This is a genomic window from Sediminibacterium sp., from assembly GCF_051860225.1.
Lineage (GTDB): Bacteria > Bacteroidota > Bacteroidia > Chitinophagales > Chitinophagaceae > Sediminibacterium.
Genome location: NZ_JBHYEI010000002.1, coordinates 403,700 through 461,370 on the forward strand (window position 1 = coordinate 403,700; position 57,671 = coordinate 461,370).

A 57,671-nucleotide genomic window follows, 5' to 3' on the forward strand; every position below is an offset into this window, starting at 1 on the left:
ATATTGCCCGACATAAACAACATAGAAAAATGTTTGACGCATATCCTGAAGGAGAAACCGGGAAACATGCTATAACGCACTATAAAGTAATTGAGCGATTTAACTACGTAACCCTTGTTGAATGTAAATTAGAAACAGGACGTACACACCAAATAAGGGTACATATGAAATATATTGGGCATACTTTATTTAATGATGTAGAATATGGAGGTGATAAAATTTTAAAAGGAACTGTATATGCTAGATATAAACAATTCGTAGACAATTGCTTTGAAGCTTGCCCAAGATGTGCTCTTCACGCAAAAACACTAGGCTTTATTCATCCCGCAACCGGAAAAGAAATATTTTTTGAATCCCCCATACCGAAGGATATAGAAGCTGCCATTGACAAATGGCGCGAATACAGTAAGGTTTAACATTTTATTAGGAAATTTAGCCTAGTTGAGGGTCTATTGAACGAATAATTAGGAAACTCTAACCTTTATTTATCAGTAGGATTCTGCAAATTTGTACCGAGAGAAAATTTACAATACATGATTTGTAGGACTGTGCTTGCCATCCTAATAGGATGTGGAATTGGTTATTCTTCTATTGCTCAATCTGAAACGCCAAAAGGTTGGCATTTATTAGATCTAGACGCTACTCAATATTATGGAATAAGCCTTAAAAAGGCATACGACTTCTTGGGAACAAAAAACAAAAAACCGCAAACAGTTATTGTTGCTGTTTTAGACTCAGGGGTAGATACAACGCATGAAGATTTAAAAAATGTATTATGGCGAAACCCAAAAGAAATACCCAATAATGGAATTGATGATGACAATAATGGTTATATAGATGATGTTTATGGATGGAATTTTCTAGGAGGCAAGAACGGGAAAAGCCTAAAAAAAGCAGGTGATGAAAGAGCAAGGGTATATCATAGATTCAAACATTTATACTTAACCAATCCGATAGACACAAATCTGTTGAGTTTGAAAGATAAAACCCAATATCAAATGTGGGTGAAAGCTGCTAAAGAACTGAATTTTAGTCAGGAAGAAATGATGGATTTAATGTTCATCGAAGTCACTGCAAAAGCACTTAAGAGACACGATAAAGTCTTAAGGCAAGAAATGGGAACAAATGAATACACTTGTGAAAAGCTAGAAAAATTTGAGCCGACTACAAAAACTGCCAAAGATGCCAAATTGGGTTTTTTAACGGTAATGAAAATGTTACAAATTGATCCTGATGAAACAAATACCAATGCATTAAAGGAACTAGAAGAATACATTGAAGGTAAGAAATTAGCTTTTGAATCCAAAGACATCGCTCCCCCTAATTATAGACAAGAAATTGTGGGTGACAACTATTTTGATTTTTCTGATAAATTTTATGGGAACAATGATGTTATGGGTCCTGGTCCAACTCATGGTACGCATGTAAGTGGGATTATTGGTGCGCAAAGAAATAATTCAATTGGAGTAGATGGTGTTGCAGATCAAGTAAAGATTATGACACTTCGCATAGTTCCAGATGGAGATGAATATGACAAAGACATTGCTCTAGCTATTCGTTATGCTGTAGACCATGGTGCCAAAATTATCAACATGAGTTTTGGCAAGTCATTCTCTCCAGAAAAAGCATGGGTAGACAGTGCTGTAAAATATGCTGAATCAAAAGATGTTTTAATTGTTCATGCTGCTGGAAATGATGCTGAAAATCTTGACTCTGCTGATAATTTTCCCAACCCCTGGTTGTTGCCTTGGAAAAGCTATGCTAAAAATTATATTACTGTAGGTGCAAGTAGTGATCCTAGTATTGGAACAAGCATTGCTGCAGATTTTAGTAGCTATGGCAAAAAAAATGTAGATGTTTTTGCTCCTGGTGTTAAAATTTTTTCAACTATCCCAGGGGGTAATAATTACGGTAATTTAAAGGGGACTAGTATGGCAACTCCAATTGTATCTGGCATAGCAGCCATTTTGAAATCGTACTATCCATTATTATCTGCTGTGGATTTGAAAAGTATAATTGAGCAATCTGTCTACTACCCTTCTAAAGAAATCAAGTGCATTAAACCTGGACCAGATCAAACTGCTATATCATTTTCAGCGCTTTCTAAAACTGGGGGAATTGTGAATGCATATAACGCAGTTAAGCTTGCACATGACTTTAAAGCAACCACAATCAATAAGCCAATTACTCAATCAAAAAAATAATTATGCCAAAACCTTCCCCTGAAGATTATCCTCCATTTTTTGAAGGATATATTAATCAAATTGAACACAACAATATTAGAGAAGCGGTAAACCATATTTCTCATCCACTAACTTATTTCTTTTTAAACCTTCCAGACGATAAGGGAGATTACGCATATGCTAGAGATAAATGGACGTTAAAAGATATGTTACAACATATAATTGATACGGAAAGAATTATGCAATACCGTTTACTTAGAATAGCAAGAAAAGATATTACTCCTCTACCAGGCTTTGATGAAAATTTTTTTGCTTTACAAGCTAATGCAAGTGCTAGAACATTTATATCACTAAAAGAAGAATTAAAGGCGCTTAGGAAATCTACCGACTTATTATTGCTCTCTTTAACCGATGAACAATTAGCTAATGAAGGAATAACAAGTAATCACAAAATGACCGCAAATGCAATTGCTTATATTTTATTTGGTCATTTAATGCATCATAAAAAAATAGTTGAAGAAAGATATCTTTAACTAATAGAAGTTCAACAAAAAAGTCTCGGCAAACATTTAGTTAACCGAGACTTTTTTATTTTAATATTATTCTTCCTATGCTAAACCAACTACTTAATCGCATAAAGGTGAACAGCTACCTGAACATCTTTAGCGATATTTCCAACACCGTAATTAATCCCAAATAAAGTTCTGTCCATTGCAAAGAAAGCTTCTGCAAATAAACCTTTCTCGTCTGCGCTACGAATAACAGCTTTGAAACTTACAGGTAAGGTTGCTCCTTTCAAATTTAAATCTCCAGTGATTGTTGCATTGGTATCATCAGCATAAACAACACTAGTAATTTTATAAGTTGCCTCACCGTATTTTGCAACATCAAAAAAGTCTCCAGACTTCAAGTGACCTTCCAATTTAGCACCCGCAGCATCGGTAACCTTTATATTTGCTAAATCAATAACAAACTCACCTCCTGTTACTTTTCCTCCATTTACTTGTACAGAACCACTTTTAACGTTGAAAAAACCGGTATGGAAATCATTCTTTTTAGACCCAACCCAGTCAACGCGGCTTTTTCCAGCTTCAACTTTATAAGTGATTACTTCTTTGGTACTTGTTACACCAGTAAAGGAATAAATTCCTGCTAAAAAAGCTGTGCTTAACAGCGCTAATGCCATTTTTTTCATGTTGATTTTTATTTAGAGTTTCAAAAATACTAAAATTAATGTTACAACAACAATTTTAACAAAAGGTTTAATTCTGCATCTACGATTATCTTATCTTCGCAAAAATTGTTCCATATGAATCTTCATGAGTACCAGGCTAAAGAATTACTCAAAAAATACCAAGTTCCAGTACAGGAAGGTATTGCAGTTGATACCGTAATGGCAGCCGAAGAGGCTTACCGTCAAATTAAAACCCAAACCGGCAATAATTTTGCCGTTGTGAAAGCCCAAATACACGCTGGTGGTCGAGGCAAGGGTAAAATAGTAGGAACTGAACAAAGAGGAGTTGCAGTTGCTAAAAGTGCGGAAGATGTTACCAATATTGCCAAAAACATTTTAGGCGGCACATTGGTTACCATCCAAACCGGCGAAGCTGGCAAGAAAGTGAGCAAAATTTTAGTAGCGCAAGATGTATATTATTCAGGTCCAAATCCAGTTAAAGAATTTTACCTCTCTATTTTATTAGATAGAGCCAAGGGAATGAATGTGATTATGTACAGTACGGAAGGGGGAATGGATATTGAAGAAGTAGCCCATAACACACCAGAAAAAATATTCAAAGAGTGGGTTCACCCGGGAGGTGGATTACAAGGATTCCAAGCGAGAAAAATTGCTTTTAACCTTGGTTTAAGCGGAGAAGCTTTCAAAAATTGTGTGAAATTTGTAACCAATCTATACAATGCATATGTTGGCTTAGACTGTGGCATGTTAGAAATAAATCCACTATTCAAAACCAGTGATGAAAAAATTATCGCTGTTGACTGCAAAATGAATATTGATGACAATGCATTAATGCGTCATCCTGATGTAGCAGCACTAAGAGATGTAACGGAAGAAGACCCTACTGAGGTTGAAGCTGGTCAATACAACTTAAACTTTGTTAAATTAGATGGCAACGTAGGTTGTATGGTGAATGGTGCAGGATTAGCAATGGCTACCATGGATATGATTAAATTAAGCGGCGGAGACCCTGCTAATTTCTTAGACGTAGGTGGTACAGCGAACGCCCAAACAGTTGAAGCTGGTTTCCGTATTATCATGAAAGACCCTAACGTTAAAGCGATTCTTATCAATATTTTTGGGGGTATTGTTCGTTGCGATCGTGTTGCTGCTGGTGTAATAGAAGCATACAATAAATTAGGCAATATAAATATTCCAATTATTGTAAGATTACAAGGAACTAATGCAGTAGAAGCAAAGAAATTGATAGACGAAAGTGGACTAAAAGTTCAATCGGCAATTCAATTGAGTGAAGCTGCAGCATTGGTTAAGCAAGCTGTTGCCTAATCATTCATTAAGCATACTTAAAAGCCATTAGAAATTATTTTTAATTTCTAATGGCTTTTTTTATTTGGACTAACTAAATTGAATTTTAATGTTCTTTTATTTCAATTCGCTTTACCTCGGTAATTGCACTCACTGTGTAAACCAAGCCTGTCTTTAATTCTGTGCAGATATATCGTTTACGCCGAAGTTCCCCTTTTTTAAAAATTTTTCCATTAGACAGTGCAAAAAGTGCACCTAAGGGTAAATCAGCAATAAAACAAACCCCAGGCTTTTGAAAAGAATTATACTTTCTCAGAACCATTAATAATTCAGTTTCTCCATTAGCTGTAGCAGAAGGGGATATGATGGATTGTTTTAATGCCGCAACAATTTCTGAAGGAAAAACACCTAACCTTACAAATTCAACTAATAATTTACTGTAGATTGCTTTCCACTCTTTTCCATGAGGCTCTACCCTATTTTGATATTGTTCAAAAGTGAGTAAATGGGCTAGTTCATGCAATAAGGTTATTAAAAACTCATATGAGTTCAAGTTCCCATTAACACTTATCCTGTGATTATTTCCCTGATGGGCATGGCGATAATCGCCTAAAACAGATTTTCGATTTTTTGCAACTGTCAAATGCACTTTGTACTCGTAAAGGTATTTAACTACATAATCAAAACTCCCATTGGGCAAAAAACGAGCTAACTCTTTTAATGGATGCTCAACTGCGGCCATCTTTTTTTCCTGGGTTTAATTGCATAGCGATCTTAACTTCTAACCAAGTATAAAGAATATATAAGCCCATGCTTACAAACAATGCATTTACACTCTTGGATTCTCCAGCATTATATAAATAAATAAAAGCAGCAGCCCCTAATACAAATAATTTTAACACTACAGAGCCCATTACACCTCTAACCATCGCATGCGGGTTCTTGTTGTTTACAGATTTAATTTGCATACCTAAACTATATGCACAAATAAGGAATAATAGACTATTAGCTCCAAATACTACCATTGGATTTATCCCGTTGTTCTTTAAACTAGTCGTAAACAAAAAACAGATTATCGTTACAATAATGAATAAAATAACGAGTGGAAAAAACAATTTTGAGTGCTGAATTTTCATATGGAAGATTTAATCATTGGATGCCTCTACTTTGGGTAAAGTAAGTGGAATGGTATCTAATGTAGCAGGCTTGTCTCCAGCTAATACTTTTTTAATCCCTTCTAAGTATTGCTCTTTATACCTGATTTCGTTTTCTAAAGAATCTGTTCGGATTTTTAATAGTTGTAAGGCAGTTCTGCTTTCTTTGGTCCCATACCCGGGGATATAGTATTTGAGGGGAGAAAAAGCAATTAATGCAATGGTCAATCCAACCAATAAAACGAACACCGTACTTAAGCCAATATAAACACTTAGCCTTGATAACCTAAACGCAACCATCTCTTCATAAGTGTCATCGTTCATGATTACCAATCGATAGGTATTCCTGAGCCTTTTAAATGTATTACCAGTTTTAATTTTGTCCATATTATAAAAACTGGTTAAAGGTAAGGATTGGTTCGGTTTTATATCTGTATGGTACAGAAATAACTGTATTTTTAAGGGATTTTATGTTTTATTTTCTCAAGAAACCATATCATACCCTTTTGGGCATTTTACTATTTAGTTGCTCCCTTCTTGGTGCGCAACCCAACACGAGTGTAACTATTACAAAGCCCGAAAAATACCAAAACAGGAGTTTACCAGCTGAAAAATCAGGAAATAAGAAATTTACTATCCCAAGAAGATTATATAACAATACGGTAAGTCAGTTCAACTATTATTACAATGCTTCAGAAAAGCTAAAAAATATCATAATTGCCGCTAAAGAACAACACAAAGAAGATTATACAGCCTTACTCCCCTTTTATAACTATTCACTAAATGAAACAGCCAAAGGTCAAATAGATAGCATTATTTACAAGTGTACGGCAGGAATTCTGTTGCACGATTTACGAAGTGACTGGGTAGATCAATTTTATTTATTAATGGGAAACGCTTACATGCATCGGAAAGATTTCGATTCTGCAACCCAAGTTTTTAATTACATAAACTATGCATTTGCAAAAAAGGAGGATGGTTACGATTTGCCTATTGGTAGCAATTCAAGTAGTAAATCAGGGGCATTTTCAATAAGTACAGATGAAAAAAGGTCTCTTTGGAAAAAAATGAGTTCACTTCCTCCTGCTAGAAATGAAAGCTTTTTATTACAAACGCGCAATTTTATAGAACAAGGTAAATTAGAAGAAGCGGAATCCTTATTACAAATTTTAGCATCAGACAGCTATTTCCCATCCCGATTAAAAACTAGCTGGAATGAGTACAATGCTTATTTATTATATAATGAAAAGCAATATGATAGTGCCGCATTCTATCTTATCAAAGCGCTACCTAATGCTTCTAACAAATCTGAAACAGCAAGGTGGGAGTATCTAATTGGTCAACTTTTTGCAATTTCAAACAAAGATTCTTTATCTACCCTGTTTTTTGAAAAAGCAATACAACATACGAATGATCCTTTAATGGATATATATGCACGCTTAAATATTGTTGCCCTTAACGCAGACAATCAAAAAGATGCACTGAACTTTCATTTAAGTCAATTGCTTGCAATGGCTAAGAAAGAAAAATTTCAACAATACAGAGACTTAATTTACTATGCTGCTGCAGAATTAGAAATAAGACAAAAGCAATATAAACAAGCAGAAGAATTACTTAAAAAAAGCATCTTCTATAATGAAGATAATAATATTCAAAGAAGCAAATCATATTACCTCTTATCTGAATCACAGTATAAACTAAAAAAATACATTGAAGCATCTAATTCTCAAGACAGCATAACTACTAATTTATTAAATAAAGCTGAAGCATCTAATATTGAAATAAAGAAAGAACCATTAAAAAAAATTGCCCTGGCATTGATCACTATTAACAGAGAAGATAGTTTACAAAAAATTGCCACATTACCAGAATCAGATAGGATTATTTTTTTAAAATCTTTATTAAAAAGATTAAGAAAAGAAAAAGGAATAAAAGACACAGCAAATGAATTAAGTTATGGTTCAGGAATAAATAACACCCTTCCATCTGATTTATTTGGAGGAACCAATTCAAACGAAGGTTTTTATTTTATGAATAATAATTTAAAAACGAAAGGCCTTTCCGATTTTAAAGCAAAATGGGGAAATAGACCTAATATAGATAATTGGAGAAGACAATCTGCAGTAGATAAAAACTTCAGATCAATTAATATAGATAATGAACCGCCGTTAATTAAAAACAATACTACAATTGCTCCATTAAGTATGGAGTCTTTGATGGACAGTTTACCACTTACTAATGAAAAGCTACAACAATCGAATAAATTAATTGGAACATCTTTACTCAACATCGCCATGGGCTTCCAGTATCAATTGAATGATTTTAATGCAGCGATTGATACCTATGAAATTCTTTCAAAAAGGTTTTCAGAAAGCAGCATTTTAGAAGAAGTATGGTTTCAGTTGAATTATTGCTATAAAAAAATTAATGAACTCAATAAAGCCGATTCAGTAAAACAACTGTTAACCGATTTTTATCCAAAAGGTAAAAAAAATCAGTTATTGCAAACCGGTGTTGAAGTTAAATCGGAAAATAACAATCAGCTTTACGCAACTATTTATAATCAGTTTATTGAAGGGAAATTTGAGGAAGCAATTGCAAATAAAAATAAAGCAGATGCAAAATTAGGTAACTCGTATTGGTCCCCTCAATTAATTTACATCGAATCAATCTATTACATTAAACAAAAACAAGACAGCATCGCCAAACTCAGATTAGCCACTATTAGTAGTCTTTTCCCCACTAGTCCTATTGCAGAAAAAGCAAAAACCATGTTGGATGTTTTAAATAAACGAGCTGAAATTGAAACTTACTTAACTAATTTGTCTATAGAACGACCAATCGAAAATGAAGATAGAAAAGTAGATTTAAACACCATTCAATCAGAACAGATTCCAATTATTGTAAAAGCACCAACAACAATCAAAGTTCCAGAAAAAGTTACCCCAACAGCCCCTATTATTTCTTCCACGATAGAAAGAAAGGTATTGCCAGATGAGTATTCTTTTAATGTTGCTGATTCGCAATATGTAGCTATTGCCTTGTATAAAGTTGATCCTGTTTTTGTAAATGAAGCAAAAAATGCATTTAATCGATTTAACCAAGATCGTTATTACGGACAAAAGCTTCCCATAACTGTCATTCGAATTAATGAGGGGGAACAACTGCTCTTAATGGGACCTTTTGCGAATGCAACCGAAGCCAGTACCTATACCGATAAAAACAAAGGATTGGCAGCCACTCGAATTATCCCATGGTTAACACCAGACAAATATAGTTTTAGCATTATTAGCCCTTCTAATTTAACTATTTTAAAGAAAAAAGGGGAAACTGTTGATTATTGGAAATTGTTGAAGAATCTGTTCCCTGATAAATATTAATTTTACCCTTTCAAACTAGAGCATACAAAATGAGTAAACCAGTTCGCATATTTTGGCGCATATTTTTTGGAGGCTTTGCCTTTGTTATTATTTTATTAGCCATGTTGAATTTTGGCTGGATTGGTAGCATGCCAGACCTAGATGATATTGAAAATCCATCTGCCTCATTGGCTTCTCAAGTATACGCAGAAGATGGAACTTTAATGGGTAAATATTATATTGAAGACCGTATTAATGTACAATACAAAGACATTAGCAAACATATTATTGAAGCCCTGATTGCAACGGAAGACGAGCGTTTTTATGAACACAGCGGCATTGATGCAAGGTCTTTGGGAAGAGCCATTTTTTATTTAGGAAGTGAAGGTGGAGCTAGTACCATTACTATGCAAACCGCTAAAAACTTATTTACTGAAAACTGGAGTACCAAAAACTTTATCTTAAGAGCCCTACAGAAAATCAAAGAAGGCATTATTGCAGTAAAACTAGAAAGAAACTTCACCAAAGAAGAAATCATTACTTTATATCTGAACACGGTTGCGTATAGCGACAATGTATATGGTATCAGAAACGCTTCTAAAACGTTTTTTCAGAAAGAACCTGACAGGGTAAATGTTGAAGAAGCTGCTGTTTTAATTGGCATGTTAAAGGGAGCTACTTTATACAACCCAAGAAGAAATCCAAAATTGTCTTTAGATAGAAGAAATACCGTACTTAATCAAATGGTAAGAAACAATTATTTGGATGCACAACAGGCAGAACTACTCAAACGCCAACCCATTGAACTCAATTATAAAAAGCTAGATGAAACAACTGGTTTAGGACCTTATTTTAGAATGATCCTTGGGGAAGAAATGAAGAAATGGTGCAAGGAAAATACTAAGAATAATGGGGATCAATATGACTTATATAGAGACGGCTTAAAAATTTATACCACTATTAATCCTAGAATGCAGTTATATGCAGAAGAGTCTGTTGCAAAGCATATGAGCTATATGCAAAAGCTATTTAATACCCAAGCAAATATCAAAACGGGAAGTATCTGGAAAGGATTTGAATCCAATTTAGAACAAGCCATCAAACAAACCGATCGTTGGAAGAATTTAAAAAGGGAAGGATTATCAGACGAGGAAAACATGCGTACTTTTTATCAGAAAGTACCTATGCGGGTGTTTGCTTGGAATAGTACAAGAGGAATAGATACCACCATGACGCCTTTTGATTCAATAAAATACCATAAACAAATGCTACAAGCTGGCTTTATGGTAATGGATCCGCTAAATGGACAAATCAAAGCTTGGGTGGGGGGTATTGATTTTAAAACGTTCAAATATGACCATGCTAATATTAATACCAAACGCCAAGTAGGTAGTACCATCAAACCTTTATTGTACAGCTTGGCTATTGAAGAAGCGGGCTTAAATCCTAACTCACCAGTTCAAGACATTCAACAAAATTTTGGACAATACGGCTTAGTTCCTGCTACATCTAAAACCTGCACAGGTGCAACCATACCAATGGCCATTGCATTGGCTAAGTCAAGAAACTGTGCTTCTGCATACATCATGAAACAGTTAGACAATACGGCCAATAATGGGGCAAAACGTTTTGTTGAGTTTTTAGAAAAATGCGAATTAAAAACAAAAATTGATCCATACCCATCTATAGCATTGGGGGCTTGTGAAATATCTTTATTCGAAATGATGCAAGCTTATAGTATGTTCCCGGGCAGAGGTTTCAATGCAAAGCCCATGTATATCACAAGAATTGAAGATAGGAATGGGAATGTGCTGGCTACTTTTACTCCTCAACGTAAAGAAGTTATTAACGATGTTACTGCGTATTCAGTGATTAAAATGATGCAAGGGGTATTAACAAATGGAACTGGAGCAGGTATTTGGCAACATGGTATTCCTGCGGGATTACAAGTGGCAGGCAAAACAGGAACTACCAATAATAACAGTGATGCTTGGTTTATGGGGTATACTCCTCAATACCTTGCTGGTGGCTGGGTAGGATGCGACGATCGTTTTATTCGATTTGATAGTAAAAATGGAGAGGGCGGTAGAGCAGCCATGCCAATTTGGGCTTACTTCTTTAACAAAGCAGCGGCCGACCCTAATTGTGGAATTGACACTAAGTTAAGCTTTGTGAAACCTGAAGTAATGAGCAATGATATCATCATTGACTATATCAATGGGACCAATCCTATCTTAGGTGGTGAAGGAGAAGATATGGGAACTGGTACATCTGAAGACTATGAGCTTTCAAAAAATATAAAGCCAGAAGAATTAGGCGCAGAATCAGATATCATTATTGAGAATAAAAAACCTTCTACACCGCCTGCATCGCCAGCAAATAATACGCCTAAACCTGCAGAGAAGCCAAAAGCCATTTTACCCCCTCCTGTAAAGAAGCCTGGAGGAAATAAATAGGAACTATTGATTCAATTTAATTAAAATGAATGATGGGTCTATCCCTTTGGAGGATTTATAAATCAGATCAATGATTTGAGGCCCTAATTTGCTATAGAATATAGCTAAATTTTCGTGGCGCTCTTGCAAACTATTACTAGGGAATAAAAAGCCTTTTAATTGTGTGATTTGACTTTCCGCTGTACTAAATTTTCTTTTTTCTGCACGGCGAAATTTTAATTCTAATGCTTGAATTTTTTTTATTGCGCTAGTTTCTAAAGCACTTACATGATCATTTAATGTGGCATCAATTTTCTGCGCTTTAACATGAAGTGTTTCATAAAAAGCTTTCGCATTGTTAATGTCTTCAGACAAACTCAATTGATTGGCTGAATTACGTTCAACGTATTCTTTTATTAATTGATGGGTTGGCAAAAACAAATCTTCATCACTAATTTGTAAAGCATTTTGTTTTGCAACCATTTTATTTGTTAATAATGCAAAAGAGTTTCTTAGCATTAAAATGGGATAAGCTACCTCTGCTGCTTTAAAAACGTTTTTAAGTTCTAGCCAATAAGCCAGCTCCCCTCCTCCCCCAATAAAAATGATATTGGGCAAAATTGTTTCTTGAAAAGCACCACGCAAAATTACATTCGGGCTAAACCGCTCTGGGTAATTATTCAACTCTTGCAAAATGGTTTCCTTTGTGAATTGCAAGCCCAATGCCGTTACTTCATACACCCCATCATTAAATTCTATCCTTTCCCTTTTATCTTCTATTAAATAAAATAAATTGATGGGCCTTCCAGCTGCCTGAACTTTATAATTTTCTTGCAAACTAGCTATTGTTTCTGCAACAATTTTTTGAGAGAATTGCTCGGTTAACTCTTTTGCTATTATAGGTGCAAATATTTTTTTTAGTTTCGGATGATCAGGTACTAATACCACTAAACCATACCTTCCAAATAATGCATTAACAAGCTCCAATGTGGCTTGCTGAATGGTTTTACCAAGTGTATAACATGATTCAAATAATGCTACCAACTCATTCCCGTAAGGTAATACCCCTATTTGACCAGCAATGCTTTTAATTAAAGTAAGGAATGATTTGTCTACTTTCATTCTACCCACCGCTCCCGTTTGAGTTGTATCCCAAACTAATTTTGTACCGTCTATATTTACAAAACCCAATTCATCTAAATCGGCATCTTCGCTCCCCATATAATAAACGGGAATAAATTTTTTCTCTGGAAATTTACTTGTTAGCTCCGATGCTAACTTAATGGTATGAATGATTTTATAGATGAAATAAAGTGGCCCTGTGAAAATATTAGGCTGGTGTGCTGTGGTAATGGTATATGCATTGGGTAATAACAATGCTTCAATATTCTTTTTAACCAAACTATCTGTATCAATACCTTGGTATTGCTCGGTTAGCACTTCTGCTAAAACAACCCTATTTACGGTGTGCAAGTCTCTTTCGGCCAGGGCGCTTTGAACACCTGCTAGATTGGCTTCATGCAAATAGTATGACTTCAAGTTTTCGTGTTGTTGCAGGTAATCCTGAACAATCTTAGAAAAATATCCGGTGCTTTCGTATGGTAAATAATGGGTGCTACAATCCATATAGAATGTAAAAATACAACTTCATTGATTTACATGAGTTGTATATTATTGAACTTATGTCTAATCAAATCTGTTAGGATTAAATGGAGAAATATCCATACTCAATGTTTTTCCTTCAATAATTTCCGCAACTAATTTACCAGTACCTGCCCCCAAGCTTAATCCAACCATTGCGTGTCCGGTTGCCATTACTAAATTATCCCATTGCTTGGTTCTGCCAATATAAGGCAAGCCATCTGCAGAACAGGGTCTATAACCGTACCATATTTTTTCATTAGGCGGCAGTTCAATATCAAATTGAGTATATACGGTTTTAACTGCATTAACTATTCCTTGAACCCTATTCATTCGTGGAGGAGTTTTGGTGGATGTGATTTCCATCGTTCCACCAAATCGTATTTTATTCCCATCCATCGGCGTTAATGCTACTCTTCCTTCAACTAAAACACTGGGGTGATTTATATGATAAGGCGAATCTTCTAATGTAATTGAATAACCCCTTCCTGGCATTAATAATAAATCAATGTTCAGCTTTGCCGCCAATTCTCTACTCCAAGAACCAGACGACAACACCACTTCATCTGTTGGATAATGCCCATGAACCGTTTTCACGGCAGTGATTTTTTTCCCCTGTTTCTCAAAACCAACTACTGCTTCTTCCTTTATAAGCTTCACTCCTTTTTGTGCCAAAACTTCAAGCAATTGATGCATTAATTTATTTGGATATAAATGGGCATCACATTTAAAAAACAAAGCCCCTAAAGCATCAATTTCTGTATGTGGTTCTAATGCCTGTAATTGTGCTTGGCTTAATATTGAAGTATCCAATAAACCCAACTGATGCGCTTTATCGCATAACGATTTACACTTATCTCCGCCTTTATCGGTTTTAAAAATCTCTAATAACCCTTTGTGTTCATAAGAAAAATCAAATACCGTAGATTGATCCCATTGCTCGTACCAATATTGGCTTAACAAAGCAATATCTCTTAGCGGGATAGCTGCTTTTTCTACTTGTTTTTCGGTGGCTACTTGCATGAATTTCCATCCCCATTTGATTAAATTTATGTCTAAACGAGGTTGAACATAAAACGGACTTTTTGAATTCCACATCCACTTTAATCCCTGTGTAACAATTCCGGGTGTAGCCAACGGCACAAAATGACTTGGACAGACATAGCCAGCATTGCCGTATGAGCAATTACCTAACATATCTGTTTTATCTATAACCGTTACTTCATGACCTGATTGATTCAAAAACCAAGCACTACTAAGCCCTATAATGCCTCCTCCTATGATGGTTACTTTCATTTAATTATGCAGTTATTTTGACAATAGCTTATTATCTTTAAGCTAATAATTATGGAAACTTACGGAAAAATTCTACTCATTGCAATGCCTGCCTTTTTGGTATTAATTTTATTGGAAAAATGGTGGGGAATTCGAAAAGGTAATGATACCATTAGAACCATGGATATGGTATCTAGTTTAACCTCAGGAATAACCAATTCAACCAAAGATGTGTTGGGTTTAAGTGTAGCTGTTTTAAGTTACAATTGGATGGTAACCCATTGGGCTATCTTTCAAATTGAAGCTTCAATTTTACTGTACATCATTGCATTTTTTGCATTAGACCTTACTGGTTACTTGGTACATCGAATTGATCATGAGTTTAATTTTTTCTGGAATGCGCATATTATTCACCATAGCAGTGAAGATTTTAATCTTGCCTGTGCTTTGCGCCAAAGCATTTCTACTTTTGTTCGTTTGTTTACCATTTTTCTTTTACCAGCAGCCCTTCTTGGCGTTCCTACTCAGGTAATTGCTGTGGTTGCACCCTTGCACTTATTTGCACAATTTTGGTACCATACCCAGCATATTGACAGAATGGGCTGGTTAGAGAAAATCATTGTAACACCTTCTCATCATAGAGTGCATCATGCTATTAATCCAGAATACTTAGATAAAAATTATGGGCAGATTTTTATTTTTTGGGATAAATGGTTTGGAACCTACCAAGAAGAATTGCCGAATGTAAAACCTGTTTATGGTATTACAAGACCGGTAAGAACCTGGAATCCTATTAAAATAAATTTCATGCACCTGTGGCTATTGATTCAAGATGCATGGCATACAAAAAATATAAAAGATAAGTTACGCATTTGGTTTATGCCAACTGGATGGAGACCTACAGATGTTGCAGAAAAATACCCTGTTTACAAAATAGAAGACCCCTATCACTTTGAAAAATATGAAACTAAAGCAGGTCCTTTTTTCACTACTTGGGTCTGGATACAACTTGGATTACTTTTATTATTCATTAGCTATCTATTTGGCAATATTGCAAGCATTGGAAGCCCTGGCATGTTCATTTATGGCTTATTCGTATTTGTATTTGTTTATGCTTTTACCGAATTGATGGATGGAAACCCCAATGCGTGGGGATGGGAATTACTAAAGGCAGGTTTAGGATTTTACTTGAATATAAGCACCAATGGATGGTTTGGGCTCAGCACTTATTCACCAGTAATTCCTTACCTCATTGGAGCCTATTTTATATTTTCTTTTATGCTGACCATTTATTTCAAAAAAGAAAACAACCGATATTCAATAGCAATTAATTAAGCGGTTATTTCATATCGTCAGCAGTAAATCTAAGCGGCAATAACGAAGCGGCATCTTCTAATACATAAACAACTCCTTCCATTCCACTTAAAATGAGTTTAATAGGTTGTTGTTGTCTCAATGTTTGTTCTACAAGACTTTGTCGGCATATTCCACAAGGGCTTACCGGATTATTACTTTGTCCATTTAAATTATGACAACTAATGGCCATTGTTTTGATGGCTACGCCATTGTATAAAGAAGATACCGCAGACAACAATACTCTTTCTGCGCAAATACCCACCGGATAACTAGCATTCTCTTGATTAGTACCTTCTATTGTCTCTCCATTATTAAGCAATGCAACTGCCCCAACATGAAATTTTGAGTAAGGAGCATATGCTTTTGCAGTGGCAGCCCTTGCCTTTAGCAGTAGCTGCGCATCCTCTAAAGAAAGTGCAGATTCATTTTCTAAGACTTGATATTGGAATACAATTTCTTTCATTCAGGTTATTGAATCACTTTAAATAATCTATCCCATCTAGGTCCTTTATTCCAGCTAAACCAAATTAAAGAAGCCTTTCCAACTATATGTGTTTCAGGTACGAACCCCCAGAAACGACTATCTTGACTTCTATGTCTGTTATCTCCCATCATCCAATAGTAATTGTATTGGGGAGTATAACTATTGACAACTTTACCATTTATGATGAATTGACCGTTTTTTTCTTCTAAAGTATTGTGCTCGTAAACAGTAATCAACCTTCGATACAATGAAATATTGTTTTGATTCAATACAATTGATTTTCCTTTTTGTGGTATGGTTAAAGGCCCATAATTATCTAAAGTCCAAGGAAAATTAGCCTCATCATTTGGAAAAAACATACCGACATTGGTATCTACATATTTTACCAAAGACACCACACCAGGGTATTTTTTTACTTTTTCCGCAGCCTCTGCAGTAATATTAAAAATATACGTTTTACTATCAGGCCCTGGCGAAAAATTACCGTTATTGTTCTCTAAATCTATCCCTAATTCATCTCGTAAAAATTCATCGGTAAAACCGGAACCAGTAGTGGTTGCTATATAGTCAGTTTGCGCCCCACCTGGTAGTTCAGCAGGTTTGCCATTGATGAATAAATCAGCATTTTTAATTTCTAAAACATCCCCTGGAACTGCAACACATCTTTTAATGTAATTATCTGTTTTATCCATTGGATGAACCAAAATAGGATATTCCGCCAGCAGGGCTTCTCGATCACCTTTGAATTGGCTACTTCTCAACACTTCATAATAAGTGATTTTACTCCCAAAATCAGGCAAATTAATAATGGTATCTCCTGCAGGAAAATTAAATACAACTGCATCGTTCCTTTTAACTGTTGTAAGCGCTGGAAGCCTTTTATATGGAACTTGAACCTCTTTCATATAAGAAGGAGTGGTTAAACTAAAAGGCATTGTATTATGAACAAAAGGGAAAGAAATAGGAGTTTGAGGGATTCTTGGACCATAACTCATTTTGCTAACGAACAAAAAATCATTCACTAACAAACTCTTCTCCATACTTTCAGTTGGAATAACATATGCTTCAAAAACAAAAGTTCTGATAATAGTTGCAGCAACAATAGCAAACACACCCGCATCTATCCATTCTCTGGAAGCAGGTTTGTGATAATGATTTAATGAAGCTGGTCCGAACCATTTTTCTTTTTTAGAAAACCCTAAGTAAGGGAAATAGATGAATGGAAGAAACACCACTGCTGTATGTGCAGGAACAGATACTTTTTTGAAATTCATTACGAAAATGATGGTTATCCAAATCGTAATAAATTGCCCTGCAATTGGAATAAATTGTAACCAAAACCAAAATCGTTTGATATTGGTTATTTGTACAATTTCCCAAGTATTATAAAATGGCACAAAGGCTTTCCATGGGGCTATACCAGCCTTTTTAAACATGCCATACATGCCAATATGCCAACCAATAATTCCGATAATAAATAAAGCAAGACCCATAATTTGGATTTAAAGTAAACAAATGTATTTATTTCAAATACAATGCTAGATTATTAAATATAATATTTTGCTAAATATAATTTTTCACGTCTTCTGCGCTTATTTGTTTACCAGATAAAATGATTAGTCTTTCTACCACATTTCTTAACTCTCTAATATTTCCCGTCCAATTATGCGCTTTTAATAAATCTACCGCATCTCCTGCTATCGATTTTTGAGCCTGCCCATACTCGCTTGCTATTTCAGCTAAAAAATGAGCAACTAATAAAGGTATATCCTCCCTTCTTTCATTCAATGCGGGAACATGAATCAAAATAACTCCTAAACGATGGTATAAATCTAATCGGAAATTTTTGTCGGCAATCTCTTTTAATAAATCCTTATTAGTTGCAGCAACAACCCTAACATCTACTGCTATTTCTTTATCTCCTCCAACCCTAGTTATTTTACCCTCTTGTAACGCTCTTAACACTTTAGCCTGAGCACTCAAACTCATATCACCAATTTCATCTAAAAATAAAGTTCCACCATTGGCTTGCTCAAATTTGCCAATCCGTTGCTTAACTGCAGAAGTAAATGAACCTTTTTCGTGACCAAATAACTCACTTTCTATTAGCTCGGAAGGAATTGCAGCACAGTTTACTTCAATCAATGGGCCTGCAGCTCGGTTACTCTTTTCATGTAGCCATCTTGCAACCAATTCTTTCCCACTTCCATTTTCACCCGTAACAAGTACTCTAGCATCAGTTGAGGCAACTTTATCAATGGTCTCTTTAATTTTTAGTATCGGCGTTGTTTGGCCAATAATTTCCTGAATCCCAGCAACTTTTTTCTTTAACACTTTAGTTTCTTTTACTAGCGTGTTTTTGTCCATGGCATTTCTGATTGTAATTAATAGCCTGTTTAAATCGGGGGGTTTTGATATATAATCAAATGCTCCCTTTTTAACTGCATCAACAGCTGTATCGATATTGCCATGACCACTTATTATTATAATGGGCACATCCCCATTCAATTCTTTCGCTTTTTGTAAAAACTCAATCCCATCAATCTTAGGCATTTTTATATCACATAAAACAAGGTCAAAATTGCCCGCTTTAAATTTTTTCAGGCCTTCTTCTCCATCTGGAGCTTCATCCGTAGTATACCCCTCATTACTCAAAATATCTTTTAAGACATTTCTTATTGCTCTTTCGTCATCTATTATTAGAATTGAAGCCATATTATGCTTTATTTACGAAGTTAATTATTGGAAAGATAATCTAATACCAAAATACCCATTGCGATTTGCTGCAGGATTGAAAAAACGGTTTCCTGCTGCATTAATATCATTCCCTAAACTATAAGATTGATTCAACAAATTATCTCCACCAACATAAAATTGAATAGTTTTCTTATTCCATAAAACTTGCTTGCTCAATTTTGCTTGCACTAATTGATACCCGTTTGCATAAACTGTAGCGGCATCATTCAACGATACTTTACTAGATAAATTTGCCGTAATGTTAAATGACCAACCATTTTGATGCCCCCAATTAAGACTTGAAACTAAGATATATTTAGGCACACCGGTTATAGGATTACCGTTAAAAACAGCTCCCCCTTGTTGATAATTGGTAAAACGATATGGCTGGAAACTAAATGAATTGGTTAAATCAAGTGTTGCTTTTCTTCCTTTAGCATTAGGTATAACAAAATATTTAAGCATTGCTTCAAACCCAGTTTGATCAGTAGCTCCAGCATTAATAAAATATTCATTGCCATTCACATCATTTCTTCTAACAATTGCATTCTTTAATTGGAAAGAATAAAAAGAGGCATCTAACAATATTTTATTATTGAGGAAACTACCCTTTATACCTAACTCCAAATTCCACCCTTGTTCTGCATTTAACTTCGGATAAAAATTACCATCAGATGGTCTAATTTCTGCTAATGTTGGGGAAGAAAACCCCCTAGCAATTATACCATACAAATTCAAGCTTTTACCTAATGTATAATTCAATGTTAGTCTTGGACTGAAGGGTGACTGAATACTTCTATTATTCATTAATTGGTTAGGCGTAATCAAAGACTTGTATTGATATAACTGTTGGTTAATGCTTATTCCTGCATTAACTAGAAGTTGTTTAATAGGCTTGAAGCTCAATTGTGAAAATACAAATCCTTGTTGCGCATAAATCAAATCATTAGCAAATATATTTCCAGCCACACCCTTGTTGTTGATGAAATTTTTAACCGTTGATTTATTAACCATCCATTCTATTCCAGTAATCCATTTTAATGATTCTATATTCGATAACGGGGCATATATAAATTGGGTTCCAGCAGAGCCATTCCATTCATTTCTAGCTTCATAATTAGTAATAAATGGATTAATAAACTGTGTATGATTAATAGAAAAAAAACTTTTAATCAGCATTTGCTGACTAATTTGAAAATGGTCCTGAATACCCACCCAAATGGTATTGTTTTGTATAGAGGCATTTTGTTCAATTGCACTAGGTAATGTGGCAGTAGCTTGCCTTGATAAACGTGGATTCAACAACAGTTGAGCAGAAGTAATCCCCCCTGGAGTTTGATAATTTAAGCGTGTGTAGAATAAACCCGTTTTAACGGTATGTTTTGCTCTTATAATTTGCGTTTGCCAAAACAGTCCGGTTCTATTTAAAGCGGAATGATCACGATATCCTCCAGATGCTAATCGGTGGAGTTGCAACCCCGAAGTAAATTGTTTATTACTATGATTAATGGTTAATTGTTGCTGATTGTACCCATAAGATCCACCTGTAAATTCAAGTGAGATGGCCCCTTTCTTCCCCGTAGAAAATGATGCAGATTGTCCCATTAAAAATACGCCACCCGTACCTGCGCCATACATACTAGATGCAGGGCCTTTCGCAATCTCAATCTGATCAATGGAAGCGGGGTTAATTAAATTCAAATAAGTATTTCCAGTTGCATCTGAAAAAGGTATTTCATTCCAATAAACTTTTACATTCCTGATACCAAAAGGGGAACGCAATAGACTACCCCTAACTGATAAGCGATAACTTCCTGGAGATCTTTCTTCCATACGAACACCAGCAACCATATTTATAGCCGGTAAAACAGATGCAGGTGAATATTGTAAGAAATCCTTTTTCTTTACAATAGCCAAAGCTGCTGGCAATTCTTTCCATTTTACATAACTATTAAAAACAGTAACTACTACATCTTTCAATGGTATTTCATTGTTAATTGTAGAATCCTGCGCATTGCCAAAGACGCTTATTAGTAAGAGATAACAAAAAATATAGACTTTTATCGAAGATTTAAGCATCGCGTTATTAAACAGCAAAGCCCGAAATTACTCGGGCTTTGCAATGATCAAAATAAATTTATTTTTTCATATACATCACTTCCTTCACAAGCTTAACAGTTCTAGTTACATCTGGAACAGCTAATGCAGTAAGGTTAGGAGCATAGTGCATAGGCGCATCAGCGCTAGTGATTCTTCTAATTGGGGCATCTAAATAATCGAATCCTTCTTTTTGAATTCGGTAACTTATTTCAGAAGAAATAGAGGCAAATGGCCACTGCTCTTCTACTATTACCAATCGATTGGTTTTTTTAACACTTTCCAAAATGGTCATCCAATCTAAAGGTCTGATAGTTCTTAAATCGATTACTTCAGCACTTACTCCTTCTTTTGCTAATTCTTCAGCAGCGCCTAATGCAACTTTCATCATTTTATTGAAAGAAACAATGGTTACATCTGTACCTTGTCTTTTTACATCCGCTTTACCTAATGGAATATAATACTCTTCATCTGGAACATCTGATTTGTCTCCGTACATTACTTCACTTTCCATAAACATAACTGGATCTTCTTCAAAACGAATTGCTTGTTTTAAAAGGCCCTTTGCATCGTACCCATTAGAAGGTGAAACCACTTTTAAACCAGGGATATTTGCATAATAACTTTCAAAAGCTGTTGAGTGCTGGGCACCTAATTGTCCTGCACTACCATTAGGCCCTCTAAATACAATTGGACAACCAATCTGGCCACCACTCATTGCTAACATTTTAGAAGCAGTATTGAGAATTTGATCCATCGCTAATACTGCAAAGTTCCAAGTCATGAATTCTACAATTGGTCTTAGCCCATTTTGGGCTGCTCCAACTGCAACAGCAGTAAAACCAAGTTCTGCAATAGGGGTGTCTATAACACGCTTATCGCCAAACTCCGCCAGCATACCCTGACTTACTTTATACGCACCATTATATTGCGCCACTTCCTCCCCCATTAAAAAGACTTTCTCGTCTCTTCTCATTTCTTCACTCATTGCTTCCCGAAGGGCTTCTCTAAACGCTATTGAACGCATAATCAGTTATTTTAAAATGTGCACAAAAATAGAAGATAAACCTATATAAATCAAAAAACCCCTCCCGAGTTTTACTCAAGAGGGGTATTTATATTTTGGAACCACTAGTTAAAATACATTCCAACCAAAGCTTACATAGTATAAGCCTCCAATTTGTACGTTACCAAAACCATTGGTATAGTATTTATTGAAGATATTGGTACCACCAACTTTAATTAGAGATTTAACAGCAGGTAATTTGTAGCTAATCATTGCATCCATTGTAGAATAAGAAGGAACTTGTCCTACAGCAAATGTACCCTCATAGATAAAGCTATCTACCCATCTGTAAGTAACATTAAATCCAAATCTGTTGTCTTTACCAAAGCCATTATTAGCAAAACCTGCATTGAAACGGTACTTAGGTGTATTGAAATAAGATACAAATCCAACTGGCAATTCACCAATTACATCAGAATATAAGTTAGCATTCACAGAGAAGTTCTTAGGTAATAAATATTCCAAAGAAGCTCCCCATCCTTTCACATCTACTGTTCCTGGAGCATTTACTGAAATGCTATAAGCAATTCTAGTATTCGCGTTTAATACATTCAATGGACTAGGAGGTAATCCTGCTCTTGCTTGTATTACAGTTACTCCACTTAAGAAATCTCTGTAACGAGCTTGGTAAGCATAAACGTCAATTAACAAACGCTTTCCAATTAAACCCTTATAACCAACTTCAAATGAAGTGGTAGATTCAGGCTTAAACTCACCAAACTGTTGCTGTTGCAACAATCCAGGGTTAGGAGCACCTGCTAAAGCACTTGCACCAAAAGCTTGAACACTTGCTAAAGTATATGCAGGGTTACCATTGAAATTATAGAAATCTCTCAATTGAGGCAAACCACCCATCAAACGAGTACCGCCACCTACTAACAAGTTAATCCACTGGTTTTGTGTAGTTGGGAAACGGTAAGCAGTTTGATAAGAGAAACGTAAATTATGATCTTGTGCTAGTTTAATTACAGCAGAAACTCTTGGGGTAAAGCGACCTTTAAAGTTGGTATTCTTGTCGTAACGACCAGAAGCAGTAATCTTTAAGCGATCTCCAAACATTTTCTGTGAAATCTGCAAATAAGCACCCATTTCATTAATGTTGATCGGACCTGCAGTATCTGCAAATAATGTTCCTTGAGAATTCAAGCTAAACTGACGGAAATTGCCTCCAATCATTACGTCAGTTCCTTTTTCACTTAATCCTAAATCATCTGATAAATTGTATTGACCTTCTATACTTTTCAAGGTTGTTCTATCTAAGAATAAACCACCTCCTTGAGAAATTGGCGTACTTGCAATTTGCTGGAATAATGGGTTATTTCCGATAAATCCGGTAGGTCTTCCTGCGTCAGCAACATTTCTTGCAGCGTTTAATATATTCATTCTATTTGCAGATACCACACCAGGAGCAGCACTTTGTGCTGCAGCCATAGCAGCTGAAGGAGTTAGACCAGCTCCTAAACCAGCAGCATAACCAGCAGCCAATGCCCCAATATATGTACCTACAGCACCACTAGTAGGACTACCCACAGTAGCACCCACAAACTGAGGGAACCAAGCAGTAGCACTAGGCTTCCACGCTTCATTAAATAAACGAGCAGCTATAGTTGAGTTAAATGATCCACCAGAATTTTCACGCGTTGTAAATGCTCTTACATACCAGTTTTTTGCTTTTAATTCTAGTTTGTATTGTCCCATCACAAGGTCTTTCAATGCGTAACGATCGCTTCCTGTGTAAACAGTATTTCCTGTTCCCCAATAAGCAGCAGCAATCGCTTCAACTTTATCAGAAATTTTATAATGCAATGCTCCACTTAACTTCACATTCAACGTTGTTGGATCAACTACTTGATTTTCATTGTATCCTGTTCTTGAAACAAATAATGGAGAATTAGCAAATGAACCTAAAACTGCTGAAGAAGGAATTGGAATTGGAGTGGTGATTCCAGGAAAAGTCCCAACTGGTAATAAACCTAAAAAAGGATTACCTGCAATTACACCTCCAAAAGCTCCGCGTAAATCAGCATTGGTTTCATCCCCGTAAGTGTTGATACCATCATAGTTAGGGTCTGTCGAACGAGTTCCAGGAATTACATTTCCATTAGGACCAGCAGAAAGAGGCGCTCTTAAATAGTTGCCACTATTGTTAGCCAACCAATCCTGTGCTTGCAAAAACTGTAAGTTCATTTTATAAGCCCACTTATCATTTATTTTTTTTGCATAGCGAACACTCCAATCATAATAAGGTGATCTTGGACGCTGAGACCCATCAACATGGTTAATACCAGATTTAATTTGGAAACTTAATCCTTGATGTTTAAAAGGATTTTTACTATTGATTAGTAAAGTACCATTGGTACCACCCGGTCCATATAGAGCAGATGATGCACCTTGAAGTAATTCAATATTATCTACATCTAATTCTGTTAAACCTATCACGTTACCAACAGCAAAGTTTAATCCTGGCGCTTGGTTATCCATTCCATCTACTATCTGGTTTAAACGAGTATTACCACTACTGTTAAAACCACGAGTACCAACACTTGTAAAGGTTAAACTAGCAGAAACAACGTCTACCCCCTTTAAGTTAGCAATCATATCGTAATAATTAGCCGCAGGAGAATTACGAATAGCCGCAGTACTAATTCTTTCGATAGACACTGGAGATTCTAATATTCTCTCTGGCACTCTTGAAGCTGAAACTACTATTTCATCACCTAAAGTAAATGCAGTTTCTAATTCTACAACTACCTCTTGATTATTCTCCTTAATTGCTATCTCTTTTGCGGCATAGCCTACAGAAGAAATAACTAATGTAAAAGGAAGTTTCTGAACAGTAGAGAACTTAAAGTTTCCTTTATCATCTGTATATGTACCTGCGGTACCTCCTTTTACAGAAATTGAAACAGCAGATAAAGCTTCTTTCGTTTTTCCGTTCTTAACACTGCCTGAAACGGTTGTCTGTTGAGCCATTACTGAAATACTCAATAAAAGCGCAAAGAAAGACAGACCGAAATGGGTTAAAAGTCTTCTCATAATGGCAATTTTTGTTTGAATTGTAAAGCAAAATAGTATATGTTAAGTTCTTGTAAAAATTTAATTTATAGCAGGAATATAATTATTGTGGACAAAATTTAAGTAGTAAGGTAGGTTTTAGGGAGATGGATAATTAATTTTGACTGATGGCACAGTATCAATTTCCCCAACAAACGGAATTTTATAAAGGTAAAGTAAGAGATGTTTATTCTATTGGAACAAAATGGCTTGTCATGATAGCGAGTGATCGCATCTCTGCATTCGATGTGATTTTACCGAGAACAATACCATATAAGGGTCAAGTTTTAAACCAGATAGCAGCTTATATGCTACAAAAAACAGCTGATATTTGTCCTAATTGGCTTCAAAGTTGCCCAGCTCCTAATGTGTCAATCGGCCAAAAATGTGAGCCATTTAAAATTGAAATGGTTGTCAGAGGCAATTTAGTAGGTCATGCATGGAGAACTTACCAATCTGGCCAAAGAACTATTTGTGGCGTTGAAATGCCCGAAGGATTAAAAGAAAACGACTTCTTTCCTACCCCATTAATCACCCCTTCTACCAAAGCAGCAGAAGGACATGACGAAGATATTTCCAAAGAAGAAATTATTAAAGAGGGATTAGCAACCGCTGAAGAGTGGGAAACACTAGAAAAATACACAAGGGCTTTATTTGAAAGAGGAAAGCAAATTGCAGCTGAAAGAGGGCTTATATTGGCAGATACTAAATATGAATTTGGCAAATTAAATGGAACTATCTATTTAATGGATGAAATACATACCCCAGATTCTTCTAGGTATTTCTATGCAGATAATTTTGATGACCGTCAACTAAAAGGTGAAAGACAAAAACAATTAAGCAAAGAATTTGTGCGTGAATGGTTAATAGCAAACAACTTCATGGGCAAGGATGGTCAAGTAGTACCAACAATGACAGACGAATGGGTAGATACCATCAGCAAAAGATACATTGAACTATATGAGAAAGTAATTGGCGAAGCATTCGTACCCATTGACCAATCAGAGGAAGATACTTTTTCGGCAATTAATAAAGAATTAGAAAAATTAGGAGCCCTTTAAATTAAATGGGGGTTCCAGCTTCTTTTTTTGCCTGAATAATTTCATCTAAACGAGGCCTTATTCTTGCACTGCTTTTGTTGAAAATATTTTGCCCTTTATCAATCCCTTTTCGAATTTGTGCTTGGCGTTCAGCAGGCATATGAATGGTCTCTTTGCATTCTGAACTGCAGCAGCCTTCAAATTTTTCAGCGCAGGAAAGACATTGAATAAATAATAAATGACATCCATCATTATTACAATTGGTATGGGTATCGCACACTTCCCCACATTGATGACAATGCGCAATGATATCTGGAGTTATTCTTTCCCCTAAACGGTCATCAAAAACAAAATTCTTACCAATAAACTTTGGCGCTAATGCTTGACGTTTAATTTCGTTGGCATAATGAATTATACCCCCTTCCAAATGGTATACATTTTCAAAGCCTTTATGTAACATGTAAGCACTAGCTTTTTCACACCTAATACCACCAGTGCAATACATTACTACATTCTTATCTTGTTTTCCTTGAAGCATATCTACTGCCATTGGCAATTGCTCTCTAAAAGTATCTGAAGGAATTTCAAGGGCATTTGCAAAATGACCCACTTCATACTCATAATGATTGCGCATATCAATCACAATAGTGTTTGGATCATTCAGCATTTCATTCATTTGAGCAGCATTTAAGTATTTACCTTTTCGCTCCATAGAAAAGGTTGGATCGTCAATTCCATCTGCTACAATTTTTTCTCTCACTTTAATTTTCAATACCCAAAAACTCTTTCCTTGTAGCAAAGGATCATTCAAGCCCATTGGGTCTTCAACAGCAATATTTAATCTCAAATTCTCTAAGCCATGAATAGCATTCATTATCGATTTGAAGTCTTCCATATAGTGCTCAGGAACGCTTATCTGCGCATTAATACCCTCTTTAGCTATATAAATTCTTCCAAATACTTGAATTGCATTCAATTGTTTATATAAGCTATCTCTGAACTCTTGAGGGTTTTGAATAGGAAAATACCGATAAAAACTAATAGTAGTTCTTTTGAACGTTTCTTTCATTAAACGCTCTTTCAGCTCTTGATTAGAGACACGATTGTGTAATACTGCCATAAAATAAATTTTAGACATAGCAATTGCTATGTTCCGATTAATAATGGAGCTGCTTGCAGGGCAGCCAAAATTCATGGCAAAGTTACAAATTATTGGCCAAATGGTAAAGCTAGTCTAATACCGCTATTGGCTGCACCTCCTTTTTCAATAGACCGGATAAAGTCAACTCTAATGACTTTAAAAATATTTTCTAGACCAAGGAAATATTCAACATAATATTTTCCCTTTTCGAGCAATAAAGCATTAGCACCTGTAACAATAAACCAATTCAATTTTTTAAAGCCAGGAATTTTATTGGTCAGCAATCCATTTAAATGGTATTCAATATGCCCAGTACCATACAATGATGCCGTATTGCTGAATTTATAATAAGGAGCTAATTGAAATGATCGAGTAAAAGCGCTAGCTAATAAAACCTGATTGCCTAAAAAATGTACTTGATCTGGTTCAAACACTTTATCCTTTTGTAGAAATCCTCCCGCGGTAAAAGCATAATTCAATTCACCCGCTAGTTTTAAATCTAAGTCGTCCGAAATACTCAATCGCCATTTGGTGTAATTCGCATCTGATCCTAAAATCCCTGCAAATGCTTTCGTTACAGATAGATTAAAAGTAGGATAACCCGATCCAATATTTACTTTACGGTCAGGATATTCAACATACTTAGCTCCGGGCAACCAAGAGAAACCAGCGCTAATGATGAATGCTTGATGACGTTGCATTGGAATAGTTCCAAATTCGGCTGGATGATTAGAAGTAATAGTTCTATTGGGTATATCTTTCCAAAACGCAACATCAGGCAAATTAGTTAATGGGCGACGATCTTGGTATTGTACAACTCCAGAAAAGTTAAGTCCATTACCAATACCAGCATTATAATTCAACCTTAAAAAATCAGCCTCATAAATTTTCAAGAAATTTTGTTCACGCATTAAAGTATAATAACTATTAATGAACTCACTGATGGGTGCAGCATTATTAAACTGAAATACTTTTTTCCCTCCTGAAAAATTAAACGACTGAATATATTTTTTGCCAAACGTGTAGTTAACCGTTAATGAAGGATTAAAATGTTTATTAGCAAACCCATAACGCAATTCAGGTGTGATGCTTAAGGATTTTCTGCCCTCCATCTGTTTTCGCCATTGTGGAGCCAAATTAATTACACCACCTTCAACTGTATTGAAATTAATCGTATTGATTAATGGCTCGATATTAAAGCTGGTTTTAGTTTTTCTTTTACTAAAAAACTTTCCGGTTAACAACAGATTAGATAGTGTAAACTTATTCCTGATTTTATCAAGAGAATCTAAATATGCTGGTGATTCTCTTACTTTTTCTAAGCTATCTTTTTTTTTATAATCTTTAATCTCTTCTAATAGAAGTGGCAATGGTCGAATACTATCCCAATAAGCCATTGTTTTTTTATTAGAACTATCATTGAATTTAAGAACAGTGTTATTGAAATACTTGGGTTTAAAGTTGGGTGCAATATTAAACTGATCATATACTTGTAAAAAGCTTCCAAAAAAATCGAATCCAAAAAACTTTCCACTTGGATAAATTACTTGCTGCTTAATTACCCAATACTTTTCAAGCGGAATATATTGCTGTTGAATTGTTAACGTATCGAGTAATTGCATTTGCTGTTTACGCAATAATTTTAAGTCTACACTTTGCACATGCCAATCATTTTCTGTGATATGAATATAACCAGTAAATAATGGCTCATAAGCCCTTTTAGGTATTACTTTAATTCTACTAATTTCCTTTCCAAATTCATAGAAAGTGCCTTCAAATTTATACTTGTAAAAATTCAGTGCATTGTCAGCAATAGGAGATATAAATCCTCTTGGATTTAAGCCATTACCTAAAGAAATAATATTGTCGTAAAATGAAATAATTTGAGGATTACTAAATCCAAATCCATCGCTTCTACCACTTACTTTAGTAGAAATAACTTCAACCTTTCTCTGATCAGGTTCATTCACTGAATACTTTGCGATTGTTTCGGATAATAAAAGCATTTTCCTTTTACTTGAATCACCATCCTCAAAATCTACTTTCTGTCCCATGAATGTTTTGGGATAATTTCTCAATTGCAACTGCCCTTTTATATATACTTCAGTTGTATACTTCTTAATCTCCTTTAAATGAAGTGCACGTTTTGCAATAGCATTTCTAATGATTGAATATGCAGGATCTTCTCCTCCAGTTTTCACTATTACTTCATTTAATTGATAGTCTCTTCGTACCAATGTAATATCTAATTTTTGGGGTGTTGATGAAACGGTTATTTTATGCTCAACTGTTTGATAACCGATATATTGAAATACCAAAACATATGTACCCGGACTAAGGGTAATTGAATAAAATCCACTACTATTAGCTGAAGCTCCTTTTGTACTACCCTTCACTAAAACAGAAGAAAATGGTAATGGCTCATTATTGGTTACTGATTTTATTGTACCAGATATTTCAGTTGCCAATCCATCCAACTGAGAAAACAAAATAAATAAGAATATTACCCAAAAACGGAGCATATGAAAAATTTAGAATACAAAAAAAACCCCAATACTTGGCAAACCAAGTTGGGGCATCATAAATGAATGTTAATTTATACTAATATTTATTTTATCTTATCTTGCCAAGCCAACATCCCACCCGAAACATTAATTAAATTACTAAAGCCTGCCGTTTCCAAAATAAGACAAGCTTGTCCACTTCTATTCCCACTTCTGCAGTATATATAAATTGGTTCATCCTTCCAATCTTCTAATTCATCCACTTGCATTGTCTGAATATTACCCAAGGGTAGATGAATCCCCCCAATATTAAAATCTGCTCTTTCATGAGCTTCTCTAACATCCACTAAATGAATGGATTCTCCACCATCTAACTTTGCTTTTAACTCTTCTACTGTAATTGTTTGCATTGTATTTAATTGTTTGGGGTTTGAAAACTAGTATCTTTAATAGGCGCTTGTTCACTGATGAATAAATCAATTAACTGACCTTGCCTAATTTTATTCTTTGAAGGCATTCCATCAGGCCCAGTAACATTGCTGAACAAAGTAGGATTTTGTTTTATAATAAATGCAGCAGCAGAATCTCTTATTGCACCAGATGATACTATAGAACCTATATTAATATTTAAAGAAGATAAAGTAGCTCTTGCTTGATCTAGCGTAAGGCCAATTAAATCTGGAACATCTGTTTCATCGCCTCCAACCCCACTCCCTAATACTAAGTTGATAACACTTCCAATCGCAATTTTCTCACCAGGTTTAATTGGCACACCATTTAACAATTGTTCTAACACAGCATTGCGAGCAATATCTGGTTTGTAGGTAACAAAACCTAATTTGAGCCCTAAACTTTGTAAATACATTTCTGCACTTCTAATTGAAAAGCCTGTCAAATTAGGCATTTCAACTTGTGGAGGAATAGTTCTATTCAAAGTTAAATAAATTGCTCTCCCAGTTTTAACCACAGCATCTGCTTCAGGTGATTGCCTGATTACCGCTTGTTTTGCAACGGTATCTATGTATACTGAATCTTGAATCACCACTTCAAAACCCTGATCTTCTAATATTTTTTGAGCTGCAATTATATGCTGCCCTGTTACATTGGGTACCTTCTCAAATTTACCATAGCCTGTAATCCAATCAAGTGAGCCAAAAAATAATAAAATCAGCATAAGAACTAATCCTATACCAGTTAATATATTTATCCAAAGTGGCTTATCTGTAATGAATTTGAACACTATAATAATTTATTTAAATGAAAAACAAAATTCAAAATAAAATTAATGAAATGCTTGCTCAATAACAGCAGAATAAAAATCAGTTAATTGCATTCCCATTGCTCTTACCTGCTGTGGTATTACAGAAGCGTCGCTTTGACCAGGCACCGTATTTACTTCTAACATAAAAGGTTTCTGTTGAATAGTGTCATAAATAAAATCAATTCGAACAACCCCTCTACAATTAAAAATCTCGTATACCTTTTTTGCCGCATCAGAAAGATGCTTTTTCATAGTATCATCAATTTTCGCGGGGGTTGTTTCAATGCTCTTACCTTGATACTTTGCTTCAAAATCAAAAAATTCATTTTGCGTACTTATTTCAGTAATCGGTAATACTGCAATTGTATTTCCTTCTTTAAATACGCCAATAGTAAACTCCCTCCCGCTTATAAACTCCTCCACTAAAATTTGATGATCTTCTTTAAAAGCTTTAGACAAAGCTGGAACTAATTCTTCAGCCGTATTTACTTTACTCATACCAATACTACTCCCTCCATTATTTGGTTTTACAAATAAGGGTAATTTAAGTTGAGATAATATTGCTTCAGCACTAATGGGCGTATGACTAAATAAATGCATTGATTTAGCTACATTAATTCCTCCAAATGCAGCAACGGCAACTGTGTAACGCTTATTCATAGTTAAAGCAGAAGTGGCAGCATCACAGCTGGTATATGGTATGCCCAACATATCAAAATACCCTTGTAATTTTCCATCTTCTCCTGGCGTTCCATGAATACACATTAAAGCTACATCAAAATGGATAGTATTGCCATTGTCAACAATTGAAAAGTCATCTCTATTTACTAAAGACCGCTCACCTGCCTTATTTTCATACCACCATCCTGTTGGATTGATATCTATCTTATAGCAATCATATTTAGAACGATCGATATTATTCCCTACAGTGATAGCGCTTTTATAACTTATTTTAGCTTCTCCACTTAGGCCACCGGTAACCAATGCTACTTTACGCTTCATGTATCAGGTTAAGCTTGTTAAATATGCATTTTTGCTTTCTTGGCCATCAGCTCTTCCACCGTTTCTTGGTACAATTCGTCTGGAACACAACAATCAACTGGACAAACTGCTGCACACTGTGGTTCTTCATGAAATCCTTGGCACTCAGTACATTTATTAGGCGTTATATAGTAGGTGTCTAAGCTTATTGGTTCAAACCGTTTATTTGCATCTACCATACTGCCATCCATTAGCTGAAAGCTACCTTTTATAGTGGTTCCGTCAGCAATAGACCATTCTACTCCACCTTCATAAATAGCGTTATTGGGGCATTCTGGCTCGCATGCGCCACAATTAATACATTCTTCTGTTATTTTGATTGCCATACAAAATGGGTTTGTTGGGTTAGTGAAATTACATTTGCAGTACCAAAAATACGGTTGACAAATGATTTTACAAGAACGAATTGAATTATTATGCCGTTTAGGCCAATATATCAACAACAATGATAGTGAATGGTTGGGCACTAAAGAAAGGGCTTATAACCAAAATCAATGGTTTGTGCCGGAATTTATTGAGTCGGCAACGCAAAATATTGCCCAACATTTTCTAAAGGATCAGCTATTGAAAGACTGGGCAGCAAAATACGAAGTATCGGAGGTTCCAATCAACCCTCTACAAATAGGCATTGTAATGGCAGGGAATATCCCCTTAGTAGGCTTTCACGATCTTTTATGTGTTTTCATTTCTGGGCATTATGCGGTAGTAAAAACTTCTTCTAAAGACGAAGTATTGATAAAACACTTGGTAAAAAAAATGTACGAATGGGATGTGAGGGTTCAAAATTGGATTTCTTTTGCCGATAGGCTGAACGGCTTAGATGCCTATATAGCTACAGGAAGTAATAATTCAAGCCGGTATTTTGAGTACTATTTTGGCAAATACCCACATATTATTCGAAAAAACAGAACTTCAGTTGCCCTGTTGGATGGCACAGAAACCAAGGAAACATTGAGTTTGCTGGCGGATGACGTATTACAGTATTTTGGATTAGGTTGCAGAAATGTCACGCAAGTATATGTGCCCCAAGACTATGATTTTGTACCATTATTAGATGCCCTAAAAAAATATCCAGACTTTATAGATTACCATAAATACAAGCACAATTTCGACTATCATTTGGCTTTGTTAATTATGGGAGGCAAATATTATATGAACAACGACACCGTAATTCTAACCGAAAACCCTTCCCCTTTTTCTCCCGTAAGTCAATTGCATTATAGTTTTTATACGGATCGTACCCAAATTTTAAACCAATTAAAACAGGATGAGTCTATTCAATGTATTGTGGGATCAGGACTGGTTCCTTTTGGAGCGGCTCAGCAACCACAGTTAACCGATTATGCAGATGGAGTAGACACGATGTCTTTTTTAAGAGGACTTACAAAATGACATTTTTCCCAAAACATTTGTTAAATGGTACCATTGGAGAACTGTCAATTAAACAGCTTTGTTTATTTGCTATTGAAAAGGCATGTAAATTGAGTCATTATTAAAAAACAAAGATCATATGAATTGGAAAAATGGTTTAGTGATTGTGGCTATCAGCGCCACTACCGCCCTCGCCAGTGTGTGGGGCTACGGTAAATTCGTAGAGAACCAGCAAGCAGGCGTTCAAGAAGAGGGCAAGTTACCCGTTAACTATGCAGGCTTTTTGGGAAGTCCTAATAATGCAGCTGTAGGTTCAATTGATTTTACCGCCGCAGCTACAACAGGTACACCTGCAGTAGTACATATTAAAACCAGAACTAAAGCCAAACAAATTAGCAGTAACCAACGTCAGCAAAGAAATCCATTTGCAGATATGTTTGGAGATGATTTTGGTGATTTTTTTGGTGGACCAAGGGTTCAACCTGAACAACGTGCTAGCGGAAGCGGAGTCATTATTACCGAAGATGGCTATATTGTAACCAATAACCACGTGATTGATGGAGCTGATGAAATTAATGTTACCCTTGCTAATAAGAAATCTTATAAAGCTACCTTAATAGGACAAGACCCCAATAGTGATTTAGCTGTCATTAAAATTGAAGGAAAATCGTTCCCTTATATTGTTTATGGCAATAGCGATGAAGCAAAATTAGGCCAATGGGTACTAGCGATAGGATATCCATTTAGCTTGGATGTAACCGTTACAGCGGGAATCATCAGCGCAAAAGCCAGATCTATAGACATTAATAGAAGACAAGGGGCTAATCCGGTAGAATCATTTATTCAAACGGATGCTGCAGTAAACCCAGGCAATAGCGGTGGTGCATTAATCAATACCAATGGAGAATTAGTAGGAATCAATTCTGCCATTGCTTCACCTACTGGTTCATATGCCGGATACTCTTATGCTATACCAGTTAATATGGTGAAAAAAATTGTAACCGATATTGTAAAATTCGGAACAGTTCAGCGAGCATTTATTGGCATTAGTTATCCAAAGGAAAATTTAAGCGATGAAGATAAACGCAATTTAGAAAAAGAGTTAGGCACCGTTTATAAAGAAGGAGAAGGCGTTTACATTACAGATACGCCTGAAGGCGGAGCTGCTGCAAGTGCAGGTTTAAAGAAAGGAGATATCATTACCAAGATTCAAGGAGTGGCTATTGCAACAGGTCCTGAATTACAAGAGCAGGTAGCACGTTACAAGCCAGGTGATAAAGTAACTGTTCAGTACAAGCGTGCCGGAAAAGAAAACACAGTTACCATTACATTAAAAAATAAAGCTGGCAATACAGATATTGTAAGGAACAGTAGCATCATAGAAAAACTAGGTGGTGAGCTAGTAAACTTAGATAAGAAAGTTGCTGCTGCTAATGATGTTCCAGGTGGAGTTGTGGTGAAAAAAGTAGGAACTGGATTGTTGAGCAAGAGCAGAATGGAAGATGGTTTTGTTATCACAGGAATTAACGGAAAAGAAATCATCAACGTAGATGAATTGAAAATTGCTTTAGCCAATATTAAATCTGGCACCATCAGAATTGATGGATTCTATCCAGGATTTGAAGGAAGGTATACCTATCCACTACAGATTGCTGAAGAGTAATTATTTGAGTTCATTTATTCAATAAAAGAGTAACAAAAAGCCCTGCGACTAAACATTGCAGGGCTTTTTAAATTTTATATCGTGGTCTTAACCTTAGTTGATTTTTTCGTACACTAAGTACTCACCCGCTTGTAGTTCAAATTCTTCTTTCTCATGAAAATGAAAAGATAAGCCAGAAAATATATTCTTGAAATCACCTTTTAACCATTCGTGGTGCACATTAATTTTCAATCGACTATGTGTAGAAACATTTAATAAGACCAAAACAATAGCATTACCACTACGTCTAAAAAAAACCAATAACTCATTGTCTTTATCTGAGGGTAGAATAAAAGATTCACCCTTATATATTGCAGGATTATTAGCGCGCAATTGAGCAAGTTGTTGATAGAAGCCAAGTAGTTGGTTGGGGGTGTTCCACTCGATCAGGTCTTTATCAAAAAATTTCAATCTTTTTTTACTGGGACTTTCTTGACCGCTATAGACCATCGGCATACCATGCCAAGTAAATGCGAAAACAGCCCATGCTAAAGCAGCTACACCATATTTTTCATATTCAGTTCCATTCCAACTATTTTCATCATGATTAGAAGTAAAAAATAATTTAATTGCTCCACGAGGATATTGCGAATATGCATGTAAAACATTTCTCACTTCATGTAAAGTGGTAAGCGCTTTTGCATACCTACCAGTTTCATGCATCCACCACCATGAATAAGTTGCATCAAAAACCTGGTGATAATCTTGAACTTCACATTCTGCCAACCAGAATAATGGTTTTGTAAGCTCACAACTTAATCTAGCTTGTTGCCAAAAATCAAGCGGAACTAAATGGGCCATATCACATCTAAATCCATCAATATCAAAATCATCAACCCAATAACGCATGGCCTTAATTAATTCATGCCTCATTTCAGGCACTTCAAAGTTTAAATCAATCACATCATGCCATCCATTTTTCTCAGTGAAATTTCCATCCGCATCTTTCATCATCCATTCTGGGTGATCAATTGTCCAATGATGATCCCAGCCTGTATGATTTGCCACCCAATCAATGATGACTTTAAAGCCAAGTTGATGAGCACGTTGAATTAAAAGTTTAAAATCAGCCTTTGTTCCATACTCAGGATTAATATCAGTATAACTACTGCATGCATAATAACTGCCTAAACTTCCTTGCATCTTGAGCTTACTAATAGGCGTTATAGGCATCAGCCATAATAAATTAACGCCCATCTCTTTTAGACGAGGCAAGTGTTCTGCAAACGCATTAAAAGTTCCTTCTGGTGTATATTGACGAATATTCACTTCGTACATGGTGGCTGTGTGTGCCCATGGCACAACATGAAAAGAAGACTTCATTTTTTATTTATCTAAATAGGAAGATAAGTGTTTATCTTTTGAAAAAAGAAAAACAGGCACTTAACAACACAACAATTAAAGCACCTGCAACATTCAGCCATAAAAATCCAAGTCCGATAATATTATATTTATCTAAAAGGAATAATAGAATCACTAATAACTCCCCTATTACAGCAGCCCTAAATACGGCTGTGCCCCCAATCTTCTTCATATAAAAAGCAACCAAAAATATACCCAGTATCACGCCATAAAATAAGGAACCCAATACATTCACTGCTTCAATCAAACTTCCCATTCCAGTTGCAAACTGTGCAGTAATAATACAAAAGACACCCCAATAAAAAGTATACCATTTAGACAACCGATATTCTTTTAAATCTTGAGCAACTGAATCACTCAATTTTTCTTTCTTAGTAAATCGCTGATGAAAATCAACCATCGTACAAGAAGCCAAAGAATTGAGTGCTGCAGCAATTGATCCCCAGGCTGCTAAGAAAATAATCGCAATTAACAATCCCACTAAACCACTTGGTAAAAAGTCTACTACGAAACGCAAGAATATATAATTGGTATCATTGGTATCAGAACCTGGCACTGCTTTTTTAATAACCGCTTTATATTCATTTTTAATGACAGTTAATTTAGCTGCACCGCTTGCTACACTATCTTTAATGGCAGCCGTTGGCTGCAATACGAATAGTTTGCTATGCGCTTGTTGTGTTGCTTGTTGGTCATTAAATCGATACTTTATTTGTTCTAATGAATCTTTATAAGGAGTTAACATTGCCTTGTCTTCGGCAGCTTTATTAAAGAATACCGGAGAAGGATTGAACTGATAAAAAGTGAATAACAGCGCCCCTAATAAAAGAATTAAAAATTGCATGGGCACTTTAACCAACCCATTCATCAATAAGCCAATCTTACTCTCTTGCTCAGACTTTGCAGTTAAGTATCTTCCTACTTGAGACTGATCTGTTCCAAAATAGGACAATGCTAAGAAGAATCCACCAATAATACCACTGATTAAATTGTAACGATCCTTCCAATCAAACCCATTCTCGGTAAACCCAGTTGTAATAACATTCATTTTTCCGGCAGCACCACTTACAGCAAGTGCTTCACTGAATCCAACATTTTCAGGCAAATTCGAAACAATTAAATACCCTGCAATAAACATCCCTATGAAAATGATAATTAATTGCAACTGTTGGGTATAGGCAACCGCTTTGGCACCCCCAGATACGGTGTACACAATCAACATACCCCCCATAACTATATTAGTATAAAAAATATCCCAACCCATTAATGAGGACAATATGATAGAGGGAGCATAGATACTGATACCAGTTGAAAGGCCTCTGGAGAGAAGAAATAATGAGGAAGTAAATACCCTTGTTTTTAGATCGAAACGTTGCTCTAAAAATTCATACGCCGTAATCACTTTTAACTTACTAAACAACGGCACAAATGTGATACAAAGCACTACCATGGCTATTGGAATGCCAAAATAATATTGAACAAAACGCATCCCATCTGTAAAAGCCTGTCCTGGTGCTGAAAGAAAAGTAATTGCACTAGCTTGAGTGCCCATAATACTCAATAACACAATGTACCAAGGCATATTTCGGTTACTCAAAAAATAACCTTCCATGTCTTTGCTTGTTCGGCTCTTGTAAACACCGTAAGCAATAATGCCTGTAAGGGTAAGGATTAAAATGACCCAGTCAGCTGTTCTCATTTAAATAAGTTTGTAAACCAATCAAAAAAAAGTATTTGGGCCAATAAAACCACTAATACAAAAATGTACCAGCTTTTCCATGTTTTAAATAATGGTATTTTCTCTTTCATTATTTTGATTTTGAACTAAGCAATCCACCACCTAATAATCCTAAGGCTAATCCTATCAATAATCCTGCTTTTACATTTTTTAAAAATACACCAATGACCACTCCAATGATGACAATCATAAAAAAACTAATTTTTTTCCTGGGCTGCATAATTTATTTATTGGGAGGCAATGATACCAAATTGGCTAATAATTTATAGCTCCCGGCAACTCCTGCAGGTAATTGTCTGAATAATACTAAGCTAACATAAGTGAAATTTCCCTTACCGTATTTTGAAGTTACTAAACTACCATTAGTGGGTTTGTCATTCGTATCATTCATTTGCAATATAGCTTCATATGGCGCTTTTACAGGCTCCATTTGATACGTACTTCTTTCTTGCACCCAATTATCAAAGTCTTTTTCATCAATTTTATTAGGTGAATTTAAAAATGGATGTTGGGCTTGCAAAAGTTGAACTGGTGCTTTTTCTTCTGTTACACGGATATTAGACATGGCAAATTCATAAGGACCTACTTTCACTCTTTTATTACCAACCAAATTACTCTTCAAGTATTGCACAATGAGGTGACCACCTTGTTCAATATAACGATTAATTATTTCATTTTTATTGGTCAACCATTCATGAATATTATAAGCTCGAATACCAACCACAATAACATCATATGATGCCAACTTTGCCTCTACAATATCCGACTCTTGCAATATATCTACCTTATGACCTAATTGAGAAAGTGCTTCGGGAACTTTATCTCCAGCGCCTACAATATAACCAACCTTTTTGGGTATCGAAACAATGGGCTCATTGATAATTCTTGCTTGATCTTTGAATAAATAATTAATTGAAGGAATATGATCGTACTTGATTGTTTTGAGCATTTGATCATAAGCATAAACTTTCCCATTTAACTGAAACTTTAGCTCAGCATGGATATTGGCAGGATTTTGTTTTCCTAAAGCTGCACCCAAATCAATAAAATAAGAATAAATACTTCCTGTAGTTAAGTTCATAACTGTATCCTTTGAAAAAAGGTATTTTTCTCCTTCTTTCAAACTGATGGTTACTGGCAAATTGGTTGCATTAAAATTTGATTTAACCTGCAATAATAAGTTTGTGTTTGAAATATCTTTTTTGCCTGGTGTTTTAATATTTTTGAGTAAAACATTTTTATCCATTGAAATAACCACTCTAGGTATTACATTCAATGGTTGAAATATTTCACCTCTTACTAAATCAACAAATTTGTATTGTATAGGAACATTAATAGTAGTACCAACACCATTAATGATAAAGTTTAATTTTGCTGTAAAAGGTGGCTTCGAATTAGCCCTTCCAATCAATTCATAATCGCTTACATCAAACGTGCCCATATCTTTCATTGGAGCCGATAGCCAATATGGCTGAGAGTATGGCTGATCAATTGAAACAAGTGAAACATAATTGAGGGTATAATTAATATTGTTTTGCAATTGAATATTAATGCTGGTATCGAATGTTGAATGATCAGTTGTATTGAGTTGAATCTTATCTAAAATAATGGGTACTGTACTCCGTTTGTTTACTAAAAACTGTATGCCTAACTTTTCTCCTGGTACCGCATATTCTGTTTCTGTAGTTGCTTCAACAACAATTCCAGCACAAGCAATAATTAATGTTTCTATCTCATGTAATTTTTGGGCTTTCCAAACACCGTCATATGAAAGCGATTGAACTTGCTGATATAATTTAGTTAAATCATTGATAGATTGAGCTGGTTGTATAAAGTCAAATTGCGTAATAATTTTTTTGATCAACTCTTCCACTGTTTTTCCACCAACAGGAATTCTGCCCCAATCAGTTACAATGCCATCCATTAAATTATATTTTGCTGTATCACCAGCAATCGTTGCAAAATATTCGAATACGGGACCTTTTCGCCTTGGCCTACCTTCTCCTTGACTTTTGTGCATGCTTCTTGCTTCTCCCCCTACTTCTCCATAACTTTGACCGAGAAATGGATTAAAAACACCTACATCTATTTTCAGTTGATTTTCGCTTGTAGTATTAGCTCCTCCAAAATTGAATGTATTCCATAATAATCTTTTTGCTTGCCACACTTTTACCCCTTTGCTTAATTGTTCAGGAAACTGATTGGGATCAGCTGCTGCCTTAAAAGCTTCAATTGAAAGTACAGCAGAAGAAGCATGATGCCCATGTCCTGCTCTTGCATCAGGTGGGAAACGATTCACTATAATATCTGGTTGAAACTTTCTTATAACCCAAACCATATCTGCCAACACTTTTTTTCTATCCCAATATTGAAGTGTTTCGCTTGCCGTTTTACTAAATCCAAACTCATAAGCACTGGTGAAATATTGTTCAGACCCATCAATTTGCCTTGCTGCTAAGAGTTCCTGTGTCCTAATTAGCCCTAATTCAACTCCTTGCTCAGGACCAATTAAATTTTGGCCGCCATCACCTCTTGTTAAACTTAAATAGGCAGTTCTATATTTTTTTTCTTTTGCTAAATAAGGAAGTAAACTATTGTTTTCATCGTCTGGATGAGCAGCAATATAAAGTACGCTCCCTAACACTTGCAATTTTTGCAACTGTTGAAAAATTGCAGCGCTTCCATTCAATTCGGGATTTTGAGCTATTAAATGAGTTGGACCAACTGTTGATATTCCAACAATAAAGAGAATAATTAATGAACGCATTGCAGTCTTAATTAGCATATTCAGGCATTTATCGTTTTAACGAAGATAGCTATACTTGGCTTTGTGGGTTTTACCATTTAAAAAAAACATGATGAGTATCATATTGGGAAACATATCTACTCATATTTGATAAAATACCGGGAAAATAACTTTGTTCAAAATTTAAAGAAATATGAAAAAGATTATTGCAGTTACCTTGTTTGCAGCATTAAGTTTTTCCGCTAATGCACAGAAAAAAGGATTACAGAGTATTACGTTTGCCACTTCTCAATTTGGTTATACCCAAACTAAAACGGGTACTACTAAAAGCACTAATTTTACCCTATTACCCATAATTGGAACATTTGTGTCTCCATCTGTTGCAATTGGCGCAGGAATTGGCACAGTGAACATCAAATCAGTAAATGGAGCAACTACCAACGCTAATACTGGATTATTCGTTTTTCAACCCTTGGTTAGAAAATATTGGAACGTCGCAGGGAATATGTACTTTTTTGGACAGTTGGCAGCTCCATTTATCAGTGGAAAAGAAAAACAAAGTGAATTAAAAGTTAGTCAGTTTGGTTTAGCTGCTTCTGGTGGCTTAGATATAATTTTAGGGAAACATTTTAGTGTAGAGTTTTCCTACAATTTAGCCAACTTTTCTGTAACTACATTAACCCCTAAAACAGGTAATAAAACAACAGTTACCGACTTTTCACTAGCACATGTTGCTAATGTAGAAAATGTATACAATGGAGCTTTAGGTGGCAGCAACCCAACACTGACTACGCCATTATCCTTTGGTTTTAAGTTTTTGTTTTAGTTTAAATACTTAAAAGGGAAACCGGTCATTTATGGCCGGTTTTTTATTTTAATTGCTCCAAGTATATACAACATCTTGCTAATAAAATGGCTCTATTATCTATAAACATGGTTAATTTGCATATTCATCCAACAATGTGAACTTGATGCTGTACCGCCTTGGAAAATTTGAATGGGATAAAGGAAAAAAGTACTTTTTTCCTCTTTTTTTATGCGTAATAATGGTTCTTGAATCTCTGGGACAAAATCCACAAAAAATACCCATTGATGGCAATAGGTGGTACCAATTAACGAATGCAGAAAGAGGACTGCAAAGACTTTTTGACAATGATTTATTTACTGCTGTTGAACCACAATATGGAAAGATTATTCCATTATATGAATCTTATTACCCGCTTTTAAAAGGAGAGAGAATTTCGATAGAAAGCATCCGATTCTACGATTGGAATGGAATTAGCACAAAACCCTTTTTACTTTTTAGCATAGATAGTAATTGGAATAGAAGGCAACTTGCCTCTTTTGATGGCACTAAATACAACAGATGGGTTGGCCCTTACCCTGACAGACTTGATGTTATTAAATTAGATACGCCAGCTCAAAACATCATGTATCTACAAATTATTGCAGACAATGATTTCCCATCAGAAATTGAATTTTATGGGAACTATACTGCACCCCAGCAAACGAACCCAATAGCAAAAAGAAAAATCCCTTTAGCAAATTTATTAGGCATAAATGGTTATGAATGGAATTTTTCAGACCCCTTAATCGATCCTTTCCAAATCGACACTAATCGATTAAAGGCAGTAAAATTCTTCAGCGGGTTTAGGCATTATATGGATTGGCAAAAACTAGAATATCGACAAGGCAGTTATACATTTAGCCCTACCAGAAGTGGCAGTTGGAATTATGATGCCATATACGAAACCTGTTTAAAAGAAGGGATTACAGTTTTAGCCTGTTTAAAAACATTACCCACTTGGATGGTAAACTCTTATCCTGATAGTTTACAAGACTTAGAAAACAACCCTGTTTTTTACGGAAAAGATTTAAATAATCCTGCATCTTATATTGAACAAGCAAAAGTCGCTTTTCAATTTGCAGCCAGATATGGGAAAAACAAAACAGTGAATAAAAATTTATTAACTGTTTTCGATTCTTCCCGCTATACTGGAGATGAAATTAATCAAGTAAAAATTGGGCTTGGATACATTGAATTTATTGAATGTGAAAATGAACGAGATAAATGGTGGAAGGGCAGAAAGTCTTATCAAACAGGAAGAGAGTACGCAGCTAACCTTTCTGCATTTTATGATGGCCATAAAAACACTTTAGGACCAGGTGTTGGCGTTAAGAATGCAGACCCCTCTATGAAAGTAGTTATGGCGGGTGTAGCTTTAGCCAGTACCGACTACTTCAGAGGGATGATTGATTGGTGCAAACAATATAGAGGATACCTACCAGATGGTTCAGTCAATATTTGTTGGGATATCATCAATTATCATCTTTATACTAATAACGCCAATTTAAAAAGAGCTATTGCACCAGAGTTGAATGCAGGTTTTAATAATGCAGATTCCATTGCCAAAGCATTTATTCAGTCTGCAGCTATTTATCTAAATAATATGCCTATTTGGGTAACCGAAACAGGATTTGATATTCATCCAGGAAGTCCTAATAAGGCAATTGCAATTGGCAATAAATCTATTTTACAAACACAAGCAGATTGGATGCTAAGAACCGCTTTGTTATATGCCAGAAATGGCATCATGAAGCAATTTTTTTATCAATTGGAAGACGATACCCCTAATTCTGGACAACTATATGCAACTAGTGGCTTATTTGGCGATCAATTAATTCCAAGACCAGCTGCGGATTTTATTCGGCAAACAAAAAATTTGTTTGGAAATTATTACTATAATAAAACGCTGAATGCAGACCCATTGGTAGATGAATATTTATTGAATGATACAACTGCAATGTATGTTGTATACATTCCAGATGAAATAGGAAGAACTGGTTTATACACTTTAGATTTAGGCAATGCTGATTCTGCCTATATTTATACCCCTACTGCTGGAGCACTGTCCATGCAATTAAATAAACAAAAAACCAATGGCGGCAAAGTCATTATTAATGCAACCGAAACACCCGTATTTGTTAAGGGTGCTGGACAATTACTAATCCCTTCTACTTTAAATACTGGCATTAGAATCTTCCCTAACCCAGTAAAAAATGCTTTGACCATTCAGGGTTTATCAGCAGGAAATAATCAACAAATTAATTTATTTGATACTGCTGGGAAGCGTTTGTATAGTGGAATTACAAGGAGCAATACCTTTCAAGTAGATACTTCTAGATTTCCAGCAGGTATTTATTATGTTGAAATCGGGAATAACCAACAAAAACAAACAATCCCTTTTATAAAATCGAACTAGATAGGCCCTAAAATGCAAAATGCCACATTGAAGTGGCATTTGCGGACCGGACGGGACTCGAACCCGCGACCTCCGCCGTGACAGGGCGGCATTCTAACCAACTGAACTACCGATCCATTCCTTATTCGACAGCTTATGTCGTTTTTGGGATTGCAAAGATAAGGGGAAAATATATTTTGAAACAAATCTTTTCAAAAAAAAAAGCATTGCCTATTTTTACCGCCAAATCATATAATATGCCTCAATACCCCAATAGACAATTTCTTGATTTTGAAACCCCTATCAAAGAGTTATATGAACAAATTGATGCGACCAAAAAGTTAGCCGAGAAAAATCCTAAAATAGATTATACTAATACTCTTATTCAATTAGAAGAGTCTATACTCGAAAAAAGAAAGGAAATTACTGCTAATCTTACACCTTGGCAAAGGGTTCAATTAAGTCGTCATCCAGACAGACCGTACACTTTGAAATACATTGATAAAATGTTTACCAACTTTGTTGAATTACACGGAGATCGAAATGTAAAGGATGACAAAGCAATGGTAGGTGGCTTTGCCCAACTAGATGGCGAAACTGTTATGGTAATTGGGCAACAAAAAGGGGTAAATACCAAAATGCGTCAAATGAGAAATTTTGGTATGGCTAATCCTGAAGGATACCGCAAAGCTTTGCGCTTAATGAAATTAGCTGAGAAATTTAATAAGCCTGTTGTTGCTTTAATTGATACGCCAGGGGCATTCCCGGGATTAGAGGCAGAAGAAAGAGGACAAGGAGAAGCAATTGCAAGAAATATTTACGAAATGATTCGTTTAAAAGTTCCTGTTATTGTTGTTATCATTGGAGAGGGTGCTAGCGGAGGAGCTTTAGGAATAGGCGTAGGTGACAAAACCCTAATGATGGAAAATACTTGGTATACAGTTATTTCTCCTGAAAGTTGTAGTTCCATTTTATGGAGAAGTTGGGACAAAAAAGAAATTGCCGCGGAACAATTAAGGTTAACCGCCACTGATATGAAGGGATTTGGATTGGTAGATGAAATTGTTGAAGAACCCTTAGGTGGTGCCCATTGGGATTATCAGGAAGCTGCAGATATTCTGAAAGGTTGCATTCAAAAAGCCATCGCAGAATTTAAAGCAAAAGACCCAACTGATAGGGTGAATGAGAGAATAAATAAATACTGTAAAATGGGATTCTGGGAAGAATCTACTATCGAAAATTAATATGGACATTCAAGAGCAACTTAAAGGAACTGGAGTAGCAGTAATAACACCATTTACTGCAAACAATCAAATAGACTTTGACGCATTAGGTAAAGTATTAGACAGCATGCTCACCAATAAAGTAGAGTATGTGGTCATGTTAGGAACAACAGGTGAAACCCCCGTATTAAGCAATGAAGAAAAGATTGCAATTTTAGAATTCACCTATAAAAAAATAGATGGCAAAATACCTGTGGTAGTAGGTATCGGCGGGAATGATACTGCAGATTTAATTCAAGATTTAGGTAGTTTTCCCCTGACAAAAGCAGCAGCTATATTAAGCGCTTCTCCATATTACAATAAACCTTCCCAAGAAGGCATATTTCAGCACTATAAAATGGTGGCAGCAGCCTCTCCTCTTCCAATTATATTATATAATGTTCCTGGAAGAACTGGACGCAATTTGAGTGCTGCTACAACGCTAAGAATAGCTAATGAAATACCCAATATCATTGGAATTAAAGAAGCTAGTGGAGATATGGGACAATGCATGCAAATACTAAAAGACCGACCAGCCAATTTTTTAGTATTGAGTGGAGACGACGCACTAGCGCTACCACAAATGGCTTGTGGAATGGAAGGCGTTATCAGTGTTGCAGCGAATGCATTTCCACTCGAATTTGGCAACATGGTAAGGGCTTGCTTAAATAATGATTACACTAGCGCAAGAGCAATCAATAATAGCTTGATGGAAGCATATGACTTGATGTTCGTAGAGAACAATCCTGCTGGTGTTAAAGCTTTTATGGCTTTACAAGGATTGATTGGTAATTACTTGCGAATGCCAAACGTTCCGCTAAGCGAAGGGGTATATAATCAAATCAAACATTGGATTTCACAAAAGGATTAATGCAAACAAAAATTTGAACCTAAAAATATTTTTGTACAAATTCATTTTCCTTTAATTCAGCAAGGTTTTCAACGCTCAATGGTTTACTAACGAACTGGGCTACGACTGGAAATTTTTTGGCTCTTGAGAAATCTTCTGGATCAATTGTGGAAGACAAAATAATCAATTTAGTATCAGGTAATTTATCTGCAAATAAAGGAATATACGCTTCTAAGAACTCCCATCCATTCATAACGGGCATATTAATATCGAGAAGAATAAGGGACGGAGCTTCTTCAACTGGATTGGAACTGGTTGCAAAAAGGTCTTTAAAATAATCTAAAGCATCGCTTCCATCAACCGCTGTGACTACATCATTGGTAAAACCAGTCCTTCTCAGAAGTAGTTTTGATATAGTAAGTGAAATACTATCGTCATCTACGCAAAGAATCTTATTAATCATCTATCTAATTATTCTGGTGTTACTAATTTGAATACAAATCTAATCATATGAAGTTACTTCAAAAAATTAAGAAACCCTATTTTCGCTTTGCTTTTTCCCATAAGACAGATTGCTTAGTAGAAAAATATCTAATAAAACCAGCAATGACTGCATAATTCATTAAACAAAAATAATAGGGGATAAAGAAAATTTTGACTTTAAGTTGACGCTGCTCCATTATCCAACCCAATAAAGCTGCAGTATAAAAAAACAATTGCCCCAAAAGCATCAGCCCATAAATATTTCCCAAGCCTAAGTCAGTAACCAACCATATATTAATAATCAATGCGATAATCATCATATAAGGAGTTACCACCCATCTCAAAATGCGGTGACTAATGAATTCAAAACTTAATATGGGTTGTTTAAATGGCAATAACAAAGACTTTAAGCGAATAGTAGATTGTACTCCCCCCGCTGCAATTCTGATTTTTCTCTTAAGCTCCTCCCCTGTATTTGCGGAAGCTAATTCAGAAGCATATGCTTCTGGTTCATAAATAATTTTGAACCCCTTCAGGGCAATATTCATTGATATCATGAAATCATCAAGAATCGTATCAGGGGCTACTGGTTCATATAAAGCCGTCCTTATACTGAATAATTCTCCAGCTGCTCCTACTACTGAGTATAATTCAGAATCCCATTTTTTTAATTTTGATTCATATTTCCAATAAAATCCTTCTCCAGCAGTAGCATCAGAAGTTTCAGTAATTTGAACCCTTTTTTCTCCTGCAATAGCTCCTACACGCTCATCTTGATAATGTCTACACATTAACAAAACTGCATCAGCATTGAGCATCGTATTGGCATCGGTAAATACTACTATTTCAGTTTGTACCTTTCCCATAGCACGATGAACCGCTGCAATTTTTCCACTTCTACCTGACTCATGCATCCCTAAAATAGTTGGATATTTTGAAACAATCGCAGGTGTTTCATCTGTTGATCCATCTGTAATAAAAATGAAACTGATCTTGTCTTTTGGATAATTTAAAGCAAGTGTATTTAAAATTTTCTCTTCAATACAATACGCTTCATTGTAAGCAGCCACTACAACAGTCACTGTTGGTGTGTACCCTATTGGGATAGGTGTTTTTTTCCCAAAGAATAATGCTTTGAGTTTTAAAATAAAATACAAGACTAATCCATACCCTAAATAAGTGTATAAAATAACTGCAATACAAATCCAAAAAAATAATTCCATAAAAATGTTTAAGGTTTGAAACCTAGATATTTACTATTAATTCCGTTGGTAATATTCCACCAAATTGCCCTGAAAAGCTGCTTAATGAAATTAAAGTTTTTCTCTTTTAAATAGGTTAGTATATTCCTCGGAGTCACAATTAAAATAAAATAACAATAGAAACAAATGGCTTTAAAAAGCGGTGCATTTCGCCTGATAAATAGAATTCTGTTTCTATTCATATAATATTCCTTTAGGGAACTTTTTTTTCCAACTGAAACGGATTCTTTGTGAAAAATGGTCGCCTTCATATTTACCCAAATTTCAAATCCATTTCGTCTAATTCTATCTGCCCAATCTAATTCTTCATAATAAAGAAAGAAGTTTTCGGACATAGGGCCTGCTTTCTCAATAGCTTTTCTGGTTACCATCATCGCCGCACCATGAGCAAAACCAGTTTTACCTATCATATCATCATATTGTCCATTATCTGTTTCAAACTGTCCAATACAACTGTTTCGAGCAGTAAAATAATTCATAGGAGTATATCCTGCATATTGCAACATGTTTGGTTGATCAAAATAAAGCAGCTTTGGTGAAATTGCTCCAATTAACGAGTTAGCTTCAATGGTATCTACAAGTATCTGAATTAAACCATACGTAAACTCAGTATCATTATTTACAAAAAACAAGTAATCCCCCTTTGCAGCAGTTAATCCCAAATTATTTCCGCCTGCAAAGCCGAGATTGATTTCAGATCTAATGAATTTTGCCTCTGGATATTTGTTGATCCAATTGGGCACTGGATTTTCTGCACTACCATTATCCACTACAATTATCTCAATATTAGGGTAGTTATTATTTTTTCGAATAGAATCTAATAATTCGTCTGTAACATGACTGTGGTTAAAATTAACCGTAATGATAGAAACTTGTTTCATTTTTTTTATTCAAGCTATTAGTTACCTAAATTATCTAAATTAGCGGAGAAAGTGAAATTAAAGGTCAAATGGCTACAGATAACAGTCAGGTTTTAAAAATAGAACGAGTATTTGCTGAACTTTTAGAAGAGTTAGAGAAACAACCTGTGAGTAAACAGAAAGCATTAGAAATGCAACACTTGTTTCTTCACACAATGGAGAAAACCTATAGGGTAAGTGGTTCATCAATAAACCATGAAGACGATGCCAAGGGCAACCAAGAGATCGCTTTAGATATGGAAAAACTATTAAGGCAACATAAATCATTCAGTGTAAAAAACTTACCAGATAAGGCTATCAATTGGGCTGCAGGACTAGCTTATTCAGGAGTAGGACTACTTTTTATAACCGTAGGATTTTTAGCCATTGTAACACCAACGAGTGCTGAATTTGAAATTGCCACCCTATTTTATTTCAATGATCACGATGGCTTTACGGTTCTTGACGCATTTGCATTAGTGATTATTTTTATTGGCATATTCTTTTTCATCAAAGCATTTGTTGCACAAGACAAAAAGGAATAAGCCTAGCAGATATGTTTATCAATCATATCAAGTACGTCATCATTTTCTTGAAACTTTCGAGCAAAAAACTTTCCAGATTGCATGAATGCATTAAAATCTTGGCTTGATAATAATTTAGGATTTTGCTTACGGTCTGACCAATCTATATATCGAAGGTTATCCCCTACTATATCTTTTTGATATTTGGAATTAAACAATAGAGTTTGAAAAATCATCTCGTCAGGTGCCCATGAATAAGTGAAGAACTTGACTATATTAGGAGAACTTTCTAGTCTTTTGATTAAAAATCCAACCTGTTCTGAGGTTATTGTAAACCACTGCGATCTTCCAACAGCTATTAAATTATCTGGCATTTTCCTATTGGGAAGGAAATAATTAAAAAGTTTTTGCAATTTAAATTTACCTGGTATTTTCCAATGGTTGAAATGATATTTTGTAACCCTGGAGATAGCTTCTTTCCATTCTTTCTCTACACTTAAACATTCCATAAAAGCTTTTCCTGGATTCGCCTTTAGAAAAGCATGAAACTCAGCTATTGGTTTCAAAGGGTAGTCTTGGCCACTTAATAAATTGACATAATCAATTTTTAATCCAGAAGCTAATATCTCTTTAAATCCATTTAAAGTGGCTTCTACCATACTATAAGTTGCCCACTGTATGCTTACTCGATTTTTAATAAAAAAAATATTAGTCCTCGTTTCAAACAATTGTTCGAATTGATTAATAGCTGATTTTGAATCCACATGGATAAAAAAAACAGCGTCAGGATGAGTCAGTCGCTCAACTAAACGCGCCAATTGATTGGGACAAGCATGAACAAGAATTAAATGGGCTACCTTCATGCTTTCATTTGTTTTTGTAAATATTTACGTAGCAATTTTCTTATGTTAATATATCCTGACGTAAATATAAAAGATAATTTAAATGGTATATGTTTATTAAAGCAATAATATCCATAAAAAATTCCAACAAGAAGGGGCAACAAAGTGGCTAAAGCAGCACCATATAAATTTCCCGTCAAATAAATACCAATAATATCCCCAATTACATTTACGAGCAACATCAAAAGTACTTTTATAAAGTTTGCTTTTGGTTGATGAATAATGTCTAAAGAAACAGCAATGAACCGATCAATTGGATAAAATACAGCAATGACCATCATAATTCTTAGTAGATTGGCAGCATCTGAATCCACATATTTACCACCACCTAATAATCCAGTAGCCAAATCAGCAAATACTATAGCACCTAAAGCTAAGGGAATGAATGCCAATGTTAAAGTTCCAGCATATTTTTGCAATATATAAGCAACCTCTCTTTTATTACCTACATTAAACGCTTTAGCTAAAGATGACATGGCAGTTGCAAGTGTACTTCTTAATGGTATTTCTATAATTTCCATTAATCTTCCGGGTAAATTATAAATAGCAACAGCAGCAGGTCCGAGCATATACGCTACTATAAAAGTATCTGCGCTCCTTAACATATTAGCACTAATAGTTGTACCTACACTAAATTTCCCAAAATGAAAAATTTCAATTACGCAGGATTTGGTTTTTGCAAACAAATAAGAAATTCCCGACCAACCAGCAAAAATTGCAATTAAACTTGCCAAAGACGCTGAAGCCAAGTTTACTATAAACACTGCTTGCAAGCTCATTTTTTCAAGAAATATTAGGGCAATAATCGACAAAATAAAACTACCCTGCGTTAACACCCGTAAAATTAAAAGCTTATCAAACTTTTGATCCGCTTGCAAAATCCAAGCAGTAATACTTGATGGTAACGCGGCCAAAAAACTCAATCCAAACCATTGAATGATATATAAAATAGCTGGGTCATCAAAAAACTGCATAAAAGGTATAAAAGCTAGATTAAGCAAACCCATTCCCAAAGTGATTGCAATCGCTAAATACCACACAGAACCAATTACTTCTTTTGACCTATCTTTTGTTGTACCGGTATAAAATTTAACTAACGCGATTTGCAAAAAACCAGTTCTGAAAGTATCTAATAAAACGGCAACGGTTTGAAAAAAAACCCAATAGCCGATTTCTTCAATAGTAAGTGCCCTATATAAAACAGCAACAGTTAACATTGCTAAAACTGACATCACTCCATTGCCGGCAAGAGATAAAAAATGTTTGTTATTTAGTTTATGAGTCAGTTTTTTGAGCATAAGTATAAGCTGCGCATTTTAAATTTAGGTTAATTAGGGGCTATAAATGTTTTTCGATAGCCCTATAAATTTCTTCTACACTATTTTCCCAAGTATGCGTTGCAGCAAAAGCTTTTCGCTTTTCTGCCTGTACATGATTGTTCTCTTTTATAGCAACCTCAATCAAACTTACATAATCCTGAACGTTCTTGGCTAAATAAGTATGCTCACTAAAAACAGCTTCCATAAAAGGGGTGCTTGTTGCAACAACTGGTTTCCCCATGGCCAAATATTCATCTATTTTTCTAGGATAATTACCAATAGTAACTTGACTAACAACCTGTGGATTAAGGCATACATCAAATGAACCAATATACTGAGGCAAAGATTGTGGTGGCTTAGACCCTAAGAAAAATACATTACTCAACTGGTGTAACGCACTTTGTGCAAAGAGCTCATCTTCTGGACCAACTAAAACAATACTCCAATCAGACCTTGCTTTTGCTAATTCAATTAATAAATTAATATCGAGACGCAATCCAATCAGTGCCCCCACATACCCGATCTTAATTCCAGGAATATTTTGCATATCTAGAGGCGAATCTCCCACTTTAAACTGCATGAACAAATCTAATTCGCAACCTTGACCTACGTAATATGAGTTTGGATTATATTGCTTACAATAATCTGCTAAATAGGTTGAATTAGCAACACATAAGTCGGAATCAGCTATCAAAATGGGTTCTAATTTTTCACCATGTTTTTTCCAATAATCAACCGCTAACATGTAATCTCGTGAGTAGTAAACAGATAACTTGGGTTTCAACAGCTCCTTAAGGTGAAAACTCCTGAACATATCGTTATCATTAAACAGTATGAAATTCTTGAATCCTAAAACCTTGACTGCTTTAAGTATTGAGCTTGCAAAACGTTGATTATTTATTTTATTTAAAAACTTAAATAATGAGTGAAATTGAATCCAATTAATAGATTCTACAATAGTGTCTGGAAAGAGGTTCCACATTGTTTCATTTAACTGAATCAATCCAGCCTCTTTATGTTTTATTACATTATTGCGTTTAATTACTTTGGGATCAGAACTACCTTTAAGCAAGCTAACTCTATCTAAAGGAGCGTTCACATAAAGCACTCGATTATGTTTACTAAATTCTAGCGCAATATTTTTACAATTACTCCCAATTTCTACATCCCATGGCTGTTGTCCTACTATAATAATATCCATTCCCTGTATCATGATGTAATTGTTTTATCGTTGACTGTATTGGATTGCATATCATCTAAGCGTTTTGTAATAACAATAATTGCCGCAACTAAATAAAAGAGTGTATTGGAAGGGAATTGTACAATTGCCTCTTGAGGATAGTTCCCAATATGATAAGCAAACACAACTAAAATCATTGCTAAGCAAATAGATTTTAAAGTAGGATCTTTAATTGTATAATAATTATTAATTCCAACTTTTAGTATAATAAAAACCAACGTGCAAAAGATGAGTAAACCTAGCCAACCTGTCTCTACTGCAACTCTTACATAACCACTATCTGGGGGAAAATTAGCCAAGAAAGAATTGGGCGAGAACCGTTTCCCCCACATTCCAGTTGATCCTAGCCCCCCACCTAAAGGATGACTCTGAATAAATGGCTGAATTCTTTTTTGATTGATTTTTCTCACATTAAAGGAGGCGTCATCAGAAGGTTTAAATGCTGTTTGAAACCGATAAATGGTTGGATTGCTAGTGGGTACAAAAATCAACGCCGCAAAGCCTAATGCCCCCACCAATGCACCTAGCATCACTTTTCTATTGAACTTAATAATAGCATATAACATCATTGCAACTGGAGGCAAAACATACGCTCCTCTTGTACCAGAAAACATCATTGCAGTAAAACACAAAAACAGTGCAATTCCCAATAATATTTTATTTCTTCTTGAGAATGGACCAGTTAATAGTCCAACACATAGTAAACCGCTTACAACCATATTATAAGAAAAAGCGACTGGGTCTGTAAAAATGGAGAATTTTCGCCATTGACCTCCGATAAAAAGTAAGCCAGCAATTTCAGGGTCTGAATATAACCATGCTTCTTCAAAACTTGTAAATCCAATATACTGTTGCTTGTAGGCATAAAGTGCAGCAAAAACGGAAAGTCCAATCCAAACTTTTAAAATCAACTTTAAGAATGCAATCGTTTTAATATTATACAAGAAAACAAAAAAAGTAAGCATAATTACTGCCACTGATCTTACCGTATATACCCAAGCCATTTTTGACTCAGCAGTTGGATTAATTACTTCAATAAAATTATACAAGATCCAAATAAGTATAATGACACTGATTGGACTTTTAAACAGCCCCCAATTAGATTTCTTTTTCTGCTGAATAAATACTCCTAATACTAATAATAACTCCATCCCATCCATTAATGTACCCAATGGAAAATCGATTATATTCATCCTGCCTATATACATTATCAAGTATGCAGATAATAAAAAGGTAAGTACCCCAAACTCTGGATAAAAAATGATTGCTAAAACCAATGGAAGACCGACCATCATTAATACCAAAAGAACACCCGGAACCATCCCGAATTTGGCAACAAGTACTGAAAAAAAAATAGCAGCACCAACAAAAATAAACAAGCCCATAGGGCCGCTCATTTTATTGATGATAAAAAATTGATGTATTAGCCCAAAAAAATTTTTCTTCTTTTCGGCTCTGCCAATGGGTATTTGAAAAGAATCTTCTCTCATAAAAACAACAGTTTAATGAAGAAGTAATAAACACTTACACCAGCCAAAATCAAAGCAGCCCATCTTGTTAAATAGTCAAGTTTCTGTTGGTCATAAATCTCCTTCTCTTCTTTTGTAAGTCTTTTGGTAGATGGCTTCGTTTTCATTAGATGGAGTACTTATCGTAAAGTTATTTGTATTTAGGGATAAAAAAATAGTTTAAAGCTTGTTGTGAAGTATATGGTTCCAACTGATTATTGGAAATTACTTTAACCTCATACCCCAACTCTTTCATCAACTCAATACAAGCTAACTTTCGCTGATTATCCCATAATTCAGCCATAACAATAGGCTTATACAGTTTAATTAATTGGGCTGCCCCCTGCAAAACAAAAAATTCAAAATTTTCCACATCTACTTTAATCCCCGCTATCGGCAATAATTCTTTACTCAATAAATCTTCATCTAAACTTACCATCTGAACTTGTTCTACCAGAAAGTCTTGCATGCTACCTTCATCTGTGCGATCTACTGACATGTCAATATAGCTTAGCCCTTGCTTTTTAACTCCTTGAATTATGGGTGTTTTAATAGGCACTATTTGATTGGAATTACCTAATGCCAGATGTTTGACCGTAATATTTTGGAGGCCAAAAAACTTGACTACTTTTCGGATTATAGCTGTTAACAAAGAAACTGGCTCATAACAAATGACTTGATTTTTGGGAAAAGCTTTGGCAAAAATAACACCTGTATATCCAACATTTGCCCCAATATCAATGATAGTTGATTGTTTATCGGTTTGTGCCAATTCAATAAATAAATTAAAGTCTATCTCATCTTTAAACAATCTATAACGCAAAATTTTGTAAACACTAAAAATGAATAAGTAATTGGTATAACCCAAAATCTTTTGAACAATGAACTGAACAATGCTTTTAACCTTTTGTACCATGATATCATACTTTAATTTGTTTTTTTATCGGTATGAAAATGCTTGGTAGCAACAGAGTGCTTATTGGCATTGCGTACTTTTAGTAAAGAAAGAACCTGATAAAAAATGAACTTAGGAATACCCCATAGGGATTGATAAATACGAGCATCGGTTTTATTTATTGCTAGTGCCATAATAAATCCTAAAACAAATAAGATGAACCCAAAAAACCAAATCAACGATACAAAAGGATTCAAAATTAAATTAAGCATCATGCAAAATAAACCTATCAATAAAAAAATAAACAATGGCGGCCTAAGTAAAATCAATCCGAAAAGAAATTTATTCCAATTCAACTGCAAAACCCCCTTACCAACTAATACAAACCCAAAAGAAAAATACTTAAACCAGGTATTAATCCACCTAGCCCTTTGATTAACTAATTGATCACTTTTAGAAGTTTTCTCGTCATATACAATTGCATTTTCTGCAAAAGCGATTCTATATCCTCTTGTTACAATCTCTTTTTGTAAGATCTTGTCAAATCCAGCACCAGTGATATCTTGATGTGCTAAACAATCATTATATAATTGTGTAGTAAATGCCATCCCTGATCCAGCCAATGTTGCAGATGACCCAACATTAAAAAGTACTTTACCATCATAAAAATGATAATAGATATCTCTTGCACCATCTAAAGCCGCATAAAGTGTATCTAAATTTTTTGCGTCCCTAACACCTTGTACCGCACTGTATCCTAAATCAAAATAATAATTCAATTCAATCAGGTAATTTGGATCCACCAAATTATCACTGTCAACAATAGTAAGTCTTTCATGAGGTCTTCGAAATCGTTGAATTGCATAAAAATGCGACCTAGTATTACTAGACAATACTTGTTCAGGCCTTAATACAATCACTCGTTCATCATCAAACTTCAAATCAGACACATCACATTTATCCGCAACTATATAAATTAAATAATTGCTGTAATTTAATTGCAGCAATGATTTAATGACTGAAGGAATTAATGTAGTTTGCTCGTAAGCGGTAACAATGATTGCATAATCAGCCTCTACTTTATTAATTGGAGACTTTGTTTTTTTACCATTAATAACTGCATAAATAAACAATAACAAGAAAGGTAATACAAGGTTATAGCCAACTGCAATTTGAAAAATTATCCAAAGCAATTCTATGATGTATTGAATATTCATAGCAGTTTAATTGAAGATTAAGATATTTTATTCAATCTATTAATCACTACTTTATTTAAGGCCCAACCTGCAAATTGACCGTCTAAATCTTGTAGATATTTTACACTTTGTATTTTACCATTTTTAATTTCAGCACCTGATGCAAAAACTGCAATTACTTTGTCAGCTAATACAACCCATTCTCGCGCTTTATTTAATTTATCTAAATCAGGAGCTTCAATTATAATTATATCAAATACATCCCTTAAGTAGGCTAACTTAGGTTTTACAATAGATTCATCACAAAACTCAAAAATAGAAGTATCCCCACCCCTATTTCCTAAAACACTGACCCCGCCTTCTTTGATTATTTCGGAAAGTGTTATCCTGTTTTTTAAGTAATCTTCTAGAAAGGTATTAGTACCAGTAGTTTCAGTTACTGTTGGATTATCAAAATTCCCATCAATTACTAATACTCGTTTATTTACCATTGAATATGCATAAGCTAACCCCAAAGAAATTAAAGTTTTCCCCTCTCCTTCAGTGATACTTGTCATAACTAAGAGCTTTTTATGCCCCATTTCCCTTTCAATCTCGAATCGTAGTGATCGCAATAAATTTTTAAATGCAATGGTGATTCTATTTCCTTCTCCGTTTTTCCATAAGTTAGTTAAATCTAACATGGAAGTATTTATATAGGGTAAAAATGCCAAGACAGGCAAACTAGTTTTATTGGCTAAATCTGTTGCATTTTGGATAGTGTCATCTAAATAAAATATAACAAAAAGTGCTGCTAAACAGAAAACAAAACTGATAATCCCAGCCAATGCCACCAAAATTAGC

General features: G+C 35.1%; 47 protein-coding genes and 1 tRNA gene (2 of these 48 running past the window's edge). 15 read left to right on the top strand and 33 right to left on the bottom strand.

Annotated features, from left to right (window positions below; genetic code table 11):
• The 3 genes from ACTIEI_RS08680 to ACTIEI_RS08690 form a co-directional block, all read left to right on the top strand.
• Positions 1 to 416, top strand: the final stretch of a protein-coding gene (locus tag ACTIEI_RS08680) for an RluA family pseudouridine synthase (protein ID WP_439505901.1). The gene continues 622 nt to the left of window position 1, outside the view; the window shows 416 of its 1,038 coding nt (coding positions 623-1,038); its start codon lies beyond the left edge, outside the window; its stop codon occupies positions 414 to 416.
• A gap of 117 nt (positions 417 to 533) precedes the next feature.
• Complete coding sequence (locus ACTIEI_RS08685) at positions 534 to 2,204, top strand: S8 family peptidase (RefSeq protein ID WP_439505902.1); 1,671 nt, start codon at positions 534 to 536, stop codon at positions 2,202 to 2,204.
• A 2-nt stretch (positions 2,205 to 2,206) separates the two neighbouring features.
• Positions 2,207 to 2,716 carry a DinB family protein gene (locus ACTIEI_RS08690; protein ID WP_439505903.1) on the top strand — a complete coding sequence of 170 codons (510 nt, stop codon included), beginning with the start codon at positions 2,207 to 2,209 and terminating at the stop codon, positions 2,714 to 2,716.
• Positions 2,717 to 2,805: 89 nt separating this feature from the next.
• Here the strand turns inward: ACTIEI_RS08690 and ACTIEI_RS08695 are convergent, their stop codons facing one another.
• Positions 2,806 to 3,378, bottom strand: coding sequence for a YceI family protein (locus ACTIEI_RS08695; RefSeq protein WP_439505904.1), 573 nt, complete (start codon positions 3,376 to 3,378; stop codon positions 2,806 to 2,808).
• 114 nt (positions 3,379 to 3,492) lie between these two features.
• Between ACTIEI_RS08695 and sucC the strand changes: the two genes are divergently transcribed.
• Complete coding sequence (gene sucC / locus ACTIEI_RS08700) at positions 3,493 to 4,704, top strand: ADP-forming succinate--CoA ligase subunit beta (protein ID WP_439505905.1); 1,212 nt, start codon at positions 3,493 to 3,495, stop codon at positions 4,702 to 4,704.
• An 85-nt stretch (positions 4,705 to 4,789) separates the two neighbouring features.
• On the opposite strand, the gene ACTIEI_RS08705 is transcribed toward sucC, so the two are convergent.
• From ACTIEI_RS08705 to ACTIEI_RS08715, 3 genes are read right to left on the bottom strand one after another with little or no spacing between them, the layout of a single operon-like run.
• Positions 4,790 to 5,425: a SprT-like domain-containing protein gene (locus ACTIEI_RS08705; RefSeq protein WP_439505906.1), complete on the bottom strand. Its 636-nt coding sequence runs from the start codon at positions 5,423 to 5,425 to the stop codon at positions 4,790 to 4,792.
• The gene (locus ACTIEI_RS08710) at positions 5,412 to 5,819 is read right to left on the bottom strand and encodes a hypothetical protein (protein WP_439505907.1); all 408 of its coding nucleotides are present in this window, start codon (positions 5,817 to 5,819) and stop codon (positions 5,412 to 5,414) included. Before ACTIEI_RS08710 ends, ACTIEI_RS08705 begins: the two co-directional genes overlap by 14 nt.
• A gap of 9 nt (positions 5,820 to 5,828) precedes the next feature.
• A complete protein-coding gene (locus tag ACTIEI_RS08715) occupies positions 5,829 to 6,224 on the bottom strand; it encodes a hypothetical protein (RefSeq protein WP_439505908.1) in 396 nt (131 codons plus the stop codon).
• 83 nt (positions 6,225 to 6,307) lie between these two features.
• On the opposite strand from ACTIEI_RS08715, the gene ACTIEI_RS08720 reads away from it, so the two are divergent.
• The gene (locus ACTIEI_RS08720; protein WP_439505909.1) at positions 6,308 to 9,217 is read left to right on the top strand and encodes a tetratricopeptide repeat protein; all 2,910 of its coding nucleotides are present in this window, start codon (positions 6,308 to 6,310) and stop codon (positions 9,215 to 9,217) included.
• 29 nt (positions 9,218 to 9,246) lie between these two features.
• A complete protein-coding gene (locus ACTIEI_RS08725; RefSeq protein WP_439505910.1) occupies positions 9,247 to 11,652 on the top strand; it encodes a transglycosylase domain-containing protein in 2,406 nt (801 codons plus the stop codon).
• Between the two features lie 3 nt (positions 11,653 to 11,655).
• Here the strand turns inward: ACTIEI_RS08725 and bshC are convergent, their stop codons facing one another.
• Both bshC and ACTIEI_RS08735 read right to left on the bottom strand, forming a co-directional pair.
• Positions 11,656 to 13,257, bottom strand: coding sequence for a bacillithiol biosynthesis cysteine-adding enzyme BshC (gene bshC / locus ACTIEI_RS08730; protein ID WP_439505911.1), 1,602 nt, complete (start codon positions 13,255 to 13,257; stop codon positions 11,656 to 11,658).
• Positions 13,258 to 13,317: 60 nt separating this feature from the next.
• Positions 13,318 to 14,568 (bottom strand): NAD(P)/FAD-dependent oxidoreductase, encoded by a 1,251-nt coding sequence (locus ACTIEI_RS08735; RefSeq protein ID WP_439505912.1) that lies wholly within the window; start codon positions 14,566 to 14,568, stop codon positions 13,318 to 13,320.
• A gap of 51 nt (positions 14,569 to 14,619) precedes the next feature.
• Here ACTIEI_RS08735 and ACTIEI_RS08740 point away from each other — a divergent pair, with 51 nt between their 5' ends.
• A complete protein-coding gene (locus ACTIEI_RS08740) occupies positions 14,620 to 15,882 on the top strand; it encodes a sterol desaturase family protein (RefSeq protein ID WP_439505913.1) in 1,263 nt (420 codons plus the stop codon).
• Between the two features lie 4 nt (positions 15,883 to 15,886).
• Here the strand turns inward: ACTIEI_RS08740 and ACTIEI_RS08745 are convergent, their stop codons facing one another.
• The 6 genes from ACTIEI_RS08745 to ACTIEI_RS08770 all read right to left on the bottom strand — a co-directional run bounded on the left by ACTIEI_RS08745 (position 15,887) and on the right by ACTIEI_RS08770 (position 25,322).
• Positions 15,887 to 16,366 (bottom strand): cytidine deaminase, encoded by a 480-nt coding sequence (locus ACTIEI_RS08745; RefSeq protein ID WP_439505914.1) that lies wholly within the window; start codon positions 16,364 to 16,366, stop codon positions 15,887 to 15,889.
• 5 nt (positions 16,367 to 16,371) lie between these two features.
• Positions 16,372 to 17,880 carry a S26 family signal peptidase gene (locus ACTIEI_RS08750; protein WP_439505915.1) on the bottom strand — a complete coding sequence of 503 codons (1,509 nt, stop codon included), beginning with the start codon at positions 17,878 to 17,880 and terminating at the stop codon, positions 16,372 to 16,374.
• Between the two features lie 70 nt (positions 17,881 to 17,950).
• Positions 17,951 to 19,102, bottom strand: coding sequence for a sigma-54-dependent transcriptional regulator (locus tag ACTIEI_RS08755; protein WP_439505916.1), 1,152 nt, complete (start codon positions 19,100 to 19,102; stop codon positions 17,951 to 17,953).
• Positions 19,103 to 19,126: 24 nt separating this feature from the next.
• On the bottom strand, positions 19,127 to 21,103 hold the full coding sequence (locus ACTIEI_RS08760; RefSeq protein WP_439505917.1) for a TonB-dependent receptor: 1,977 nt from the start codon (positions 21,101 to 21,103) through the stop codon (positions 19,127 to 19,129).
• A gap of 157 nt (positions 21,104 to 21,260) precedes the next feature.
• Positions 21,261 to 22,247, bottom strand: a complete 987-nt coding sequence (locus ACTIEI_RS08765; protein ID WP_439505918.1) for a pyruvate dehydrogenase complex E1 component subunit beta — start codon at positions 22,245 to 22,247, stop codon at positions 21,261 to 21,263.
• A 108-nt stretch (positions 22,248 to 22,355) separates the two neighbouring features.
• Positions 22,356 to 25,322, bottom strand: a complete 2,967-nt coding sequence (locus ACTIEI_RS08770) for a TonB-dependent receptor domain-containing protein (protein WP_439505919.1) — start codon at positions 25,320 to 25,322, stop codon at positions 22,356 to 22,358.
• Positions 25,323 to 25,468: 146 nt separating this feature from the next.
• Between ACTIEI_RS08770 and ACTIEI_RS08775 the strand changes: the two genes are divergently transcribed.
• Positions 25,469 to 26,401: a phosphoribosylaminoimidazolesuccinocarboxamide synthase gene (locus ACTIEI_RS08775; protein WP_439505920.1), complete on the top strand. Its 933-nt coding sequence runs from the start codon at positions 25,469 to 25,471 to the stop codon at positions 26,399 to 26,401.
• Between the two features lies 1 nt (position 26,402).
• Here ACTIEI_RS08775 and trhO read toward each other — a convergent pair whose 3' ends face one another.
• The 6 genes from trhO to ACTIEI_RS08805 all read right to left on the bottom strand — a co-directional run bounded on the left by trhO (position 26,403) and on the right by ACTIEI_RS08805 (position 32,653).
• Complete coding sequence (trhO, locus tag ACTIEI_RS08780) at positions 26,403 to 27,500, bottom strand: oxygen-dependent tRNA uridine(34) hydroxylase TrhO (RefSeq protein ID WP_439505921.1); 1,098 nt, start codon at positions 27,498 to 27,500, stop codon at positions 26,403 to 26,405.
• Positions 27,501 to 27,589: 89 nt separating this feature from the next.
• Complete coding sequence (locus tag ACTIEI_RS08785; RefSeq protein WP_439505922.1) at positions 27,590 to 30,043, bottom strand: DUF5686 and carboxypeptidase regulatory-like domain-containing protein; 2,454 nt, start codon at positions 30,041 to 30,043, stop codon at positions 27,590 to 27,592.
• Positions 30,044 to 30,129: 86 nt separating this feature from the next.
• Entirely contained in the window at positions 30,130 to 30,435 is a 306-nt protein-coding gene (locus ACTIEI_RS08790; protein WP_439505923.1) for a rhodanese-like domain-containing protein, read from the bottom strand.
• 5 nt (positions 30,436 to 30,440) lie between these two features.
• The gene (locus ACTIEI_RS08795; protein ID WP_439505924.1) at positions 30,441 to 31,265 is read right to left on the bottom strand and encodes a PASTA domain-containing protein; all 825 of its coding nucleotides are present in this window, start codon (positions 31,263 to 31,265) and stop codon (positions 30,441 to 30,443) included.
• A 42-nt stretch (positions 31,266 to 31,307) separates the two neighbouring features.
• The gene (locus ACTIEI_RS08800; RefSeq protein ID WP_439505925.1) at positions 31,308 to 32,288 is read right to left on the bottom strand and encodes a D-alanine--D-alanine ligase; all 981 of its coding nucleotides are present in this window, start codon (positions 32,286 to 32,288) and stop codon (positions 31,308 to 31,310) included.
• Positions 32,289 to 32,305: 17 nt separating this feature from the next.
• Positions 32,306 to 32,653 (bottom strand): 4Fe-4S dicluster domain-containing protein, encoded by a 348-nt coding sequence (locus tag ACTIEI_RS08805; protein ID WP_439505926.1) that lies wholly within the window; start codon positions 32,651 to 32,653, stop codon positions 32,306 to 32,308.
• A 61-nt stretch (positions 32,654 to 32,714) separates the two neighbouring features.
• On the opposite strand from ACTIEI_RS08805, the gene ACTIEI_RS08810 reads away from it, so the two are divergent.
• On the top strand, positions 32,715 to 33,719 hold the full coding sequence (locus ACTIEI_RS08810; RefSeq protein WP_439505927.1) for an acyl-CoA reductase: 1,005 nt from the start codon (positions 32,715 to 32,717) through the stop codon (positions 33,717 to 33,719).
• A 118-nt stretch (positions 33,720 to 33,837) separates the two neighbouring features.
• Positions 33,838 to 35,361, top strand: a complete 1,524-nt coding sequence (locus tag ACTIEI_RS08815) for a S1C family serine protease (protein WP_439505928.1) — start codon at positions 33,838 to 33,840, stop codon at positions 35,359 to 35,361.
• 93 nt (positions 35,362 to 35,454) lie between these two features.
• Here ACTIEI_RS08815 and ACTIEI_RS08820 read toward each other — a convergent pair whose 3' ends face one another.
• The 3 genes from ACTIEI_RS08820 to ACTIEI_RS08830 all read right to left on the bottom strand — a co-directional run bounded on the left by ACTIEI_RS08820 (position 35,455) and on the right by ACTIEI_RS08830 (position 41,285).
• Positions 35,455 to 36,723, bottom strand: a complete 1,269-nt coding sequence (locus tag ACTIEI_RS08820) for an alpha-amylase family glycosyl hydrolase (protein ID WP_439505929.1) — start codon at positions 36,721 to 36,723, stop codon at positions 35,455 to 35,457.
• A 31-nt stretch (positions 36,724 to 36,754) separates the two neighbouring features.
• The gene (locus tag ACTIEI_RS08825; protein ID WP_439505930.1) at positions 36,755 to 38,461 is read right to left on the bottom strand and encodes a sodium:solute symporter; all 1,707 of its coding nucleotides are present in this window, start codon (positions 38,459 to 38,461) and stop codon (positions 36,755 to 36,757) included.
• A 262-nt stretch (positions 38,462 to 38,723) separates the two neighbouring features.
• Positions 38,724 to 41,285: a PIG-L family deacetylase gene (locus ACTIEI_RS08830; protein ID WP_439505931.1), complete on the bottom strand. Its 2,562-nt coding sequence runs from the start codon at positions 41,283 to 41,285 to the stop codon at positions 38,724 to 38,726.
• A gap of 154 nt (positions 41,286 to 41,439) precedes the next feature.
• Between ACTIEI_RS08830 and ACTIEI_RS08835 the strand changes: the two genes are divergently transcribed.
• The gene (locus ACTIEI_RS08835) at positions 41,440 to 42,072 is read left to right on the top strand and encodes a hypothetical protein (protein WP_439505932.1); all 633 of its coding nucleotides are present in this window, start codon (positions 41,440 to 41,442) and stop codon (positions 42,070 to 42,072) included.
• A gap of 220 nt (positions 42,073 to 42,292) precedes the next feature.
• Complete coding sequence (locus ACTIEI_RS08840) at positions 42,293 to 44,509, top strand: T9SS type A sorting domain-containing protein (RefSeq protein ID WP_439505933.1); 2,217 nt, start codon at positions 42,293 to 42,295, stop codon at positions 44,507 to 44,509.
• 42 nt (positions 44,510 to 44,551) lie between these two features.
• On the opposite strand, the gene ACTIEI_RS08845 is transcribed toward ACTIEI_RS08840, so the two are convergent.
• A tRNA-Asp gene (locus ACTIEI_RS08845) sits at positions 44,552 to 44,625 on the bottom strand.
• A gap of 120 nt (positions 44,626 to 44,745) precedes the next feature.
• Here ACTIEI_RS08845 and ACTIEI_RS08850 point away from each other — a divergent pair.
• Together ACTIEI_RS08850 and dapA are read left to right on the top strand one after the other, a co-directional pair.
• On the top strand, positions 44,746 to 45,732 hold the full coding sequence (locus ACTIEI_RS08850) for an acetyl-CoA carboxylase carboxyltransferase subunit alpha (protein WP_439505934.1): 987 nt from the start codon (positions 44,746 to 44,748) through the stop codon (positions 45,730 to 45,732).
• Between the two features lies 1 nt (position 45,733).
• Positions 45,734 to 46,621 carry a 4-hydroxy-tetrahydrodipicolinate synthase gene (dapA, locus tag ACTIEI_RS08855; RefSeq protein ID WP_439505935.1) on the top strand — a complete coding sequence of 296 codons (888 nt, stop codon included), beginning with the start codon at positions 45,734 to 45,736 and terminating at the stop codon, positions 46,619 to 46,621.
• A 19-nt stretch (positions 46,622 to 46,640) separates the two neighbouring features.
• Here dapA and ACTIEI_RS08860 read toward each other — a convergent pair whose 3' ends face one another.
• The 3 genes from ACTIEI_RS08860 to ACTIEI_RS08870 form a co-directional block, all read right to left on the bottom strand.
• Positions 46,641 to 47,063, bottom strand: coding sequence for a response regulator (locus ACTIEI_RS08860; RefSeq protein ID WP_439505936.1), 423 nt, complete (start codon positions 47,061 to 47,063; stop codon positions 46,641 to 46,643).
• Between the two features lie 76 nt (positions 47,064 to 47,139).
• On the bottom strand, positions 47,140 to 48,306 hold the full coding sequence (locus tag ACTIEI_RS08865) for a glycosyltransferase family 2 protein (RefSeq protein WP_439505937.1): 1,167 nt from the start codon (positions 48,304 to 48,306) through the stop codon (positions 47,140 to 47,142).
• A gap of 8 nt (positions 48,307 to 48,314) precedes the next feature.
• Positions 48,315 to 49,226, bottom strand: a complete 912-nt coding sequence (locus ACTIEI_RS08870; RefSeq protein ID WP_439505938.1) for a glycosyltransferase family 2 protein — start codon at positions 49,224 to 49,226, stop codon at positions 48,315 to 48,317.
• 68 nt (positions 49,227 to 49,294) lie between these two features.
• Between ACTIEI_RS08870 and ACTIEI_RS08875 the strand changes: the two genes are divergently transcribed.
• Positions 49,295 to 49,789 carry a hypothetical protein gene (locus ACTIEI_RS08875; RefSeq protein ID WP_439505939.1) on the top strand — a complete coding sequence of 165 codons (495 nt, stop codon included), beginning with the start codon at positions 49,295 to 49,297 and terminating at the stop codon, positions 49,787 to 49,789.
• Positions 49,790 to 49,791: 2 nt separating this feature from the next.
• Here the strand turns inward: ACTIEI_RS08875 and ACTIEI_RS08880 are convergent, their stop codons facing one another.
• The 8 genes in view from ACTIEI_RS08880 to ACTIEI_RS08915 are tightly spaced (at most 40 nt apart) and all read right to left on the bottom strand, a layout consistent with a single transcriptional unit that may run on beyond the window.
• Positions 49,792 to 50,631: a beta-1,6-N-acetylglucosaminyltransferase gene (locus ACTIEI_RS08880; protein WP_439505940.1), complete on the bottom strand. Its 840-nt coding sequence runs from the start codon at positions 50,629 to 50,631 to the stop codon at positions 49,792 to 49,794.
• A complete protein-coding gene (locus ACTIEI_RS08885) occupies positions 50,628 to 51,968 on the bottom strand; it encodes a lipopolysaccharide biosynthesis protein (protein ID WP_439505941.1) in 1,341 nt (446 codons plus the stop codon). Before ACTIEI_RS08885 ends, ACTIEI_RS08880 begins: the two co-directional genes overlap by 4 nt.
• Before the next feature lie 40 nt (positions 51,969 to 52,008).
• Positions 52,009 to 53,202 (bottom strand): glycosyltransferase, encoded by a 1,194-nt coding sequence (locus ACTIEI_RS08890; RefSeq protein WP_439505942.1) that lies wholly within the window; start codon positions 53,200 to 53,202, stop codon positions 52,009 to 52,011.
• The gene (locus ACTIEI_RS08895) at positions 53,199 to 54,719 is read right to left on the bottom strand and encodes an O-antigen ligase family protein (protein WP_439505943.1); all 1,521 of its coding nucleotides are present in this window, start codon (positions 54,717 to 54,719) and stop codon (positions 53,199 to 53,201) included. The genes ACTIEI_RS08890 and ACTIEI_RS08895 overlap by 4 nt, the downstream gene beginning before the upstream one ends.
• On the bottom strand, positions 54,716 to 54,865 hold the full coding sequence (locus tag ACTIEI_RS08900) for a hypothetical protein (protein WP_439505944.1): 150 nt from the start codon (positions 54,863 to 54,865) through the stop codon (positions 54,716 to 54,718). Before ACTIEI_RS08900 ends, ACTIEI_RS08895 begins: the two co-directional genes overlap by 4 nt.
• 23 nt (positions 54,866 to 54,888) lie before the next feature.
• On the bottom strand, positions 54,889 to 55,653 hold the full coding sequence (locus ACTIEI_RS08905; protein WP_439505945.1) for an FkbM family methyltransferase: 765 nt from the start codon (positions 55,651 to 55,653) through the stop codon (positions 54,889 to 54,891).
• Positions 55,654 to 55,664: 11 nt separating this feature from the next.
• Positions 55,665 to 56,849: a glycosyltransferase gene (locus tag ACTIEI_RS08910; RefSeq protein WP_439505946.1), complete on the bottom strand. Its 1,185-nt coding sequence runs from the start codon at positions 56,847 to 56,849 to the stop codon at positions 55,665 to 55,667.
• A gap of 17 nt (positions 56,850 to 56,866) precedes the next feature.
• Positions 56,867 to 57,671, bottom strand: the 3' portion of a protein-coding gene (locus ACTIEI_RS08915) for an exopolysaccharide transport family protein (RefSeq protein WP_439505947.1). It continues 1,292 nt past the right edge of the window; 805 of the gene's 2,097 nt are visible here — the last part of the coding sequence; its start codon lies off the right edge, out of view; its stop codon occupies positions 56,867 to 56,869.

Bases quoted from the DNA above. Each gene is read 5' to 3' on its own strand.
- ACTIEI_RS08685 (WP_439505902.1), top strand. From the start codon at position 534: ATGATTTGTAGGACTGTGCTTGCCATCCTAATAGGATGTGGAATTGGT.
- ACTIEI_RS08690 (WP_439505903.1), top strand. From the start codon at position 2,207: ATGCCAAAACCTTCCCCTGAAGATTATCCTCCATTTTTTGAAGGATAT.
- ACTIEI_RS08695 (WP_439505904.1), bottom strand. From the start codon at position 3,378: ATGAAAAAAATGGCATTAGCGCTGTTAAGCACAGCTTTTTTAGCAGGA.
- sucC (WP_439505905.1), top strand. From the start codon at position 3,493: ATGAATCTTCATGAGTACCAGGCTAAAGAATTACTCAAAAAATACCAA.
- ACTIEI_RS08705 (WP_439505906.1), bottom strand. From the start codon at position 5,425: ATGGCCGCAGTTGAGCATCCATTAAAAGAGTTAGCTCGTTTTTTGCCC.
- ACTIEI_RS08710 (WP_439505907.1), bottom strand. From the start codon at position 5,819: ATGAAAATTCAGCACTCAAAATTGTTTTTTCCACTCGTTATTTTATTC.
- ACTIEI_RS08715 (WP_439505908.1), bottom strand. From the start codon at position 6,224: ATGGACAAAATTAAAACTGGTAATACATTTAAAAGGCTCAGGAATACC.
- ACTIEI_RS08720 (WP_439505909.1), top strand. From the start codon at position 6,308: ATGTTTTATTTTCTCAAGAAACCATATCATACCCTTTTGGGCATTTTA.
- ACTIEI_RS08725 (WP_439505910.1), top strand. From the start codon at position 9,247: ATGAGTAAACCAGTTCGCATATTTTGGCGCATATTTTTTGGAGGCTTT.
- bshC (WP_439505911.1), bottom strand. From the start codon at position 13,257: ATGGATTGTAGCACCCATTATTTACCATACGAAAGCACCGGATATTTT.
- ACTIEI_RS08735 (WP_439505912.1), bottom strand. From the start codon at position 14,568: ATGAAAGTAACCATCATAGGAGGAGGCATTATAGGGCTTAGTAGTGCT.
- ACTIEI_RS08740 (WP_439505913.1), top strand. From the start codon at position 14,620: ATGGAAACTTACGGAAAAATTCTACTCATTGCAATGCCTGCCTTTTTG.
- ACTIEI_RS08745 (WP_439505914.1), bottom strand. From the start codon at position 16,366: ATGAAAGAAATTGTATTCCAATATCAAGTCTTAGAAAATGAATCTGCA.
- ACTIEI_RS08750 (WP_439505915.1), bottom strand. From the start codon at position 17,880: ATGGGTCTTGCTTTATTTATTATCGGAATTATTGGTTGGCATATTGGC.
- ACTIEI_RS08755 (WP_439505916.1), bottom strand. From the start codon at position 19,102: ATGGCTTCAATTCTAATAATAGATGACGAAAGAGCAATAAGAAATGTC.
- ACTIEI_RS08765 (WP_439505918.1), bottom strand. From the start codon at position 22,247: ATGCGTTCAATAGCGTTTAGAGAAGCCCTTCGGGAAGCAATGAGTGAA.
- ACTIEI_RS08770 (WP_439505919.1), bottom strand. From the start codon at position 25,322: ATGAGAAGACTTTTAACCCATTTCGGTCTGTCTTTCTTTGCGCTTTTA.
- ACTIEI_RS08775 (WP_439505920.1), top strand. From the start codon at position 25,469: ATGGCACAGTATCAATTTCCCCAACAAACGGAATTTTATAAAGGTAAA.
- trhO (WP_439505921.1), bottom strand. From the start codon at position 27,500: ATGGCAGTATTACACAATCGTGTCTCTAATCAAGAGCTGAAAGAGCGT.
- ACTIEI_RS08785 (WP_439505922.1), bottom strand. From the start codon at position 30,043: ATGCTCCGTTTTTGGGTAATATTCTTATTTATTTTGTTTTCTCAGTTG.
- ACTIEI_RS08790 (WP_439505923.1), bottom strand. From the start codon at position 30,435: ATGCAAACAATTACAGTAGAAGAGTTAAAAGCAAAGTTAGATGGTGGA.
- ACTIEI_RS08800 (WP_439505925.1), bottom strand. From the start codon at position 32,288: ATGAAGCGTAAAGTAGCATTGGTTACCGGTGGCCTAAGTGGAGAAGCT.
- ACTIEI_RS08805 (WP_439505926.1), bottom strand. From the start codon at position 32,653: ATGGCAATCAAAATAACAGAAGAATGTATTAATTGTGGCGCATGCGAG.
- ACTIEI_RS08810 (WP_439505927.1), top strand. From the start codon at position 32,715: ATGATTTTACAAGAACGAATTGAATTATTATGCCGTTTAGGCCAATAT.
- ACTIEI_RS08815 (WP_439505928.1), top strand. From the start codon at position 33,838: ATGAATTGGAAAAATGGTTTAGTGATTGTGGCTATCAGCGCCACTACC.
- ACTIEI_RS08820 (WP_439505929.1), bottom strand. From the start codon at position 36,723: ATGAAGTCTTCTTTTCATGTTGTGCCATGGGCACACACAGCCACCATG.
- ACTIEI_RS08825 (WP_439505930.1), bottom strand. From the start codon at position 38,461: ATGAGAACAGCTGACTGGGTCATTTTAATCCTTACCCTTACAGGCATT.
- ACTIEI_RS08830 (WP_439505931.1), bottom strand. From the start codon at position 41,285: ATGCTAATTAAGACTGCAATGCGTTCATTAATTATTCTCTTTATTGTT.
- ACTIEI_RS08835 (WP_439505932.1), top strand. From the start codon at position 41,440: ATGAAAAAGATTATTGCAGTTACCTTGTTTGCAGCATTAAGTTTTTCC.
- ACTIEI_RS08840 (WP_439505933.1), top strand. From the start codon at position 42,293: ATGGTTCTTGAATCTCTGGGACAAAATCCACAAAAAATACCCATTGAT.
- ACTIEI_RS08850 (WP_439505934.1), top strand. From the start codon at position 44,746: ATGCCTCAATACCCCAATAGACAATTTCTTGATTTTGAAACCCCTATC.
- dapA (WP_439505935.1), top strand. From the start codon at position 45,734: ATGGACATTCAAGAGCAACTTAAAGGAACTGGAGTAGCAGTAATAACA.
- ACTIEI_RS08860 (WP_439505936.1), bottom strand. From the start codon at position 47,063: ATGATTAATAAGATTCTTTGCGTAGATGACGATAGTATTTCACTTACT.
- ACTIEI_RS08865 (WP_439505937.1), bottom strand. From the start codon at position 48,306: ATGGAATTATTTTTTTGGATTTGTATTGCAGTTATTTTATACACTTAT.
- ACTIEI_RS08870 (WP_439505938.1), bottom strand. From the start codon at position 49,226: ATGAAACAAGTTTCTATCATTACGGTTAATTTTAACCACAGTCATGTT.
- ACTIEI_RS08875 (WP_439505939.1), top strand. From the start codon at position 49,295: ATGGCTACAGATAACAGTCAGGTTTTAAAAATAGAACGAGTATTTGCT.
- ACTIEI_RS08880 (WP_439505940.1), bottom strand. From the start codon at position 50,631: ATGAAGGTAGCCCATTTAATTCTTGTTCATGCTTGTCCCAATCAATTG.
- ACTIEI_RS08885 (WP_439505941.1), bottom strand. From the start codon at position 51,968: ATGCTCAAAAAACTGACTCATAAACTAAATAACAAACATTTTTTATCT.
- ACTIEI_RS08890 (WP_439505942.1), bottom strand. From the start codon at position 53,202: ATGATACAGGGAATGGATATTATTATAGTAGGACAACAGCCATGGGAT.
- ACTIEI_RS08895 (WP_439505943.1), bottom strand. From the start codon at position 54,719: ATGAGAGAAGATTCTTTTCAAATACCCATTGGCAGAGCCGAAAAGAAG.
- ACTIEI_RS08900 (WP_439505944.1), bottom strand. From the start codon at position 54,865: ATGAAAACGAAGCCATCTACCAAAAGACTTACAAAAGAAGAGAAGGAG.
- ACTIEI_RS08905 (WP_439505945.1), bottom strand. From the start codon at position 55,653: ATGGTACAAAAGGTTAAAAGCATTGTTCAGTTCATTGTTCAAAAGATT.
- ACTIEI_RS08910 (WP_439505946.1), bottom strand. From the start codon at position 56,849: ATGAATATTCAATACATCATAGAATTGCTTTGGATAATTTTTCAAATT.